Annotated in this window: 35 protein-coding genes (1 of these 35 running past the window's edge); 11 read left to right on the plus strand and 24 right to left on the minus strand. The window is 53.7% G+C overall.

Going from position 1 to position 57,671, the window contains the following annotated elements; all coding sequences use genetic code 11:
* Positions 1–210 precede the first annotated feature (210 nt).
* Positions 211–2,475, minus strand: a complete 2,265-nt coding sequence (locus ACI1P1_RS24625; protein ID WP_416219118.1) for a helix-turn-helix domain-containing protein — start codon at positions 2,473–2,475, stop codon at positions 211–213.
* A 219-nt stretch (positions 2,476–2,694) separates the two neighbouring features.
* Here ACI1P1_RS24625 and ACI1P1_RS24630 point away from each other — a divergent pair, with 219 nt between their 5' ends.
* Positions 2,695–3,180: a pyridoxamine 5'-phosphate oxidase family protein gene (locus tag ACI1P1_RS24630; RefSeq protein WP_416219119.1), complete on the plus strand. Its 486-nt coding sequence runs from the start codon at positions 2,695–2,697 to the stop codon at positions 3,178–3,180.
* A gap of 131 nt (positions 3,181–3,311) precedes the next feature.
* Positions 3,312–3,701, plus strand: coding sequence for a thiol-disulfide oxidoreductase DCC family protein (locus ACI1P1_RS24635; protein WP_416219121.1), 390 nt, complete (start codon positions 3,312–3,314; stop codon positions 3,699–3,701).
* 85 nt (positions 3,702–3,786) lie between these two features.
* Here ACI1P1_RS24635 and ACI1P1_RS24640 read toward each other — a convergent pair whose 3' ends face one another.
* On the minus strand, positions 3,787–4,071 hold the full coding sequence (locus ACI1P1_RS24640) for an iron-sulfur cluster assembly accessory protein (RefSeq protein ID WP_416219122.1): 285 nt from the start codon (positions 4,069–4,071) through the stop codon (positions 3,787–3,789).
* A 156-nt stretch (positions 4,072–4,227) separates the two neighbouring features.
* Between ACI1P1_RS24640 and ACI1P1_RS24645 the strand changes: the two genes are divergently transcribed.
* The 4 genes from ACI1P1_RS24645 (at position 4,228) to ACI1P1_RS24660 (ending at position 10,435) form a co-directional block, all read left to right on the plus strand.
* Complete coding sequence (locus ACI1P1_RS24645) at positions 4,228–6,000, plus strand: sensor histidine kinase (protein ID WP_416219124.1); 1,773 nt, start codon at positions 4,228–4,230, stop codon at positions 5,998–6,000.
* 4 nt (positions 6,001–6,004) lie between these two features.
* Entirely contained in the window at positions 6,005–7,651 is a 1,647-nt protein-coding gene (locus ACI1P1_RS24650) for a response regulator (protein WP_416219125.1), read from the plus strand.
* 258 nt (positions 7,652–7,909) lie between these two features.
* A complete protein-coding gene (locus ACI1P1_RS24655) occupies positions 7,910–9,040 on the plus strand; it encodes a glycosyltransferase family 4 protein (RefSeq protein WP_416219126.1) in 1,131 nt (376 codons plus the stop codon).
* Positions 9,041–9,073: 33 nt separating this feature from the next.
* Entirely contained in the window at positions 9,074–10,435 is a 1,362-nt protein-coding gene (locus ACI1P1_RS24660; RefSeq protein ID WP_416219127.1) for a sugar phosphate nucleotidyltransferase, read from the plus strand.
* A 69-nt stretch (positions 10,436–10,504) separates the two neighbouring features.
* Here ACI1P1_RS24660 and ACI1P1_RS24665 read toward each other — a convergent pair whose 3' ends face one another.
* From ACI1P1_RS24665 to ACI1P1_RS24720, 12 genes are all read right to left on the minus strand, one after another.
* Entirely contained in the window at positions 10,505–11,407 is a 903-nt protein-coding gene (locus ACI1P1_RS24665; protein WP_416219128.1) for a hypothetical protein, read from the minus strand.
* A 218-nt stretch (positions 11,408–11,625) separates the two neighbouring features.
* Positions 11,626–12,855, minus strand: coding sequence for a collagen-like domain-containing protein (locus tag ACI1P1_RS24670; protein ID WP_416219129.1), 1,230 nt, complete (start codon positions 12,853–12,855; stop codon positions 11,626–11,628).
* A gap of 37 nt (positions 12,856–12,892) precedes the next feature.
* Positions 12,893–14,107: a hypothetical protein gene (locus ACI1P1_RS24675; RefSeq protein ID WP_416219130.1), complete on the minus strand. Its 1,215-nt coding sequence runs from the start codon at positions 14,105–14,107 to the stop codon at positions 12,893–12,895.
* Between the two features lie 52 nt (positions 14,108–14,159).
* Positions 14,160–15,404 (minus strand): hypothetical protein, encoded by a 1,245-nt coding sequence (locus tag ACI1P1_RS24680; RefSeq protein WP_416219131.1) that lies wholly within the window; start codon positions 15,402–15,404, stop codon positions 14,160–14,162.
* A 337-nt stretch (positions 15,405–15,741) separates the two neighbouring features.
* A complete protein-coding gene (locus ACI1P1_RS24685) occupies positions 15,742–25,971 on the minus strand; it encodes an immunoglobulin-like domain-containing protein (protein ID WP_416219132.1) in 10,230 nt (3,409 codons plus the stop codon).
* Positions 25,972–26,486: 515 nt separating this feature from the next.
* A complete protein-coding gene (locus ACI1P1_RS24690; RefSeq protein WP_416219134.1) occupies positions 26,487–27,326 on the minus strand; it encodes a carbohydrate ABC transporter permease in 840 nt (279 codons plus the stop codon).
* A 43-nt stretch (positions 27,327–27,369) separates the two neighbouring features.
* Positions 27,370–28,305 (minus strand): carbohydrate ABC transporter permease, encoded by a 936-nt coding sequence (locus ACI1P1_RS24695; RefSeq protein WP_416219135.1) that lies wholly within the window; start codon positions 28,303–28,305, stop codon positions 27,370–27,372.
* Positions 28,306–28,417: 112 nt separating this feature from the next.
* Entirely contained in the window at positions 28,418–29,761 is a 1,344-nt protein-coding gene (locus ACI1P1_RS24700) for an ABC transporter substrate-binding protein (protein WP_416219136.1), read from the minus strand.
* A gap of 644 nt (positions 29,762–30,405) precedes the next feature.
* On the minus strand, positions 30,406–31,581 hold the full coding sequence (locus ACI1P1_RS24705) for an MFS transporter (protein WP_416219137.1): 1,176 nt from the start codon (positions 31,579–31,581) through the stop codon (positions 30,406–30,408).
* Positions 31,578–32,564: an aldo/keto reductase gene (locus tag ACI1P1_RS24710; RefSeq protein WP_416219138.1), complete on the minus strand. Its 987-nt coding sequence runs from the start codon at positions 32,562–32,564 to the stop codon at positions 31,578–31,580. Before ACI1P1_RS24710 ends, ACI1P1_RS24705 begins: the two co-directional genes overlap by 4 nt.
* A gap of 91 nt (positions 32,565–32,655) precedes the next feature.
* Positions 32,656–34,326, minus strand: a complete 1,671-nt coding sequence (locus ACI1P1_RS24715; RefSeq protein WP_416219139.1) for a hypothetical protein — start codon at positions 34,324–34,326, stop codon at positions 32,656–32,658.
* A 134-nt stretch (positions 34,327–34,460) separates the two neighbouring features.
* Positions 34,461–35,363 (minus strand): ArsR/SmtB family transcription factor, encoded by a 903-nt coding sequence (locus ACI1P1_RS24720; RefSeq protein ID WP_416219141.1) that lies wholly within the window; start codon positions 35,361–35,363, stop codon positions 34,461–34,463.
* Between the two features lie 141 nt (positions 35,364–35,504).
* Here ACI1P1_RS24720 and arfA point away from each other — a divergent pair, with 141 nt between their 5' ends.
* Complete coding sequence (gene arfA / locus ACI1P1_RS24725) at positions 35,505–37,013, plus strand: arabinosylfuranosidase ArfA (protein ID WP_416219142.1); 1,509 nt, start codon at positions 35,505–35,507, stop codon at positions 37,011–37,013.
* A gap of 35 nt (positions 37,014–37,048) precedes the next feature.
* Here the strand turns inward: arfA and ACI1P1_RS24730 are convergent, their stop codons facing one another.
* Both ACI1P1_RS24730 and ACI1P1_RS24735 read right to left on the minus strand, forming a co-directional pair.
* Entirely contained in the window at positions 37,049–37,771 is a 723-nt protein-coding gene (locus tag ACI1P1_RS24730; protein WP_416219144.1) for a hypothetical protein, read from the minus strand.
* A gap of 24 nt (positions 37,772–37,795) precedes the next feature.
* A complete protein-coding gene (locus ACI1P1_RS24735) occupies positions 37,796–38,704 on the minus strand; it encodes a hypothetical protein (RefSeq protein ID WP_416219146.1) in 909 nt (302 codons plus the stop codon).
* A gap of 162 nt (positions 38,705–38,866) precedes the next feature.
* On the opposite strand from ACI1P1_RS24735, the gene ACI1P1_RS24740 reads away from it, so the two are divergent.
* From ACI1P1_RS24740 to xynC, 4 genes are all read left to right on the plus strand, one after another.
* Positions 38,867–39,823, plus strand: a complete 957-nt coding sequence (locus ACI1P1_RS24740; protein ID WP_416219148.1) for a glycosyltransferase family 2 protein — start codon at positions 38,867–38,869, stop codon at positions 39,821–39,823.
* Between the two features lie 145 nt (positions 39,824–39,968).
* Entirely contained in the window at positions 39,969–41,783 is a 1,815-nt protein-coding gene (locus ACI1P1_RS24745) for a glycoside hydrolase family 43 protein (RefSeq protein WP_416219150.1), read from the plus strand.
* A 107-nt stretch (positions 41,784–41,890) separates the two neighbouring features.
* On the plus strand, positions 41,891–43,087 hold the full coding sequence (locus tag ACI1P1_RS24750) for a glycosyltransferase family 4 protein (protein WP_416219151.1): 1,197 nt from the start codon (positions 41,891–41,893) through the stop codon (positions 43,085–43,087).
* A 635-nt stretch (positions 43,088–43,722) separates the two neighbouring features.
* Positions 43,723–45,402, plus strand: a complete 1,680-nt coding sequence (gene xynC / locus ACI1P1_RS24755) for a glucuronoarabinoxylan endo-1,4-beta-xylanase XynC (protein ID WP_416219152.1) — start codon at positions 43,723–43,725, stop codon at positions 45,400–45,402.
* An 80-nt stretch (positions 45,403–45,482) separates the two neighbouring features.
* Here xynC and ACI1P1_RS24760 read toward each other — a convergent pair whose 3' ends face one another.
* The 8 genes from ACI1P1_RS24760 to ACI1P1_RS24795 all read right to left on the minus strand — a co-directional run.
* A complete protein-coding gene (locus ACI1P1_RS24760; protein ID WP_416219154.1) occupies positions 45,483–46,271 on the minus strand; it encodes an alpha/beta hydrolase in 789 nt (262 codons plus the stop codon).
* Between the two features lie 31 nt (positions 46,272–46,302).
* On the minus strand, positions 46,303–48,039 hold the full coding sequence (locus ACI1P1_RS24765) for an SGNH/GDSL hydrolase family protein (protein WP_416219155.1): 1,737 nt from the start codon (positions 48,037–48,039) through the stop codon (positions 46,303–46,305).
* Positions 48,040–48,082: 43 nt separating this feature from the next.
* Positions 48,083–49,000 carry a carbohydrate ABC transporter permease gene (locus ACI1P1_RS24770; protein WP_416219156.1) on the minus strand — a complete coding sequence of 306 codons (918 nt, stop codon included), beginning with the start codon at positions 48,998–49,000 and terminating at the stop codon, positions 48,083–48,085.
* A gap of 18 nt (positions 49,001–49,018) precedes the next feature.
* Positions 49,019–49,933 (minus strand): ABC transporter permease, encoded by a 915-nt coding sequence (locus ACI1P1_RS24775; RefSeq protein WP_416219224.1) that lies wholly within the window; start codon positions 49,931–49,933, stop codon positions 49,019–49,021.
* 136 nt (positions 49,934–50,069) lie between these two features.
* Positions 50,070–51,746 carry an ABC transporter substrate-binding protein gene (locus ACI1P1_RS24780; protein WP_416219157.1) on the minus strand — a complete coding sequence of 559 codons (1,677 nt, stop codon included), beginning with the start codon at positions 51,744–51,746 and terminating at the stop codon, positions 50,070–50,072.
* Positions 51,747–51,879: 133 nt separating this feature from the next.
* Entirely contained in the window at positions 51,880–53,598 is a 1,719-nt protein-coding gene (locus ACI1P1_RS24785) for a sensor histidine kinase (RefSeq protein ID WP_416219159.1), read from the minus strand.
* Positions 53,599–53,614: 16 nt separating this feature from the next.
* A complete protein-coding gene (locus ACI1P1_RS24790) occupies positions 53,615–55,183 on the minus strand; it encodes a response regulator transcription factor (protein ID WP_416219160.1) in 1,569 nt (522 codons plus the stop codon).
* Positions 55,184–55,362: 179 nt separating this feature from the next.
* A protein-coding gene (locus ACI1P1_RS24795) for an endo-1,4-beta-xylanase (RefSeq protein WP_416219161.1) crosses the window boundary here: on the minus strand, positions 55,363–57,671 show its 3' portion. The gene runs 145 nt beyond the window's last position; the window shows 2,309 of its 2,454 coding nt (coding positions 146–2,454); the start codon falls outside the window, past its right edge; it ends in the stop codon at positions 55,363–55,365.

Below are 57,671 nucleotides of genomic sequence, written 5' to 3' on the forward strand. Positions count from 1 at the left end.
CGTTTATTTGCTCCCGCGCCACGTGCTCCGACCCTGCTAAACCGGAGGGCTTGACAAAAACGTTCATAGCAACGAATCTGTCGCACGCTATTCGCCCTTTTAGGCACCATTCGGCGCCGATTGGGACAAATAGAGTGGCTAGGATTCGTTAGATTTCAAACAGGCCCATTTCTAGTCAAATAGCGTTCCTCAGATTCGTTAGGATCGCCACTACCGCCCCTCCGCTCCTCGTGCTTCCCGTTCCTTCCGGTAATCTCCGGGAGTGACGCCCTCTACCTTTTTGAACACGCGGATAAAGGACATGGGGTATAAGTATCCTACATGTTCGGATATGCTCTGCACGGAATCCTGGGTGGTCTCCAGCAGCTCCTTGGCCAGCTCCAGCCGCAGCCGTGTGAGATAATCCACAAACTTCTCCCCGAATTCCTCCTTGAAGATCCGGCTCAGCGTCTTCTGGTTCATGCCGAACTGCTCGCCGATCTGGGCCAGGGACAAATTGGGATCGCGGAAATGCTCCGCAATATACTGCCGGACCAATGCCGCTTGAGAATACTGCTCCCGGTTGGTGCGCAGGTCCTGCAGCTTTTCCGCCGTGGCCGCCAAGGAAGTGACCAGAGCCAATCTGGCCTCCTCCATCCACTCCACCTGCTCCGTAATCGCCTGCAGCTCCGCCAACCCCACTTCCCGCCACACATGCTGCAGCTCCTGGGGGGCATTCTGCATTTCACGGATCAGCTGGGCCTTGAACAGATGAACAAAACGGGCAATGTCCTCCTTGCCATATTCCCCTCCCGCCATGGACAGGAATGCGCTGTTCAGCCGCTCCTGCCAATCGGGATTGCCCAGCCGGTACAGTTGGGCCGCTTCCTTCAGCTCCTGGAGGACAGCGTCGATTTTTACGCCTCCATCCGCACCCGGCTCCATAAACCGGTAGACCCGGTTGGGACCGGTGGCGATTTTACGGTCCACGGCCAATTCCGCCTGGTCGTAGGAGGCAGACAGCAGCGGCACCTCCCGGATTTCCCGGCCTAAACCCACAGTGACAGTGAACTTCAGATACTGCTCCACCCACTGGCGCGCCTTGTCCGACATGGACGCCAGCTTATCAAGAAACGCCTCTCCTTGTTCCTTGTCCTCCGCGTTACGACTCCGCCAGTACAAAAGTCCAAGCCGGTTGGGCCCAATCCATTCTGCCCATAAGGATTCACCCGATTCCGCGGCCATTTCCTGGATCACGCTGCGGATGGCGAATTTAAACAAAGCTTGGTCGCGGACACTGTATTCCGAAGCAAAAGCTTCATAATAGTCCATTTCCACTATGCCCACAATGGCCTTGTCTACGGAGAAGGAAACCCCCAGCTTCTGGGTTTCCTCATGGAATTCCTCTCCGGACAATACCTGGTTGCCCTCCAGCAGCTCCTTGAAGAAGTGGGTTCTGCGGTAGACCAGACCTTCCGCCTGCTGCTGCTCGAAGCTGTTGGCTTCGGCAATCAGACTTTCCAGCGCATGGTCGATAAAGGAGAAGTCATCGTCCCCTTCCTCCCGCCGCAGGAGGCTGTTCTTCCGCTGGCCGAAGGTTTGCACCCGCTCCAATAACTGCTCCAGCGGCCGGTAATGGCGGTGGCTGATATACGTCATCGCAACAATACCGGCGATAACGGCAATCAAGCCGATACCGAACCAGATATAAGTAAAGGAGGAGAGCAGAGAAAACCAATTTCCTTTTTGCAAATCCATACTCACCTGAAAACCGGACAAAGCGGACAGGGCATACGCACCGTCCTTATCATTAGGACAGGCTGCCACTGGATTTGCGAAGCTGTGGCCCGCCTGATCGGCCAGACAGACCTTGGCGCCGCCTTCAATTTGCATTTCCCGGACCAACGCCTGCAGGGAGCCGGAACGGATGTTGATGACGATGAGTCCCTGCTCACCGGAGAAATACGGCACCCGCTTCACCAGTGAAATCACAGAACGGTTTTGCTCATCACCCGGAAACAGCGCAAGATTGCGGATTTCACTCCACATATTCGGCCGCGGCATATCCATCACCTGGCGGATAAAAGCGTCGTCTCCGAACTCCCCCAGCTGGGAAGAGAAGGATTGCATCAATATTTTGCCGTCGGATTGGCGGTATAAATAAACGGAATCCACCATGGGAAGCGGTGCCATAAAATCCAGCAGTGCATTGGTTGTACGGTAATAATCATACGTTCCCATAGCGCCGGATTCGTCGAAGTAGCTGACCACCTCACTGTTTAAGAGGAGTCCTTTGCTGGCCATGGTATCCACGTTCTGGAGAGTGGCATCCACAATCTGCATCACTTGCCCGGCAAACACACGGTTAGCCTGGACGGTCTGGCGTTTGGTGGTTTCCCCCATTGTCAGGAAGAAGGTAAGAATCAGGCAGAAAACGACTGTCAGGAAGATAGGCAAATAAGAGAGGATGAGACGATACAGCCATTTTTTCTGCATGCGGGCATTCGCTCCTGTAGATAGTCATCCATGCGGCATGGACCATGTTGTGTGGGTCTGGTATCGATCCCCTCCATCTTACCGTATCTTCGGACCAAAAGACATATTCACAATTCTCGTTAATCCCCCAACAAGATTCATTTCCGGTGAATGATGTTAAGAATATAGAGAACACTAGTACCAAATTCTAGAACCAAAATTCCAAAATGAGGTGATCCCATGCTGCACCATAACGAAGCCCACCGGGAAGGACTGGAAACCATCCGTAAGCTGATCAATGGAATTGACACGGCGATGCTGACCACCGTAACCGATGAGGGTCTCGTATCCCGGCCGATGAAAACCCAGGATGTGGAGTTCGACGGGGATATCTGGTTTTTGACCAAGAAGGATACAAGCAAATACTATGAGCTGCTTCATAATGCCCAGGTGAATGTGGCCTATGCGGATAAATCCTACGTCTCCATCAGCGGGACAGCGGAAATTGTACAAAGCCGGGAGAAGGTCAAGGAATTCTGGAACGCCATGTATGAAAAAATGCTGGAAACCACCTGGGAGGACCCCAATATTGTGCTCATTAAGGTAAAAGCCGAAAGCGCTGAATATTGGGAGTCCGGCAGCGTGTTCAAACAAGCCAAATTCCTGTTCGAGAAGCTGACCGGCAAGGAAACCGATACCAAGATGAACGATACCGTTCAGCTGTAGGTCATTAAGCGGACATTACGCTCACATAAAACCAGGGGCTGCCGGCATTCCACCGGGGGCTCCTGTTTTTTTGTGGAGGGCTGTTTTTTGCAAAGAAAAGTAATGATATACTTATTAAAAAGGGTGTTACTATGCATAAAATTGTTCTATTTGATGGAGACTGTAATTTTTGTGACCACAGTGTTCAATTTATCATTAAAAGAGACCCTAAAGGGCACTTTAAGTTTACCTCGATACAAAGCGATACAGGTAAGAAGATGTTGAATCAATTGAATGTTCCCGAAGATACGAATAGCTTTATTCTAATAGCTAATAACAAAACCTATTCTAAATCCTCAGCGGCTCTTCAAATTTGTAAGGAATTAAAAGGACTTTGGAAGATATTTTACTTCCTCCTAATAGTTCCAAGACCCATACGAGATTTGTTCTATGGGATACTTGCCAACAATCGATATAAATGGTTTGGTAAAAAAGAGAGCTGTATGTTGCCTTCTCCTGAAATTAGAGAACGTTTCTTATAATACTTAGTAAGGAGCCCTAAAGCCACAAAAAAGCCTGGCGGAGCACGTTTCATCTCCGTCAGGCTTTTCGGTTTAGGTATTCCGCCTAATCCTCCACCACAAACAGCAGGTCCATTCCTTCGGCATCGATCCGCAGGCTCCGGTCCTCCAGGAACCACACATCACTTTGTTTGATATATATGAAAAAACCGCCAGCCGACATCTGAGTAACCGGATCGTTGGGCTCCGGCTTCTCCCGCAGGATCCCCCATACATAGGGCTCGCTCCCGCCTCCGGCATACCTCACATATACCCGGATATAATCCCCTTCCGCAAAATCCCATTCCTGCTTCAGGCAGGAGACAGCCGATTCCGTAATTTGCAGATTCATAATTGCACCTCCAAGGTTAATCTCCATTATTGCCAACTTCCGATGGACGGATACGGGTAATTCCGGATGCCGCCGGTTAACACCACCCCCGATCAATGCTATAATAACATGTAAACGCTTCACTGTAAGCAAGCGCCGGTTCCGAAGGGTGGTTTCATGAAGAAAAAATCCACGATAAAAGGCCGTATCATTCTGATTATGACGGTATTTGCCCTGCTCTGCGCCACGGTGCTGTCCGTGTTCAGCTACCAGCTGATCTCCTTTTTCCAGCGCAAAACCACCATTCAGGCCACCAAGTTCAATCTGCAGCTGATTGCCAATATCATTGATCAGGATCTGATTAATCTGACTGCCTTGGCCATGAAATGCAGCACCAATTCCCCGACGAACACAAGGCTGGCCGATTATTTTAAAGCCGAGGAGCCCAGCCCCTGGATGGCCATTGATGTATTCAACGCCATGCAGGATGGATTCCGCAGCAACCCCTCCAATACCTACGCCCGGCGGCTGATCGCAACGAATAACAACGCTCTTTTTGTACAGGTGGACAGCGCCGGCAGCTCTATCCCCCTGAATGTACATAACCTGGACAAACTCCCGAAGCCCGGCGAGCTGGGCGCCGAGCAGTGGAATATGGTGATGCAGGACCCCTTCTCCACCGCTACCGTGCTCCCTTTTGCCATGCCCATCTACGGTAACGGAGCCTCCAACATCGGAACGGTCTACTTATTCGCCAATGCAACGGTCATTACGGATAAGCTGAAGGGATACAGCATCCCTAAGGATTCCCGGCTGGTGCTGACGCTGGGCGGCACGCATTATCAGATCACTGGGGACAAGGTCTCCACGGAACCCATTCGCTATGAGGAGGAGCCCTATACCAACGATAACTTTGATGATCTGGGAGCCGCGTTGTCCTATATAGCCGGAGGTTCGGGCCGGCAGCTGGCGGTCTCCTATCCCGTCCGTTCCGGGGTGGTGCTGACCCAAACCCTGGAGGGCAACCAGTTTGCGCCCCAGGCCAATATTTGGCTGTTCCTGATGGCGGGGGTTTGCCTGCTGGTTATCGGTGCAAGCGGCATCATTACCTTGTATTTAACCCGGACCATCAGCCTGCCTGTAGAAAAGCTCAAGAAACGGATGGACAAAATCGCCCAGGGCCAGTTTTATATGGACAAAAATATCGAGTGGAACAGCGAGCTGGGGGATGTAGGCAGAGGCATCAACCGGCTGTCCCAGGATATTGTAGCGTTGATGGAGAACCGCATGGCCCAGGAGAAGCAGAAGCAGGAGCTGGAATACCGGGTGCTCCAGAGCCAGATCAATCCCCACTTCCTCTATAATACACTGAATTCCATCCGGTGGATGGCAACCATCCAGAATGCCACCGGCATTGCTGAAATGACTACCTCCCTCTCCCGGCTATTGCGCAGCATCGCCAAGGATATGGGCAAGCCGGTTCCACTGAAGGAGGAGCTGGCTCTCCTGGACGATTATTTCCTGATTCAAAAATACCGCTACGGCAGCAGCATCACCATGGAGCGGCAGGTGGAGAGTGAGGATTTGCTGTCCGCCCTGATCCCCAGGCTAACCCTGCAGCCGCTGGTGGAAAACGCCATTTTCCATGGGATCGAACCAAAAAGCTCGGGACATGTACACATCACCGTTGCCCGGCAGGGCGTCTTCGATATCCGCATTGCCATTGAGGATAACGGCGTGGGTATGGAGATGGACCAGATTGCTGCCGCACTGGCGGACGAAGCTTCCACTGCCAAAGGTTTGATGGAGCATATGGGGCTCCGCAGTGTCAACGAGCGGCTGCGCCTGGCCTACGGCGAGCGGTACGGCATAACTATTGAAAGCGAAGTGGGCCGGTATACGCGCATTATCATATTACTCCCTTATTATACTTCCGGAACAAGGATGTGACCGCATGATCAAGCTGCTTATTGCCGACGACGAGGCATTGGTATGTATAGGCCTGCAATCCATGCTGAAATGGGAGGAATACAACATCGAAATTGTGGGGATCGCCCACAATGGCGCCCAGGCGGAAGAGCTGATCGGATCCCTGCAGCCGGACATTGTGATTACTGATATCAAAATGCCGGTGAAAACAGGACTGGAGGTGGCGGATGCCGTCCGCAGGAAGCAAGGCCGCCTGCCTCTCTTCATCATCCTGACCAGCTTCGAGGAATTCGAATATGCCAAAAGCGCAATAGAGCTCCAGGCAGTGGACTATCTGGTCAAGCTGGAGCTGACACCGCAGATGCTGACCACCTCCATTTTGAGAGCCATCTCCATTCTGGCGGATTATAAGTCTCTGGAACAAGGTGCCTCCGCCCCGGATTCCACCCGCCGCAGCGACCTTCAAGGACACCGGGAGAAATTTTTTACCCGCCTGCTGAACAATTTATTCGAGAACAAAAACCAATACCTGCTGCAGCAAAAGGACCTGGAAATCGTGCTGGACCAGCCCTTCTACGTGGTATCCACCTGCCGGATTCTCGGTCCCACCAGTGTTCCGCCCCGGGGAGACAAGCTGGTGGCCTTGTGCACCAGCACCCTTCAGATGGCCAAGGACACCCTTGCCCGGACGGGCACCTGTTTTGTCATCAGCCTGGACCTGCGGAACTTCGCAGTGATCCTGCCAGTCACAGGGACAAACCCAGAGAACGGGATGGCGGCCATCGGAATGCTTCTGGCTCATATGGCCTCCGTCCTGCATAACTACTTTAATGTGACGGTAATTGGAGCCGTGGGATTCGCCGTGGAAGACCCCTACCTGCTGAGGGACAGCTATGAGTCCGCACGCCGGGCCATGCCGGAGGCAGTGCGCGGGCAATCCTTTGTATTCTATTCCTCCGACCGTCATGCCCGTGAGGAGCATGCCCTGTTCGATTTTTCCGAATCCCGGCAGGACATCCGTCGCGCCTTTGAGGAAATGGATACCCGGGCCTTATACGCCATCATCACCAGGATGATCGAGGATTTCGACAGCCGCCCTGAGCTGGTGGTGCCGGCAATGGATGCCGCCTGCAATGTACTGTACATGGCTACCTCCCTCCTAGCGGACGGAGAGAACATGGTGGAGCATATTTTCGCCGATGAGCCGGAGGGCTACCGGGCCATCTACCAGCAGCACACCATGGAAGGAATCGTGGAATGGCTGGTCCGGTTCCGGGACGGCAGCTGCGAGCTGTTGTCCTCCAGGAGGCAGAGCTATAAGGAGCAGCTGGTCAAGAATGTCCAGTCCTACATCAAGCGGAACCTGGACAGCCGGCTTTCTCTGAATCAGGTAGCCGACGTGTTCAGCTTCAGCCCAAATTATTTGAGCCATCTGTTCTCCAAAACCGCAGGCATCAACTTCGTCGATTACATCACCGAAACGAAAATCGCCGCAGCCAAAGAGATGATGCTCCGCGGCGAAGGCCGTGTCAACGAAATTTCGCAGAGGCTGGGCTACGAAAGCGCCTTTTATTTCAGCAAGGTGTTCAAGAAGGTGGAAGGAGTCTCGCCCAGAGAGTTCATGCAGCAGACTGAAACAGGCTTGACGGCAGGAAGCTTGGGAGATTCATAGGGTTAATTATCCCATATACAGCCGGGGCTTCTATCTGAATGGATAGAGGCTTTTTTGCCGTGCGGAGTTCAATTCGGTTAACGTCAGGCAGGGCATATGGTCTTGCCGCATGCGCCTTATATGGAGAGCAGGTCATAATGCCTGCTCCTTTCACCGAGGACTGACATAATCTAATCTTAAAAGCTTTCTTTGGGAGATGGAACTATGACCCTAGCCCAAAATAATATTAGGCTCCCTGCCAATAAGAAGGAGCCGGGAATGCTGCGCTATCAATGCACGTGGAGAGGACCACTGGAAAAGCGGAGCGGATTGGGCCATGCCAGCAGAGAGTATGTTCAGGCACTAAGACGGCAGGGAGTAGATGTGCGGATTGGTGACAGCAGCGGGCCCGCGTCCCGGGCAGAGAGCAGAGCCGGCAAGCAGGTGCTGATTTATCATCATCCTCCCCATACGCTGAATTTCAGGGAAGCCAAAGAAAGATATGACCGTATTATTCTGAATACAGTCTGGGAGACCTCACGGACACCAAGAAATTGGATGCCCTATATGAATCAATTCGACGGGATTCTCGTACCGTCCCGGCACAACAAGGAAGCCCTGCGCAACAGCGGCGTGAAGGTGCCCATCTACATTGTTCCCCACGGTGTGAACACAAAGCTCTATAACCCGGCTAATCCGAAGTTCAGCCTGGGGGAGCATCAGGGTAAGTTTGTTTTCGTATCGGTATTCAGCTTTCAGCACCGGAAGAACCCGGAGCTGCTGCTTCGGGCCTACTGGCAGGAATTTTCGCAGAAGGACCGGGTGCTGCTGCTGATAAAAACCAGCGGCTTCGACAAAGACGAGGATGGCGAATGGATCAAAAACAAAATCCTCCGTTACAAGGAACAGCTTGCTCTTCCCCACAAAACTGCACCGCTTATGCTCATCACCAAGCGTATCAGTGATTCATCGCTTCGCAAGATCTACACCTCCGGCAATGCCTTCGTCTTGCCTACACGGGGGGAGGGTGTCGGGCTGCCCTTCCTGGAGTCTATAGCCAGCGGTGTTCCCGTTATCACAACTGCCTGGGGCGGACAGATGGACTTTCTTACCAAGAAAAATTCATTTTTTGTAAAATACAACCTTCGCAATCCCGCGGCGAGCATGCAGCAAAAACACTGCATCAGCCGAAAATTCAGCAATTTATTCGCCCAGAAGGGGCAGCTTTGGGCGGAAGCGGAGCTGGATGACCTGCGAATGCAGATGCGAAGAGCTTATGCCAATCCGCAGCTGTGCAAGCAGAAGGGAAAGCAAGGCCGGCAGGATGCGCTGAATCTGTCCTGGGATCGGTCAGGAAGGCTGATGAAGAAAGCCATTGAGCGTATTATCAGTGGAGACCGGCGAGGTTAAAGATGCGGTTAGGCTCGGATAGGGGGAGATACCATGCAGATCGTACTGTTGTCCGGCGGTTCCGGCAAACGATTATGGCCATTGTCCAACGAAATACGGTCCAAAGCATTCCTGAAGCTGCTTGATGGCGAAGGAGGGAGCAAGGAGTCGATGATTCAGCGGATTACCCGCCAACTGGCTGCCGCCGGTCTGCTCCCCTCCACCCATATTGTCACTCATGCCACCCAGGGTGAGATTACCCGCAGCCAGACAGAAGGAGCTCTTTCTGTTTTGGAGGAGCCGCATAAGCGCGGCACATTCACGGCAATTGCACTGGCGGCCGCTTTTTTTCACTCCCGGCTTAAAGTAGACCGGGAGGAGATCGTGGTGGCCCTGCCGGTGGATTCTTTTGTCGAGCAGCCATTCTTCCAGGCGATCTTGCGCTGCCCCGCAGTGCTCGCCCAGTCTGCTGCCGATCTGGCATTGATCGGCACCTCTCCTGCCGGACCATCCAGCCAGTTCGGGTATATGGTGCCCAGCCCTATGTTGGAGGATCAGGACTTCCGCCGGATTGAACGTTTCGTGGAGAAGCCGGATGCATCCGTGGCGGCAGATCTGATCCGTCAGGGGGCATTGTGGAACTGCGGTGTGTTTGCTTTTAGATTGGGCTTCATGCTTGATGTAATGTTAGCTAAGGGCCTTCCTCTTGATGCCGGAGCACTGTTGGGTTTATACGGACAGCTGCCGGAGCGCAGCTTCGACCAAGAGGTCGTCGAACAGACGGCCAATTGCGCCGCCATCACCTATGGGGGGCTGTGGGATGACCTGGGCAACTGGGATGCCTTCACTCAGCATTTGAACAATAAGGTCACCGGCCTGGGGCAAGTGGAAAACAGCTCCACCAATACCCATCTGGTCAATGAACTGCCCTGTCCCATCCATGTCATCGGCGTTTCCAATGTGATTGTGGCTGCGGGTCCCGACGGTGTGCTGGTCGCCAGCAAGCAGCAGGCCAGCCGAATCAAGGATCTGCTTAAAAATAACCGAATGCCGATGATGGAGGAGAAACGTTGGGGCGTCCGCCGCACGCTGGACTATTCACGTCACAGCCAAGCAGGTGAAAGCCTGACCAGCAAGGTGACTCTGTTGGCCGGAACGAACACCAGCTATCATTTCCACCAGCACCGCACGGAGATCTGCGCCATACTGTCCGGAGTGGGCGAATGCCTGATGGACGGTCGGGTGATGGCGATTGGAAGCGGTGATGTGCTGGAGATTGCAGCGGGCGTCAAACATAGTATCAAGGCTATTACCGCCATGGAGTATATCGAAACCTGGCTGGGGGAACAGCTCGACGGCGAGGATTGCACGCGGCTTGCTCTCATCTGGGAGGAGGCGGTGCGGAGTAGTGAATGAAAGCCGTTTATAAAATAAACCTGCTCTAAGATTTCCGGTGCCAATCGGTTGTCTTAGAGCAGTTGCTTTTCAGGCCATCTCCTCCAATACAGTAGCCCTGAAGCTCCAGTGCTGCACGGTAAAGGCTGCCGTTGTACTTCGGACCTGGAATGCATAAGCTCCATAGGACGGTTCCGTGACGGAGTCCACCCAATTCATCATCATCATATATTGGTTATCCCCAATGCCCCAACCGCAATTGAGACTGCCTGAATTAAGGACTTCATTAGTAGACTGATCGACAATACGGTATTGCACTTCAAACCTTCTTTCAGGCCCGCCTTCGAATTGGATTCCTATCAGAACCTCCTGGAAGACCGTTTGACCCGGCCAACCCGGAAGGGGAGGATGCGTCTGCACAGTAGTCCATCTGATCGTCCCATCATAAGCCGGCACCTTTACTGAAGGCTCAACATGATAGGTTAATTTTTCCGCAGCCCGGATGGGATGATAGCTGCTTCCCTTTGGACCGGGCGGACCGGATGGACCCGTGGGTCCTGTTACATCCGTTAACCGCCCCGCACCGTCTAGTGCCACCGGCTCCGCTACGGGAATGTCCTCAATACTGACTTGAGGGTTTCCCACAAGAGGATGAGCAGCTATATTTCGAAAAGAAATAATTTTGGCCTTTACCTTGTAAATGTGTGTGCCTGCTTCAATGTGATCGATAAAATCTATACTTTCATTCAGCAGCTGGACTTTCCCGACGGGAGCATGAACATCAACGGGGGATATCTGCTGCGCCACGACATCACCGTCACGTGACAGCTCCCATTCCATATGCAGTGACCCTGCTCCCGGAAAACAAGTGGACACCTTCAAGGGAATGAGGAACCTGAACAGCGTGTCTGGTTGATCGAAGTCTGTTACCACCGTTGCGGCCAGTTGAACTGTTGGACCCGGACTCCCCAGGACAATGGGTATAAACGACATAACCTTCCGCTCCTCCTACAGCACATAGTCTCCACGTAATCCGTTCGAGTACCAGTATATGTGTGTTGTGGTTTCCGTTGCACCTGTATATAGCCCGAAATGGACTGTGTGGATATGAAATGGGCTTAAGGATTTTCAACTCCTCGAACAGCGTATAAAACAGAAGAAGAGCAGCGAGTTAAGCTGCCGCTTCTTTCTGTTTTGTTGAGGTCTGTTAGTTACCCTTCAAACCACCTTGGTTTATCCAGTACGGTGGCCCTGAAGTCCCAAAATTGAATAGTAAAAGGGATATTTCCGTTCATCTGAAAGGAATAAAAGACGTCGTAAGAATCTGTGATTGTGTCGACCCATTGTATTAACATTGGATACCGGTACAGCCCGTCTCCAGAACCTATAAAAATGCTGCCCGGAAGAACGTTTATATTGGATGCACTATCCAAAAATCTATAATGAGCAGTAAGACGGCTTTCATCAAGCTCACAACGAATCTCACAGAGAAATTCCAGGAAAATTTTTTGATCGGGCTCCACTGAAATCTGCGGAAGGGCTTGGATCGTGACCCATTCGCCTGTTCCGGGAATCTCAATGGCCGGTTGTTCATTGTAGTTATAGTTTCCGGCAAATTGTATGGGGAAGTAATCCTCACCTTGTGGCCCAATGCCTCCGGTCAAACCTGTCATTCCGGTGGCTCCTAATACAGTCGGCCCTCTTCCCGTAATCCCTGTTGGACCACTTTCCCCTGTTAGCCCAGTTGGTCCGCCAACCCCCATACCTGTCGGCCCCGTATTTCCCATGCCATCAAATCCGGTAGGCCCCGTTACCCCATAACCGGTTGACCCTGTCGGACCTGTGGCTCCTGTTGCTCCTGTTCCACTGGCAGCATCGCCCGTACCGGTGGGACCTGTAGCTCCTGTTGCCCCTGTGGCACCAGTGGGGCCTGGCAGTCCGATGCCTGTGGGGCCATGATTTCCCGGATCGCCGCCATCCCCTTTGGCTCCCGTAGCTCCGGTTGGACCTGTCGGACCTGTTGGACCCGTTATGCCGTCTTCCACCAATGGACCCGATGCAGGAATTCTTACGCTGATTTCAGGCTTCCCTAATAAGGGCTCCGCTGCAATGTTACTGAACGAAATTACATGCACCTTTAGGTTGTATATATGAGTTCCCGCCCCCACATCGTCCATGAAATCAATCACTGGCGACAATAACTGTTCCTCTCCCGCAGATGCGGAAACCGTTACCGGAGACACCTGCTTCGCAATCAGTGCATCTCCCCGCCAGATATTCCACTCTACATACAACATTCCTGATCCTGATGAAATCGTGGACAGCTTCAAGGGAACTTGTATGCTGAAGAGCGTGGCAGGAGGATCATAATCGGCCCTATACGTAATGGCCAGATGAAGCTCCTGTCCAGGTTTGCCCAGCATTAGAGGTGTAAATGACATAGAACACCGCTCCTCCTACAAAAGTCCTTTTGGTTTCTCAATGCTCGTATTCATACACAGTCAAATATAGAGCAGCTTGTGTAATGGTAATCTCAAATGCGCCATCGGTAGGTGTCAAATAAGCCAGATTCACCCATACCCCGGACTGCTGATGGGAAACATCCATGCGAATAGGCAGTACAATCTCCCTCAAATCCTCCCCTGCTGCTGGATATACGAATTCATTCATTTGGTCTATACCTGCATGTACGATGTAATTAAAATAAACTTCCTGGGTGCCTGTATACGTGCTTTGTGGCTTAATTTGCACCTGGATATAGCCGTCAATGGTTCCCCGTCTCATGTAATAAACATTCGGAAACATCAATAAGAAATTCAGGGTTTGTTTGGCAGGATCAAGGGTCAAGGCCTGGGGCAGCTTGGTGGAATAACAAATTTGCGTTTCTTGAATGGCTTCTCCGTTGTATCCGGTAGGACCGGTTGCACCAGTTGCACCTTTAGGGCCGGTGAATCCCATTCCAGATCCTGTATCTCCGCGAAGACCAGTCGGACCAGTGGGACCGGTGGGTCCTGTAATACCGAATCCCGTAAAACCTGTTGGACCTGTATGCCCTGTTCCCGTAGGGCCAGTTGCTCCCGTGATACCAGCTCCGCTATAACCTGTAGCTCCTGTCGGCCCCGTTCCCCCTACTCCATAACCTGTGGGGCCGGTAGCACCGGTAAGCCCCGGCAGACCGGTTACACCGGCTGTTATGCTTTTTCCTCTACCGCCTTGTGAGCCGGCGGGACCCGATTCTCCGCTAGGCCCTGTAGGCCCAGTGGGACCGGTGGGTCCAGTTGGCCCAATGGGTCCCTCCAGCACGACCGGTCCCGGCCCTGTCTGTATAAGCGGGGCAAAGGCAATTACCTCTGATGTCAGGTTAACAGCTTGCAGAATAGTAGCCTGAACCTGATAAACATGAAGACCTGCTTCTAGAGACTCAGCATATTTAAGATACGCATCTGTTTGGAATTGCTCTCCCGATGCCGATTGCCCCTCCAATACGACTTGTTGAGTTAATAAATGCTTTCCGTTTCGGCTAACGATATATTCCATGAGCAGCCGGTACAAACCAGAGGTTTCCGTTTGCAGCAGCAATGGCAGTACCACCGTTGTCTCAGCAAGAGGATAAGCCTCCTCTACCGACAGCATAATCTCTTCCAGAATAGCGCTTGCGCCGCTCATGACAGGGAGTGATATAAAGTTGGACATCCGGCACAACTCCTTCTATACAGCTTTTTCTTGAATCCATACGGTTTTCACACTAGTCCCTTGGAGTGTAAATATTCATGGCAGTGAATACCTGCGTTAAGGAAGCTGGAAAACTCCCAATGGGGGAAGTGATCATCTTCGCTTGAAAAATGTATTCAACTGGTCCTGGACCAGCAGGAGGGATATCCAAATGGGTAAAAGGCAGCCAAACTGTAATCCCGTTATTAAAGCCTATTACATCTTTTCGATGCTCATATTGAAAGGATTGAATAGGCGTTCCATCCCGAAGCACCCGATATTGAATAGTGAAATCGCCTGTCGCCAAGAAATCCGAGCCGTAAGAAAAATCGAATCCCCCCTTTAACATAACAGCCGATGCTAATAATGGCTGTGTAGAGCCAATCGTGGCAATAGAGACACGTCCAATTTCGGTCCAATCATCAAAACTAATTGTCTGCAACCACTGTGTGTAAGCCTCCCCGGTAAACCCCTGCCCCACTCCTGTAAATCCAACCCCTGTCGCTCCTCTGGGGCCATTTTCTCCCATCGGACCATCCGGACCCGTAATTGCATCCGGTCCGGTTTCACCTGTTGCTCCCGTTGGGCCGCGGAGGCCGGTGGGACCTGTAAGGCCAAAGCCAGTTGGGCCGGTTGGACCGATGCCGCTTGCACCTGTTGGACCTGTAGAGCCAAAACCAGTGGTGCCTGTAGGGCCAGTCATTCCTGTATAGCTTTCGTCAGAAATAAATGGACCGGTTGTTCCGGTATCGCCTGTAGGACCGGTGGCACCGGTGGGTCCGTAACCGGTAATGCCCGTTTCTCCCGTCAGTCCAGTAGGACCCTTAGGGCCCTCATCCCCAGGTGGACCTGGGGGACCCTCCGGACCCTCCGGACCAACACCGTCCTCTTGCAGATCAGGATGAGTAGCGGTATACGGATTACCGGCTTCCGGATGTCCTTGAATGTTCTGATAGGCCAGAACTCTCAGGTGCAGTTCATACAAATGTATCTCTGCAGATAAAACCTCCGAAATATAGAAATGAATATTGCCTGAAACTACCTCACCTGCATTACCCGACCCTACATACGGCTCTGTTACAGATTTTAGAACTTGACCATTCCGCCAAAGCTCCAGTCCTAAAATAAGCAAATAGCTGCCTGTATTCTGCAGTCTGAACCGAACAGGGACATTAAAATGAATTTGTGACAGCGGCTGGCTTTCCGCAGGCGCCACAGTCGCAATCAATCGGACTTCTGCTCCGGGGGTCCCCAATAGAATTGGAGTAAATAAAGGCATCCGACACAACTCCTCTTCCAAAATAAATTTTGAACCTTGCTGCCCTCCGGCTTAGGCATATTAAACCCGGCACATTCCTCCTCCAGGCTATGAATGAGTTCTTTAGATCTCAACTCTTGGATAGCAGTCCCGTCCCCCTGCGAGTATTGAACCGGACGAGCCGGAACCGACTAAACACGATATGCTATGTCCGAACCCCACCGCATGCTCCAACGTATGCCTGTTTTACTTTAAAATGGTAAGAATGACGGAGTATAAACAGCGGATTAGCTTTCGGCAAAACAAAAGAAGCGCAGCAGATTGCGCCGCGCTTCCTCTTTTGTTTGCAGCAATTGAATTACTCTACATTCTTAAGCAAGTTGTATAGTACCTGCACACTTTCGGCCCGGGTCAGCTGCTCCTGAGGAGCAAACTGTCCATTTTCCCGGCCCTGGAGCAGCCCTGCCGCACCAGCAGCGGATACGGCGTCCTTGGCCCAGTCACCGATTTGGGAGGAATCCGTGAAGCTGATGTCCGGCTGGCTTGCGGGCTTCCGTCCGGTTTTCCATTCCAATGCCCGGATAAGCATCACTGCCATTTCTTGCCGGGTTATGGTTCCATCCGGCTCGAAGCCGCCGGCACTGCGTCCGGTTACCAGCCCGGCCTGTGCAGCAGCAGCTACTGCATCGGCGTACCAGGCATCCTGCGGCACGTCGGAGAATGCAGCCGCGGTCTTCCCGCCTGCAGGCTGGATGGCCAGAAGGCGTACCAGCATAGCGGCAAATTCAGCCCGTGTAACCGAGCCCTGCGGCTCGAATCGGGTATCATCCACACCGTTAATCACATGCTTCGCTGCCATCCGTGTGATGACGGTTTTGGCCCAGTGGCTGCTGTCCACGTCCGAGAAGCTGCGTTCATACGCCAGAACAGCGTATTGGCCGGAGAGCGGGACGGTGGCCGTTAATTCACCGTTCTTCCATTGGCCTCCCAGATAAACCGCTTTGCCGTCTGCCCCGATCCCATACATTCCCAACAATTCCGAGTCGGCAGCAGGGCCGGTTGGGATGGACAGCTGAACCGTCTCATTGGATAACGCAGGGGCAATGGCGAATGCTTCACCGTTGGCAGCTACTGCTTCCAGCCGGATGCTGTACAACCCGCCGGCCGCTTTCCATTGCACACCCGCTGGCAGGGCTGCGGCCTCCATGGCCTGATTCAGGGAACGGGAATCGCCGGTCACAGCCGTAATCTTGACTCGAGCCTCCTGCCCTTCTGCGGCTTGCGCCAGCAGCTTCTGCAGGGTTTGCCCGCTGAGTGTTAGGACCGTCTGCTCCTTCACCAGCTTCAGAATTTCGCCGGCTCCCACGGTGTTGGCCAGCTGCGCCGGAAGCAGCAGTGCTTCTGCTTCCATATTCCATTGAACGGAATAGGTTCCTTGTCCATCTGTCTTCAAATCATCCAGATCCACCTGTTGAGTGTTTACCGGAACCTCGGGTGCAGGCACTGGTGCTGTCACGGTGTCCGTATTGTTTTCGCCACCGGAGTCAACAACAGCTGCGTAGACAATGACCTCCCGGGTCATTTCCTCCGCCGCGTTGCCTGCCGCATCCTGCACATTGTAATGGATGGTATAGGTACCGGCTACAAAGGTGTTCAGAGCCGAAACTGGCTTGCCCCCAAAGGTAATCGTGGTCACGATCCGTTCCGTAATGTTGCCGTCCCGGTCATCGGTTGCGGCAGCACCTTCATCCTGGTAGCCCGAACCGTGCCCTGCATATACCGTTTTGTTGCCCTTCAGTGTGATAACGGGTTTTACTGTATCCGGCAGGATTGGCGGCGTCTTCACAATGACCTCCCGGGTCTTCTCCTCCGCCGCGTTGCCTGCCGCATCCTGCACATTGTAATGGATGGTATAGGTTCCGGCCGCAAGGGTGTTGACAGCCGTAACTGGCTTGCCCTCAAAGCTAATCGTGGTCACCAGACGGTCCGTAATGCTGCCGTCCCGGTCATCCGCCGCAAGGGCACCCGGGTCAAGATAAACCGCTCCGTTTTCCAAAGTAATGGCCGCATCACCAAGCAAGGTTATCACAGGCTTCACCACATCGGGCCCGCCATAGGTGGCCACTACCACTGTCCGCGTCACCTCATTGGCCCGGTTGCCCGCCAGGTCGCTGACATTATAATGCACCGTGTAGGTGGCTTCCGTCACCGTGCTGACTTCTGCTGCAGGAAGACCGTTCCAGCTGTAGGACGTGATAATCCGGTCCGTAATATCTCCATCCCGGTCATCCATAGCGATAGCCCCGGCATCCGTATACTCCGCGCCGACACCCAGGGTCACCAGCTCATGCCCCAGCAGGGTGATCTGCGGCTTCACTGTATCCGGCTCAGTGGGAGGAGCCTTCACCACAACTGTCCGTGTCACCTCAGCCGCCAGGTTGCCAGCGGTATCGGAGACATTGTAGTGGACTTTGTAGGTGGCTTCCGTCACCGTGCTGACTCCTGCTGCGGGAAGCCCGTTCCAGCTGTAGGTGGTGCTAATCCGGTCCGTTATATTCCCGTCCCGGTTATCCAATGCCGTCGCTCCCGCGTCCGTGTATACCGCGCCTTGGTTTACGTAGGCCGGATCTTCTCCCAGAAGAGTGATCACCGGTTTTACCGCGTCTGCACCCGGCGTTTGGGTAATCATAATCCAACTGAGCTGCACATCCGTATTGCTGCCGGAATTGGCGGGGGCCACCATAATCTCCATGGTCCCATCCTCATTCATGACAATTCCCTTATGCTCCGCAACCGCATAGGAAGCATTGATAATCCGTCCGCTCTCCACGGTTACGCCGTTAATGACCGTATTGGCAGCCCGCTTGGATTGAGAACTGGAGAACCAGGGATCGTAGAAGCCCATGTAGACGGTATAATCACCTTTTTCCAGATCGAACTTGTAGGTCAGATTCCGTTCCGAGGAGCTGTTCACATAACGCAAGCTTTGGAAAATATCCGCTGTATTGACTCTCAAGGTACTGTTATTACCGGAATATCCCCATGTTTTACCAGCTGCAGGATCATACACCTGCTCCGCAGCCTCGTGCCGCAGGACTTTGCCTGTGGAGGTTTTGTAGGCCTCCATCAGCTGGGTATATTGCGGTACATCCCCCGACGCCGGATTAACGAAATACTGCAGATTGTCCGGAAGGGCAACCGTGACCTCCACATCCACCCGGCTGCCTGCCAAAATGCCGCCAAGGGTTCCTTTTACAGCAGCGGCTCCGACGGTTAGCCTTGCCGCCTCCAGACTGGCCGCATCCCAGATCACCGGGATATCCCGGTAGACGGTTTTGCCCTTCTGAACATCCAGGGTTAATGGCAGCTCAAGAGCTTCGCCCAACCGGAAGGTGTTGTTTATGGTTGTCAGCACCTTCAACGGCGAATACCCGTCCAGCACATCCAGGGTCCAGTTGCTGAGGGTTTGGCCTTCGATTTGGGTGCCGTTGGACGTGATGCGCAGGGGAACCCACGCATAACCGGAGGTCTCCAATGCCCGCTGGATCCAGCGGTCGCCCATGTAGATGAACAGTCCGTTCTCCGCGTCATAAGGAATGACTGCTGTGGACTGCGTCCGGTAAGAGGTATTGGAGCTGTCGTTGGGGAACGGATTCCCCAGCTTGGTATAGGGCGTGAAGGTTTTGCCTCCATCCTCTGTATTGCCGAAAATATGGTTGGCCCTGTACGCAATAGACGGGTTCGGATCCCAGCCTGTTGTGCCGGAGGTAATGAAGTAATAATACCCGTCGTACTTGAACACTGCCGGTGCCTCCCGGCTGGCGTCAGGGAAAACCCGGGCCGTGAAGGTTTCACCAAACCCGGAGGTGCCGTCTTGGGCCGGGGCGGTGTACGTCTCATTCAACAGGGAAACATACGTGTACTTGTTCTCTTCGCTGGAATAAATGGCATACGCCTTGCCGTCGTCATCCTGGAATACGGTCATATCCCGGGCCATACCCTTGTTGCTGTCGTAGTAGCCCTCAATGTAGTTCATCTTTTGGGCGTTCACCAGCTTGAAGGGGCCGAAGGGCGTATCCGATACGGCAAAACCCATTTGCGCCCGGCTGTACCGGCTGATCCCGGTGTTATACATAGGGTCGCTCACCAGGGTGTCGAATTGCTCCAGTATCCGTGCATCCGTGGGACCGTCAGCATGATACACGATCACATATTTGCCGGTTTGTTCGTTATATAGCATTTTCGGGCGTTCCATGATGGTGTAATAGGCATAGGTGCGGTCAAAAGCCAGCTTCAGGCTTGCATCGTCATAAGAGGCGGCCACGTAATCGAAGTCTGCATCTGCGCTGCGGCTGTAGCCGGGATGGGTATTGCGGTCTACATAAGCCTGCAGGAAGTCCCGTGCACCATCAATATCTGCCTGGGTCAAGGGCTGGCCCCGTTCGTTCAGACCCACTCCGGATGCCGCCATGGCCCTTGCCTTCAGCTCTGCCAGCCGGGTGCTGCTCAGCTGTACCCCAGTGCCATCTGCAGTTTTCTCCATGGGGAACATCCGGTGAGGATACAGTGCAACTCCCATGTCCACCCAGTTGTACAGATCCTTGGATACATAGGTATGAATGCCGCCGATAGGCCGCCCGCCATAGGTTTTATCCTCTCCCACCCACAGCCAGGCACCGTCTCCTTGAGCCGGAGAGGCCGTGTAGGACGGCTTATCCCCGTCCCATGTGATGTGCTCTACCCAGGTAACCTGGCCGCCATGGGCCTGGATGGGAACACCGTTGGTATCCAGCCACACATCCGTATTTTCACCTGCCACCCCACCCAGTGTGGTATATACGGAAGGTTGCGCCGGAGCCGCCAGCTCCTCCACTGCAAGCCAGCTGATGGCGGCATTTTTGTTGGTTTTGCCTGCTCCCGGACCTGCCGTATACGAGCCCACATTGGTCAGTACATAACGCACATCGGAGGCTCCGACCGGAAGATTGAGGCTGTATTCCACCTGCCGGGAATGTCCCGCATGATCCAAATGCAGGCGGTTCACCAGCTGGGAGACGGTTTTGCCGTTCAGGCTGTATTCCACGGCAATTTTCAGCGGCATTTCGTTATCCCACCACAGCCGGTGATAAGAGGTAAAGCGGTAGCTTTTGCCACCCTCCAGTCCACCTAACCGGTATGTCAGGGTAGACAGGGGATCGCCGCCGTCGATCATGATGCCTGTTGCATGTTTGTCCAGATCGGGCTGAGCGGATTTATTAATGATGGGTTTGACGGCTCCCGTGCTGCTCAGGGTCGTGTAGCCCCAACCCGATCCCGAGCCTTCACTGTACAGCTGGTTGGCCGAGCCGTTTAACAGAGTCCCCCCCGCCAGCTTGCTGACAGCCTCATAGATAACGGGTGCCGACGCTCCGGCATCAATGAAATACTTCAGGCCCGGAGGAATCACCTCCACATAGGCCTGGAACTGTTTATCCCCGCTACCGTCGTTGTAAGCGCCGGATACCGGGATGGTCTCAAAGGGGGTATCAAAATCCGCTGCAGTGACGAGGGTGCTGCCGTCTGTTGTCCAGCGTGTTACGGGATATTCCGGTCCTCCATCCGCCAAACGCACCAGCTGGGGCAGCTGGGGGAGGGTTCCCGCATAAGCTGCATAAGCCTGGGTAGTCCGGGAGGTATCCACCACGGGCGCTTTAATGACACCGTTTGCCGCTGCGCTTGCTTCGGCTTCACCCTTGGACAGTGCCACCGTAAAACTGAAGCTGCCCGGTGCTGTGCCGGAGGCTGCCTGGAAGGAGGTGAAGGCGATTTCGCCTGCCGTAACTCCTGTTGCAGCAAAACCAGGCAATCCGCTCATGGTTTGACGCAGCCAGGTCCGTACGTCCTCCTCCGTATTGGCTGCAGTCCTCTCTACGGTGTAGGCCGCTCCTTCAAGGATGCTCTTGGCTTCTTGGACCGCCTGCACATCCGCAGGGCTGGGCACCCGTTTGGCAACGGCCACATAACTGACCAGAGAAGCCTGGTTGCCCGAGTAGGTGTTGTTAATGGAGAGCTTGACAGTTCCATCAACGGGCAGCGTAAAGCTGTGACTGACGGATACGCCGCCGGAACCTGCTACCAGCCCGGTTCGGACGGGTTCCGTCACTGTAGCGCCTTGGGCATCCATGTAGCTCAGACTGATGTCCATAGTCCGGTTAGTGTTACTCCACCAGTCCCTGTGGAAGGAGGTGATGGTATACTTGCCCGCCGTTAGGGGGAACACATAACCCAGCGGATTGTTGCGGGTGTTGGAGCCGTACACACCGGTTTGGCCTTTATCCGTTGCTACCACGGCGCCGCCCAGCCCCTTCATCTGGTAATTGCTGTTGGCCGGAGTATGTCCCCAGACACTGTCGCCGGTTGAAGGCTGATCCGCCTTGTTATTCAGCAGAGTCTCCCCAACCAGGCTTTTGATGAGGGTATACGGAGGTGTATCCCCATCTACCGTAACACCGGTATCCACGAAATAAACCAGACCTGGAGGCACTACTTCCACATAAGCAGTGGTTTCCAAATTGCCGTAGGTTCCTTTAACGGAGACCGTTTCATAAGGGGTGGCAAAAGCAGTATCCTGGAGCTTCCAATCTACCTTCACCATCGAGGTGGTGCCGTCCTGATGTTTGGCCTCTACAGTTTGGGGCAGCGCAGGAGCCGTGCCGGTATATGTGGCCGCGTAAAAAGGGGTAGCCAAAGAGATAATGTCGCCCATATACAGCTGTTGCTCCGCCGCTGTCAAACGTGCAGCAAGCTGCTCCGCGCCTTCCTGGTCCAGCCGGTAGGCTGCCGGATCGGCCAGGGCCTCCCCTGCTTCAGCGCGCAGTGCCTCGAACCGCTGCCAATCGGCCTCGGTAAATTCCGGCTGGCGGGTTACCGCTTGAGCTGACGTGCTTGCAGTCTGCAATGCCGTTGTATCCGGCGCGCCGTGGGTCAAACCAGGCACTACCGCCACCGCATCCACAGACAGGTTCCCGCTGACCACCTTCACTTCAACGGTATGAGGACCGTACTTGAGCCCCCGGAGGCTATAGGTTTGGTACAGCTCCTTGGAGGCAAGGGTGGGAGCCGCCTTGGCGACGGTCAGGCCATCTACGGTCACCTCCAGCTTGGCCGTGCCGTCGTTCGGTCCGAGCAGATCCAGTCCGGTACCGGTAAAGGTGTAGGATAGTGCGGCTCCTGTCCCCTGGCTAGCCGAAATGGAGCGTTGGTAGATATACATGCCCTGCCCGTTGGTGTGGTTCCATGATCCGTTATACACCAGCTTTTGCTGCGGAACCGGAGCCAAATCGGTCATCTCCAGATTATCCAGCAGCTCGGCATAATAAGGCTCGTAGCCGTCCAGCTTTTCCACCACCAAATTGTCAAAACAGGTAAAATAATAGCCGCTGGCCAGATCCACCCGCCCGGAAAGCTTGGGGCTCGGGTCGGTATAGGTGGCAAGCTTCACACCGTCCAGATACGCTGTGATTTGGCTTCCCGCTGCTTCGATGGCCAGCTTATGCCAGGCATTATGAGCGGTATTAAAGCCCTCAATCCTGACGCCTCCTTCACCGCTGGCCGCATTGCCATTGGCCACCTGCACATTGTTCACCAGAAGCTGCCAGCCGCCGTCAAACCAGAATTTCAGCACATACGGCGTGCCCGTTATGGAATGGGAGCTGCCGCCGCCCTGGTATCTTGCGCCGATGGCTGCATAGTTGGCACCCCCTTGGGTGCTGTTATTTTCGAATGATACATCCACACTGGCCCTGTAGTTCATCCACCGGTTGTCACCGATGGCTGTAACCGGTTCGCCGTTGTTCCAGGTGCCGCCCAAGCCCATGCTGCTTCTGTCCAATTGCTGGCGCAGCACATAATTGCCTGTGGTTTCATCGAGATAAGCCTCGAAAGCGCCGTTGCGGTCATGGGTATAACGGGGTATGGCTCCTTTGGGACCACCACGGGAATCCACATAGCTTTGGCTTCCGGTGACCAAACCGCCTGCGCCGATGACGGGAACGGTTCGGCTTGTATAATCAAAATTATCCGCATACAGTATGTTGTCCGAAGTATTCTGTCCGGCGCCTGTGGCGTCCGTATCCAAAACAGTCCGTTCCCCTTCCACGGGAAGCGCCTTGCGGTAGGCCGGATTGCTGTCGTTGTCCAAGGAGGTTACTGTCACAACGGAATACGGCTTCACCTTTACCGTGTAGACACCCGCCCCATCGGCAGCAGCCTCTTCCAGGTATTGCATGTACCGGCTGTTGAAGGCTTCGCCTGCCTCTGCAGCCCGGGTCTCCCACACCTCCAACGGAGGTTTTCCTGCGGAGAAGGCCATGTTTACAGTCTGAAGCTTATAAGTGCGTTCATATTCGCTGTCATTGACGATAACTGTGGAAAAGTTGCTCTTGTCCGGCGCCGCCATGGTCATATAGCTGGGGGTGCCGTTGCGCCCGCTTACCGGGTTGGTACCGGTGGCTCCGGTATAGCTGGCTTGCGGGACGGCCCGCCAAATGCCAGCAGTATTGGTCTCATTTTCCCAGCCGGCCTTCATGAACCAGTTGAAATGCTGCAGCACCGCCAGCCCCGCATCATAATGAATCCAGCCCGACCACGGATCGCGGGCGCTGACCAGTTCCTTGAAGGAGTACTGCCCTCCCTCATAAAAGGAGCCGATAGCCGGCTGATAAATAAAGTGGGTCCGCCGGGAGTTGACGAAGCCCTTGATAATGGTGTTGCCCATCTCCAGCGCACTGCCGGTTCCGCCAATGCCGGTTCCTGCTGCGGAGGGGTCCTTCACATTGTTGTGCGGACGGAAAGCCGAATTGCTGAAGGTGGCTTGGGCTTCGCTGTTCCAGATTTCCAGATCGTACTGCTCTGCCAGCTTTTTGAAGTTGCCGGCGCTGTCATCGTCGGTATTGTAGTGGTACCCGGCTACAGATATCACATCCCGGAGCGTTGCGTCACTCACCAGACTGCCCCCGAAGCTGCCAATGCCCACCTCGTCGGATATCACCATCTCCATCCGGTTATAAAGCGCTTTCTCTTCTGCGTTCAGGAAACCCTCGGCGTCGTTTCTTACCTTGGCGGCATATTCCCTGGTCCAATTCAGATCAGGCGCATGTTCATTAATATACGGGTTCACATAGTCAGCCATATAGCCGTATTCCCGATAAGCCGCCAAAAGGGTGTTTTTGTACCAGGTATAGATTTTGTCGTTATTATCTGCCCAAGCCGGAGCACTCCAGCGCAGAATGCTGACCTTGACGTTGGGGTTAACCGCCTTGGCATCCGCAGCCAGCTGGAAGCCGGGATGGCGGGTCACATTGGCCGGTTCGTCAGCCGTCCGCATGGTGGCCGGATCAGGGCCGGTGGAGTTGTTCCGGTCATTGCCCATTTCGATTTTCACATGGGACATAAGCGGATGTTCACCGCCGAACAGCACCTGGAGCAGCTCCGTATATTTATCCGGATGCTCGGCCTTATAATCCATCAGCAGGGCACTGGTGCTGTTGGCGCTGAGTACGCCGAAGCCCTTGAAGGTCAAGCCGTTAACATTGTCTGCTTTGATGTCGTTGCCGTCCAGCAGCACCTTCACCATGGAGGCGGCAGCCTTGCGGGCATCCTCTATCATGGTTTTGATGCCTCCCTGGGCAACGGAGAACCAGCTCAGAATCGGCGCTTCGCCGGACACATTGGCGTAGGTCAATGTAACGGGTACGCTGGCATTGGCATCCGCAGGCAGGGTGAATTCGCTGGATATCTGGGTCGTGGCGTTGGTATTGTATTGGTCCAGCTGCAGAGTTTTCACGGTGCCGCTTGTATCGGTGTAATCGATCCGGGGTTTCGTCTCCCGGGAGCGTGTGCCGTACCAATCGAAGAAGCCGCTGGTCAGGGTATACTTGCCTGGGGCCAAGGTTAGCTTATACGAAATGGAGTTGTTGCCGGTACGCAGACCGATGCGGTAAAGATCAGTGGAATCACCGGCAGCTGCGCCATCCGGGCTTTGCAGCGGATCGGTCCGGGTAGAGTTGGCGCGCAGTCCTACAACAGCTCCCCAGGTGTTGTTTGGTTCTCCGGTCATGTTGAAAATCTGGTCGGACACTTCGTTAGCCAGGTGCACTCCGTTTAATTGGGTGACCGCCTCATAGAATAGCGAACGGATCACCGGCTTTTTGTCGGTTCCGAGAGGCGGGTTGGCCCAATCCGGACCGGTGCCGCTGTCCACAAAATAGACCAGCGGGCTGCTCTGCGGAGGCAGCACCACTACGTTAGCCATTACGGTTGTACCGTTGGCCGCCGCTCCGGTAACCGTGGCGATATCATACGGAATGGCAAAGGTATCCGCCCCGATGAACCAGGTGACCGCCGATTGCACGCCACCCAGCTCGATGGCGGTTGGCAGCGAGGTGCCTGCGGTTGAGGTAGCTCCTGTGTAGGCGGCAGCATACACGGTTTCCGGCGCTGCAGCTGATGCCTTCTGCGGCGGCAAAACGGACTGGAACAGTCCGGCCAGAAGCACGGCCACCATGGCAAGCGCACATAACCGGCTTCCGAGGGTTTGCTTTTTCTTCATTGAAATCCTCCTTATGTGGATGATGAGGATAGTGCCTTACCTTTGTGGGACGTGAACTCGGTTTTTCATACAGGATATGCCCCAGCAGGCGCTTTCCCGGGGTTTATACTCGGTTTTTCATATACAATGTGTCCCAACAGCCTCTTTGGCCAGGTTTATGCTCGGTTTTTCATACACAATGGGTCCCAATTGGTGCTTTGACACGATTTATACTCGGTTTTTCATACATAAGGTGACGGCCCGCCTCTTCCTGACATTTCTATAACAAGTAACTTACATAATATTCCATTTTGTCAAAACTCCATTTGGCTGGAGTACCGGCACTGCCCCCCACCCCCAGCATTACTCCCCACCTCCCCAACGCCCACCTCGTCCTCCTTCACCCGCCCCGACCTGCCTCTCCCTCCACCAACCGCCTCTGAACAAAGAAGCGCAGCCCACTGGAGCCACGCTTCATCATGTCTTGTTGTCGTATGGCGGTGGCAGGGCTTGGAATCAGCCATTGGAACCGCCGGTCAGCCCTTGATGCCCGATGACGCGATGCCCTGTACGAAATACTTTTGGAGAGTCAGGAATACAATCAGCACGGGAATGATGGAAATAACGCTGGCCGCCATAATAAGGCCATATTCCGCAGAGTATTGGGAGATGAACATCCGCAGACCGATCTGGATGGTTTTCAGTTCGGTTTTGGTCAGGTAAATCATCGGCCCCAGGAAGTCGTTCCAGGTGGACACAAAGGTGAAGATCAAGAGCGTGGACAAAGCCGGCTTGGACAAGGGAAGCATGATTCTTGCCCAGATGCCGTATTCGCTTAGGCCGTCGATCCGCGCCGCCTCGCACAGCTCATCGGGAATCCCCTGATAGAACTGCCGCATCAGGAACACTCCGAAGGCGGAGAAGGCCTGCAGCAGGATGATGGCCAGGTGGGTATTATTCAGACCCATCGAACGCATCAGGATAAACTGCGGCACCATATATGCCTGCCAAGGAATCGCAATGGTGGCGATGTAACCCAGGAACAGCGCATTGCGGCCCTTGAATCTCAGCTTGGAGAATGCATAAGCGGCGAAGCTGGAGGTAAACAGCTGCAACACCGTCACGATAATCGATAATTTGGCTGTGTTATAAATAAACTTGCCCAATGGAATCCGCGTCCAGATGTCCGCATAGTTCTGCCACCGCGGCGCCTCGGGAATCCACTGCATGGGAAAGGTGAACACGTCCTTGTTCAGCTTCAATGAGGATGACAGCATCCAAATGTAGGGCACCAGCATAAACAGCACCGTTATGATCAGCATTGCATACACACTAGTCATTAGTACGAATTTGAGTCCCTTGCTACGTCCTGCCATGGCTTATTCCCCCTTCTTTATGCGGTTGCCTGACTGCCGGTTATCACCCATACTTCTTTTCCCCGCGGAATTGAAGGATGGTGATACCCAGGACAAGCAGGAACAGCACGATGCTGATGGCGCTGGCATAGCCGTAGTCGAGTGACCGGAATGCCGTGTTGTAAATCTGGTACACCAATACCCGCGTGGAGTCGTTCAATTGATTGTCCGCTCCCGCAAACAGGTTGATGAAGATATCATAAACCTTGAAGGAATTGATGATCAGAATCATCAGCACAAAAAAGGTGGTAGGCGCAATCTGGGGAATCGTAACATTGCGGAACCGTTGCCAGGCATTGGCCCCGTCCAATTGGGCTGCTTCATGGAGCTCGGGATTAACCCCCTGCAGACCGGCCAGATAGATCACCATATAATAACCCATATTTTTCCACACTGTAAAAAGAACCACCGTCACCATCGCCCAGTTTTTGTCCGCCGCCCAACGGGGCAGCTGCTCCAGGGGAATGCCGGTAATGGCATGCAGCAGATTGTTAACCGGCCCCAGGGTCGGGCTGAAGATGAAGTTCCATACGGCTGCTACGGCGACCAAGGACGCCACATACGGGAAGAAAAACACGGTGCGCATAAAATTCCGCCCAAAAATCTTCTGGTTCAGCAATATGGCCAGAGCCAAGGCGCAAACCATCGTGAGGGGTACCACACCGACAGTATAAAGGATGGTATTCCACAAGGCTTTATGGAACACAGTATCCTCGAACAGACGGACGAAATTATCCGCCCCGATAAACGCCATGGGATTGGATCCGTCCCATTCCACAAAGGCCAGCACCAGCGCAAAGGCCATGGGAACTAGGGTAAATATGGCAAACCCGATAAAGTTGGGAGCAATGAAGCTGTACGCCACCAGATGCTCTCTGACACTTTTGGACATCCTCCGTTTGGGAGGCTTCCCCGTTCCAAGGACGGTTTCATTCTGCATGATATCTCCTCCAGTCCTTCCGTCTTCTCCGGCAGCCTTCCGCAAGGAGGCAGGCGCCAGGCCCACCCCCTTTTACAGAAGACGCTTTATGTCTGTTGCTTTTTTAAGAGCGTTACTTTTTCAGAACAGCCTGCACTCTTGTTTTCATATCCGCCAAACCTTTATCGATGGTCACATTCTTGGTCATGATATTGTCATGCACCTCGTTTAACACCACTTCAATTTCAGCACTCTTTTCGTGAAGCGGCATTTCCAGGTAGGTCTTCACCGTAGACAGCGCTTGTTTGCTGTTTTCATCGGTGGGGAAACCCTTCATGGAAGCAATGGAATTCACCACTTGACTGTCCTTGATAGCAGGAATGGTACCGGTGGCGGCGATAACGGCTGCGCCTTCCTTGCCGGTGACGAACTTCATGAATTCCAGAGCGGCATCCTTCTTCGCCGACTTCTTGTTCACTGCCAAGGAGGTGATGGTGCCCAGGGTAGTTCCTGCGGCTACGCCGTCCGGGTGCGGGTACTTCACGATACCCCAGTTCTTGGCCTTGGACTCACCGCTTTGCACCTTGGCGATTTGGGTGGCGATAAACCAGCTGCCCATGTTCATCATAGCGACGTTATTGTTGTAGAAGACGCCGGAATAGTGGGTGCTGGAGGTTTTCAGAGTGGCATAATCCATGACGATGCCGTCGGTTTGCTCCTTCAGGATCCGCTCATAGGTGGGCTTCAGGAAGTCGTATTCCCCGCCGACAATGGTATTCTTGCCGTCGAGAATGCCGAACAGCTGAACTGCGCTGCGCCAGGTGTGATAGTGGCCGCCGTAAACCTTGGCCGAACCGGAGCCGGAGGTCAGCTTGCGGGCCAACGCATCATATTGGTCCAGGGTCATATCATTGGTGGGATATGCCACACCTGCTTTGTCGAACAAATCCTTATTGTAATACACCACCCAGAAGTCACTGCGGAAAGGAAGCGCATACACTTCATTGTTAACTTGAATTTGTTCTACGGTGCCACCGTAATCCCCCGTATTAATGGAGGCCTTGGAGATGTAATTCTTCAGGGGCTCCAGATGGTTCTGCTTCACAAGGTTAGCGTAGCCGGGAATATCCTTGATGGTCAGAATGTCCAGATCCGCGCCGCCGGACAATTGGGTGCTGAGCATGGTCATGTAGTCGGTGGAGCCCAGATCCACATATTCGATGGTTACATTGGGATGGGATTTTTTGTAGGCCTCAATCAAAGGCTTGTAGTAGGCGGTTGCTTCCCAGTCCCACAGAGCCCACTTCAATTTCACCGGTTCATTGCTGGGCGCTGCGGAAGCGCTTGCAGAAGCAGCCGGTTGAGACGGTGCGGTGCTTGCCGAGCTGTTATTGTCGCTATTTCCGCCGCAGCCTGCCAGCAGTCCGGCGCTTAAAGCACCCACAAGGGTAATATTGAAAACGTTCTTCATTTTCATGCCGATTCCCCCTCATTTTATCCTTGATTATGGATTCGTCTGTCCGAATCTGATTCTGATTATATCGGATGCCCCCCAAAATGCATATGTACATTCAAATTGAGAACATGCATTTTTTATCCCGCCTCTTCTGCCGCTGCTCAAAAAGCTGTACTTTTCCAAGAAAAACATGCACTATTTTATGCTTTTGGCCAAAAGGGGCTGTGGAGTAAACGCTGTTTTAGGACGGCTTCCCATTTATCTCCATGGGTAGGCCTGCGGAAGCCCGTGTGGCTTCCGCCCTCTTTCAAGCTAACGGACGCCAGCGCCTTTATTATGTTGATTTTGACTCTTTTGAAAATCTAACGGCGACCAGGGCCGCTATTGGAGCCATTTTCCCGGTTTTGGGCTGAAATGAAGCCCAATAACGGCCTGTGCTTCCGTTAAAAATTCCAAAGGAGGTATTTCACCAAAATAACGGCGCTCACCGCCGTTAGAGCCAACCCCAAGCCAAAAACCCCGCGTCCCTCCGCATACAACGGCTGAACACGGGGAAAAAAGATTCGAAAACACGCAGCTAACGGAGTTGCCATACAAGCGGGCGGACTGTCCAACAGGTCGTAAAGACCCTCCCGAAACAGATGTAACTTCCAAGCCAACAACCACTACACCGGTTGTCCCCTGCTCTTCGGAGTGGTCAACCACCAGACAAGTGCCGCGCCCAGCGACAACAGGGAGGCCATCACAAACAGGCCTGTTTCATGGCCCCCGTCCAGCATCCAACCCCCCAGGGAGTTCCCGAGAATACCGGGGATGGTGAACAAGAACAGCATCAGCAGGGTTTGCCCGGAAGCCCGCAGGGCGGAAGGCACCAGCTCCTTCATATAATGCATGGCGGCGATAAACAGCAAACCATTGGTCAGCCCGTGCAGCAGCTGGATACCCACCATCCAGCCCGGATGGTCACTTGCCAGCGGCAGCGCCCACCGGACGCAGTAGAATACGACAGCTGCTGTCATCAGGAAACGGCTGCCGCGTTTCACGATCCACCGCTGCGCCGAGGCGAATACGGGCACCTCGCTCAAGCAGGCCAAGGCCCAGCCCACCCCGATCAGAACGGATGATGCCCCACGGCCCTCCAGGATAATACCGTAGAAGGAATCCACCGACCGGGCTGGCACTCCTGCCAGCAGCAGAAACAGGGCAAACACCCAGACCCGCTTATCCTTCAGCACCTGGAGCAGCTCATTGCCGTAGCCGCGTTTTTTGTTGAAGGCCGCATTTGCCACGGGGCGGATCCATACCAATGCAGCAGCAGCCAAAACGATGAATGCGGCGAAGAAGCTGAACAGCACCGCTTCCCCGGCACCTACCGCAAACAGGCCGAAGCAGATGGACATCGCCGCAAAACCCAGGGACCCCCATAAGCGGAAGGAGCCATAGTTATCTCCCTTTTGCTCACAATAACTAAAGTTCCAGGCATCCATCATCGGGATGATGGGACAGGAAAACAGAGTGTACATCAAATAACAGGCCAGAAGCAGCATTTTGTCCTCTGTTCCGAGCAGCAGTCCCATAGCCAGCAGCAAGCCGCACATGGCCGATAGCAGCAGCAGCTTGGTTTTTCCCGACCGGTCTGCGGCCATACCCCATAAAGGCTGCATCACCAGCGTCACCAGAGGCGCGGTGCTGAGGAAGCCGCCGATCTCCAGCGGCGACAAACCCTTGCTCTTCAGGAGCAAGGGCATAAAAACCACAGTAATGGCTGTTGTGCCGTAATACAGGAAGAAAAAGGCGATAAAGCTGACCCGGTCGCGGTTGAACTGATTCCTTACGCTCATGCCAGAATGGAGTCGATGGCCGCCAGCTCTTCCTCAGAGAACTCCAGCCCGCTTACAGCCTCTACCGCATCCTCGATGTGACTGATTTTACTGGCTCCGATTAAGGCCGAGGTGACTCTGCCTCTCCGCAGCACCCAGGCCAATGCCATCTGGGCCAGCTTTTGCCCGCGCGCGTTCGCCAGATCGGTCAGCCTCCGCACCTTCTCCAGACGCTCCTCACTAATATCCTGCGGCTTCAGGAACGGGCTGGGCCCGGCGGCGCGGGAATCCGCCGCAATCCCGTTCAGATAACGGTCGCTTAGGATACCATGCTGAAGCGGGGCAAACACGATGGAGCCGATGCCTTCTTCCTCCAGTACATCCAGTAACCCCGCTTCAATGGTCCGGTTCAGCATGGAATAGGAGGGCTGATGAATCAGGCAGGGAGTCCCCAATGCTTTCAGAATCCGGGAAGCCTGCCGGGTTTCCTCCGGTTTGTAGTTGGACAGGCCCACATACAGTGCCTTGCCTTGCCGGACAATCCCGTCCAGAGCCGACATGGTCTCTTCAAGCGGCGTATTGGGATCAGGACGGTGATGGTAAAATATATCCACATAATCCAGATTCATCCGTCTGAGGCTTTGATCGATGCTGGCCGTGAGGCTTTTTTTGGAGCCCCATTCCCCATACGGTCCGGGCCACATATAGTACCCGGCCTTGGTGGAAATCAGCAGCTCATCACGGTACGGAGCAAGATCGGATTGCAGCAGCCTGCCGAACATCTCCTCTGCCGAACCTGCCGGAGGCCCGTAGTTGTTGGCCAGATCAAAATGGGTAATGCCCGAATCAAAGGCCGTGCGGATCAGCTCCCGCCCCTTTTCATAGGAATCGATTCCGCCGAAATTATGCCACAGGCCCAGGGAAATCAGCGGCAGCTTCAAGCCGCTTTTGCCGCTCCACCGATATAGCATATTGTCATACCGTTTGTCGTCCGCTTTGTACATGTGTAGGTTAACCTCCTTTGAGATTAACCTTATTGTACTCAATGCGGGCAGGCCTGCCCATGACAGCATGGAAGGTGTTTATGGAATAATGTCACTTTTGCGCTGCCGGGTTAAGAGCCTCCAGCAGCATCGCCGAATAATCAGCCTTTACAGAGTCGGCATCCTGGCTGCTGAGTGAACCGGTGGCCGCAAGCAGATTGACTTCCTTATTGGTTTGCTTCATCAACCCCTTGAACAAGGTGGCCGCATCCGTTTGTGCTGCTGCCGCCAGACTCCGCCCTTGGGCCAAACCCTCCAGGATTTGTGCAGCTGGAACGCCTGTAACAACGGCAGCATCATTCACAATCCGGTCCGTACGTTCCTGCAGGTAGGCATCGGTGTCCACTTCCCCGGCATATCCCGCCTGATCCACTACAGCCAACAGCTCCGCATATGCCGCTTCCTTGGTGGAGGCCGCCGCCTCCTGCTTCAGCCAACCGTTATTCACCGCCTGATCGATGTAAGCAGCCACGGAGCTGTACAAGGTTGACGCAAGCTCATCCACGCTTACATCCGCTGCAGCTGCAAGCGTCGTGCCGCCATCCAGCTGGCTCCTCAATGCTGCCGCTTCCACTCCCATATTGCTGGCCGCTTGGCCGACGACAGAACGCAGACTTTCCTTCACAATATCCGGAGCCGCTTCCGCTGCTGTTGCATAACTATTGGCGGTTACAGCCGCAAGAAGCTGCTTTTGGGCCTCCGCCTTCCACTCCTGAAGCTTGGGCGAGCTCAGTGCGCCTGACATCCATGCTGCATCTAGCGCTTTGTCCACATCCGCTTGGAGATAACCGACCAATACACCGGCATCCATTCCCGTCGCTGCCTGCAGGCTTTGCCCTGCTGCGAGAGCACCCGTCACATCGGCGTAGTCCGCATCGGCATATATCACTGCCAATCGCACAATGCTGTTCAGCCTGGTTTGAATGATCGATTGGGCATACGTGTCCATCCATTTATTTTCCGCTGCATCGTAGCCCTTGGTGTTCACCAATTTGGCCACATCCAAGGCCGCTTCGCTTGCCAACCCGCTAGCCTCCGCCTGCGTCAGGCGGTTAGCATTCACTAACCGGTCCAGCTCCTGGTTGAGCCCCGAGAGCAAATAAGCAGTTAAGTCCGCTTCCTCCAAACCGGAGGCATCCAACAAGGATTGGCCCGATTGCAGTGCAGCACGCAGATCGGCTGTGGAGACCCCGGATATCCCAGAGGTCAGCTGGACCAATTGGCTTAAGCGGTTATTCAGTGCTTCCCGGCCCGGATTCAAAGCAGCTGCCGCCGCATCATAACCTGTCCAGGCTTGGTCTATCAGCTTGGGGAGTAAGCTGTCTAATTGTTTGGCAGCATCGGCGGCCTCCTGTTCGGTAAGATAGCCGTAAGCCACTTCATTCTGGGCGTCCTTCGTGAAAATAGCCGTCAGATCCGAAATAATCGTGGAAGAGGCTACACCAGCTGCAGCCGCAATGGAAGCCCCCCCTGCCAAAAGACCTTCGTACACATCCTGCTCCGGACTATACAACCCCGATACCCGGTCCGGCAGGCTGGCCAGCCAGTTGGATACGAACACATCAGCATACGTAACACTTTGCTGGGAGGCTTCTTCTCCATGAACCGGAACTGTCACTGCGTATGTATTGGCCGCCGCATGAGCCGAAGAGCCTGCCCATCCCCATCCTCCCGCTGCCAGAACTGCTGCACTCATCACTACCGCCAATTGCTTCTTCATCATTCATCGCTTCCCTTCAAGGTTTAGTGGATTGCTTATTGCTGATGAATAGAGCATATCCCCCGAACCTTAAACAGTGATGAATTGAAACTGAGCGCTAACTGAGAGTTTCCTGAAAGCTATCGGCTCCTTATTCCTTAATCGTAATACACCCGGAACAGCAAATCCTGATCGTAGTTCCCGAAGCCCCGGCCGAAAAGAGTCAACCCCCCGCCATGTCTTCCTCCGTCCTTCGCTTCCATCCGGAAAATCCAGGCTTCACCCTTCCACCCGATATCCTGAATCCGCACGTCGGAAATCCGCTTGCCATCCATAAACGTGCCATGTCCGTTGATCCGCAGCCTCTTCAATAAGCCATATTGGTTCACATTGGAGGGCCACCAGTCCGGCGTCAGCTTGCCTCTTCTGTCCCCGTAATCCCCCGGGCTTGTCCACTGGCCGATCCAGGTTCCATTCAGGTAAAATCCGATATCCGACGGCCATTGATCCCGGGTATGGGGCGCCTCCGAGCTGATTTCCATGGAAATCTCCACCTCGTTCATCACCTGATGGGCGAACAAATAATTCGGCGCCTTATATTCCACAAAACCTTTGGCAAACCATAATATCCCGGCATTCATCCGTTCAGGGTCCAGAAAATAACGGGGATTGTCATATTCCCCGATCAGCCTCTCCGAGGTGGCCAAACCACAGGTGGGATGAGCTTCCACATCGGTATACTGGCCTACCGGAACTGCGATTTCCACCAGCTTCCGCGCCTCCGCAGAGGCAGACGCGAGATGAATCTGCAGGTGGTGTGTGGTCAGGGAGCAAAATTTATAGGTGGCGCCTTGAATCCGCTTGCTCCTGCAGCTGATCAGTCCTGCCCGCTCCAGCTTGCCTGCATGCACACTGGCCATGGGATTGCTGATATGAAGCGCCTCAGCCAGCTCCTTAATGCTCCGCTCCCCCTCCTGCAGCAGCCGGATCATCCCCAGGCGGACCTCGCTGGCCAACGCCTCATATACCGTCAATGATTCACTGTCCGTAGTCAGCAGCATTGTTACCCACACCCCTATTCTCTGTAAACTGTATGCCTTAAACTTAGATATTGATTATTTCAAAAAGGTATGATAAATCTATGTTGCCAATAATGCCATTTTAAATTAATGTTTTCATTAATTCAAGAGAGGGGATTTCCCATGAAGCTGCAGGCAAGCATGACAGTGGATAAGGATTTTGTCATTTCGGAGGTGGATAAGCGGATTTTCGGCTCCTTTATTGAGCATCTGGGCCGTGCTGTCTATGGGGGAATTTATGAGCCGGGACATCCCACGGCGGATGTCAACGGCTTCCGCGGCGATGCGCTGGAGGCTATCCGCAGGCTGCAGGTGCCGATTATCCGATACCCCGGCGGGAACTTTGTCTCCGGCTACAACTGGGAGGATGGTGTGGGTCCCAAGGCGGAGCGCAAGCAAAAGCTGGAGCTGGCCTGGTGGACCACGGAAACCAACCAGATGGGCACCAATGAATTCGCCGACTGGGCCAAGCTGGCCGGATCCGAGGTAATGATGGCGGTGAATCTGGGCACCCGCGGGCCGGATGAAGCCCGGAATCTGGTGGAATACTGCAATCACCCCTCAGGCTCCTATTACAGCGACCTGCGGATTGCCCATGGCTACAAGGAGCCCCACCGGTTCAAAACCTGGTGCCTCGGCAATGAAATGGATGGCCCTTGGCAGATCGGCGCCAAAACCGCCGTGGAATACGGGCGGATCGCCAACGAAACCGCCAAGGTCATGAAATGGGTGGACCCGTCCATTGAGCTGGTCGCCTGCGGAAGCTCCAACAGAGGCATGACCACCTTTGCGGACTGGGAGGCCACCGTGTTGGACCTTACCTACGACCAGGTGGACTATCTTTCGCTGCACACCTACTATAATAACAACAAGGACGAAACAGATAATTTCCTGGCCAAATCCCTGGATATGGACCAATTTATCGACAGCGTGGCCTCCATCTGCGACTATGTCCAGGCGAAGAAACGCTCCAAGAAGAAAATCTATCTCTCCATGGATGAGTGGAATGTCTGGAAGACCATCGGAACCAGCCGGGCCTCGGAGCGCTGGCAGGTGGCGCCGCCGGAATTCGAGGATATGTATAATATGGAGGATGCCCTGATGGTGGGCTGTCTACTGATCTCCCTTCTGAAGCATGCGGACCGGGTGAAGGTGGGCTGTTTGGCCCAGCTCATCAACACCATTGCCCCGATTACCACGGTAACCGGGGGCGGGCTTTGGCTGCAAACCACCTATTATCCTTACCTGCATGCCTCCCTGTACGGCAGAGGGACCGTACTTCATCCCATTATCCGTTCGCCCAAATACGATTCCAAGGACTTTACCGATGTGCCGTACCTGGAGGCTATTGCCGTTTATAATGAGGAGTTGTCGCAGGTAACGGTCTTTGCGGTTAACCGCCATCTGACGGAGGAGCTGGACCTGCAGGTTGACCTGCGCAGCTTCGGCGGAGTGAAGGTGCTGGAGCATCTGGTGCTGGAGCATGAGGATTTGAAGGCAGTGAATACGCTGGAGCAGCCGCAGCAGGTGCAGCCTCATAACCAAGGGAATGCCCGGACAGACGGCAGCCGGGTGGAAGCCCGCCTCAGCAAGGCCTCGTGGAACGTGATCCGGTTAGAGGTTAAACAATAAGAGTGTAAATTCAGCTGTATCCATTTATCTTCCTCTTACCCATCTTTGACCATGTCCCAATGATGGATATAGCTGCCATGCTTATAGGTCAGTCTGTAATGCCCACAGGTTCTCATCCAGGCATCCACACGTTTCTCAAACAACTCCCCCCCATAGGCGGGATAACGTTCGGATGCCGGATGGGTTTCCCCATAAATGCGCTTTTTGAAATCCGCTGCCCGAATCAGATAACACTGATCGGAGAATCCGTATCCCCAATAAAAGTCCCTGCTTTCCGCAAAAGCTACCTCTTCTGCTTCAACAACATTCCCGTTCCAAACCGGATTGAACACCTTGACGTTGGGGTGCTGCCGGAAGATCTCCAATGATGGTTCAATCCAATCCAGAGGTGCAGCCAACATACAATCCCCTGCGTAATGCAGCAAATATTCTGTTTTGCAGTTATGAATGGCTACAAGCTCGGCAATGGAGTAGTAATACCCCCCCTTAAAGTCCTCTTCACGGAGACCAAAAAAATCCAGCACCTGCTTCTCATAGTCAGCCACTATGGAATAGGAAGTCAGGATCCCTTTGGCCACCAGCCGTTCCGCATGCTGTGCCACCAGTTTTGAATCCGACACGTTATTAATATGAAGAATCCGTTCCTTAAAATCATACAGGTTTTGTCCAATCATTCGTTCCAGCCAATCCGTGGTCAGAATGATGCGCCAATCCTTTTCGTAGCATTTGGTTTCGAAGGTTATGTCCACAGAAGACAACAAGTTCACACCCTTTCTGTTCTGTCAAACCCGGGGAAACCAGCTTTCCCATGCGTTCTGGTAAGCAGGCCAGAGTTGAGTAGCTTCGGGTTCAAAACCGCGGTAATGCCGGATGTATCCGGCCAGATAAGAAAAAGAGGTTACATGCGGTCCGAGAAAATAGGGAGCCCCCACGCATACCAGCCAATCTACCAAGGCCTGCTCCTCGAGAGACAGGTCTTCAAACTCCTGCCACAATTCAGGTGACAAGCGGAGCATGGCGGCTTTATTTTTCACTTCTAATTGAGGGAAGTGTTTGGTCAATTCATTGGAAACGGTTTTGAATTTATCTCCCTGCGCCCCTGTCGCTACATAAACCGCCTTTAAGCCGGGAATCCGGGCCATACATTCAGAGGCCAGATCTACCTGTTGGATGGCATACGCATCCAGTCCGATACTACTCACTTCAGGAAAATGCAGCATATCACCCTCGATCCGCAGTTGAAGTGCAGACCACGCAGGATAAAAGGACATTTTGTCGATAATCCATTGAGCCAGCTTCAGCGGCTTTGCGGCAAAAGGGAATGACGTTGCAATCCATACCCCTGTATCACGGGACTCCTCCTGCGTCATGGAACGGATGGCAAAGCGTGAGCATAAAACAGGCTGCACCTGTTCTGCTTGCAAATCCTGCACACGCCGGAGGGAAACATGCTTAGTGGCAAGTACCTTTTCCAATTGGGGTACATCTATAAATGCATCAATAGGCAAGGGCAAAAAATAAGGCTCCTGCTCCGAATCCACGCTCCTGCGGGTTTGTCCGTCGGCAAGCAAAATGCACGATGGTTCATTCCGGCCACCGGAGTGAAATGCTTCTGTCAGTGTGCGGAAAACAGCCATTAACTGATTGCAAAGCCCCTCCTTTCCCTCCACCCTGTTTTGAAAATAATTCATTGGCTCCACCTCTCCTTGTCACTCACAGTAAAAGATTATTCTCCACCCCGGTAATCCATTCGCACAAATGTGGACTTTGTGGACTTCCAAAAGTCATATCGGGAATCGGGCGGTTCATACACTAGAATTAGGAAAGCAACCGGCCGGGAGGGACAACGATCCATGGAGAATGAATCCAGGCTTCACCCCAATGACTCCATAAACAATGCATTATTGGCATTCCCAAAAGGAATACCGACTTCAGACCAGTGTTACCAGTTGGGGGAACATTTCGTAAAAACACAAGAATGGGCGTCCGCAATCTTTTGGTTTCAATTGGCCGCTTCCATGCCGGAGCAAGCTGGTACAGATCAGGCAAGCCGGACATGGCTGCCGCATTTGAAGCTTTGCTTCTGTTACCATCAGACAGGGGACACGGTTAAGGCACATTATCATAATGAAATGGCCGCGCGTTATTATCCGGACCATCCCAGCATCGTTTACAATCAGCAATATTACCGCCAATTGTATACCCAGCAAACTCCAGGGGCGGAACGAAAAAAAGACATCGCCTTATCGGTATTGATTCCCTCCTTACCCGAACGTGCAGAAGCATTGAACCGGGTCATGCACGAGTTGCAGCAGCAGATTGGCGATAAGCCGGTAGAGCTGCTTGTTGCCACAGAAAACCGGAAAAGAACAATTGGCGCAAAGCGAAACCTGCTTATTGAACAGGCTCAGGGAAGGTTTATTACGTTCGTTGACGACGATGACCAGCTTAAACCCCATTACGTGGATACCTTGCTCCGTTATATTGAAGAAAACCCTGCAGCAGACTGCTTCGTTTTTGATGTTGCCGTTTTCCTGGAAGGTGTTTATGCCAAGCTTTGCAAATACGGGATAGAATACAATTATGGCTCTGACGGAGAGTATTACTACCGTAAGCCGAACCATCTTATGTGCCATGCCAGACGTTTGGCGGCCCGCCACCGGTTTGCGGACAGCAGCTATGGGGAAGATGATGAATGGGCGTATCGCATCGCAATGGATATCCGGCAGCAAGTCCGTATTCCCGAAACATTATATGAATACGTGTGGGTGAACAAACCTGCGGATTGGTATGTCAAACATAACCAATAACGACGAAGCCAGGATTCCTTAACAGGCGCCTGGCTTCGTTTTTTAACACAATAGGTCAGTTTTTCGCCGGATATTCTATTGCTCCGTGTGGGACAGGCCCCTATACTTTTCAGTAACACAACCGATGTATGGAGGGAACATGGAATTGACACAGCCAAAGAACAACTATTCCGGCTATTTAATGGCCCATTTTATCGGAGAGCAGCCTGACGGAGAACAGGTCTATTTTGCTTATAGCGAGGACGGGCTGCATTGGAAGGACTTAAACGAGGGTTTACCGGTGCTCCGTTCTGAATTAGGCGAAAAAGGAGCCCGCGACCCGTTTCTGGTACGGGACCCGCAAGCGGACAAGTTCTACCTGATTGCCACCGATCTCCGCGTAGCCAACGGCAAAGGCTGGGCCACCGCCGTCCATGCCGGAAGCCGGGACATGATTATCTGGGAATCCGCCGACCTGGTGAACTGGTCCTCTCCTTGGGCGGTTACTCTGGCCATACCCGGAGCAGGCTGCCTGTGGGCGCCTGAAGCCATCTATGAGGAAGCGTCAGGAGAATTCCTGGTTTTCTGGGCCTCTTCCACCAAGGAACAGCAGGAATCCGAGCCGAAGCATAAAATTTACAGCTCCCGCACCAAGGACTTCCGCAGCTTTACCCCTACGGAAAAGTACATTGAACGGGATAACCATATTATTGATACCACCATCCTGCTCCATAACGGCGTCTACTACCGGTATTCCAAGGATGAAACCACCAAGAATATCCGGGTAGAGCAGGGCTCTACCTTGGACAAGGATGCCTTTGTTCCTATCTCCGCTCCTGTGCTGGAGGAGCTCCTGGGTGTGGAAGGACCGGAAATCTTCAAGTTTAATGACCGCGAGGAATGGTGCCTTATTGTGGACCGTTTTGCCGCCGGCAAGGGGTATTTGCCTCTGGTTACGTCCGATCTGGCCAGCGGGGAATTCCGGATACTTGACGACAGTGAATTTGATATGGGTACCACCAAAAAGCGCCACGGCGGCGTTTTGCCCATTACCCGCGACGAATGCAGCAGGCTGTTAGCCGCATACGGAGACGGACACCAGGTGCTGCCCGGCCAGTTCGCCGATCCCGATTTGGCCAAATTCGACGGTCGCTATTACCTGTACCCCACCACCGACGGCTTCGATAAGTGGTCCGGTACCCAATTTCATGTATTCTCCTCCGACGATCTGAAGCTGTGGAAGGACGAAGGTGTCATTCTGGATCTGGCTACCGAGGATGTTCCTTGGGCGTTAGGCAGCGCGTGGGCACCTTGTATCGCCTCCCGCAACGGCAAATACTACTATTACTTCTGCGGCAAAGGAACAGACGGTAAAAGCGCCATCGGTGTTGCCGTCGCCGACGCTCCCGCCGGCCCGTTCCGGGCGGAGCCTCTTCCCCTGATCACTATGGAGCTGTTGGGCCGACTGGGCATCTCCATGGCCCAAGCCATCGATCCATCCATCTATGTGGAGGATAACGGGGAGGTGTATCTGCTCTTCGGCAACAGCCATGCGGCTATCGTCAAGCTGAATGAGGATATGGTGAGCGTCGTGGAGGAGACCATGCGCAATCTGGAGGGGCTGTACGACTTCCGCGAAGCGGTAACGGTGCTCAAGCGTGACGGGCTGTATCACTTCACCTGGTCCTGCGACGATACGGGCAGCGAGGATTACCACATTAATTACGGCACCGCAGAAGATCTCTACGGCCCTGTCACCTACCGCTATCCCGTCCTGGTCAAAAACAAGGCGAAGGATATGCTGGGCACCGGACATCACTCCATCCTCCATGAGCCGGATACGGATAAGTATTGGATCGCCTATCACCGGTTTGTTACCCCCCTCGCCCGTTTCACGGAGGGCAAGGGCTTCCACCGCGAGGTGTGCATTGATCCGCTGGGTTTTGGCCCCGATGGACTCATGGTGCCGGTGAAATTGTAGGATTTAATGATCCGTTAACAAAATTTTTACCGCAAGCACATTTCCTTCCTGTATGATGAGACTGACGGGTGGACTGTTCTCATCCTACTTGAGGGGGAGCGTAGCACATGAAGATCGGGCTTTTTACGGAAACCTATTATCCGCAAATTAACGGTGTAGCCACATCCGTGCTGATGCATAAAAGACTGCTGGAGAAGCTGGGGCATCAGGTATATGTGTTCACAACTACCGATCCGGGCGCTGACGAGCATGAGCCCGGCGTCTTCCGTGTCACCAGCCTTCCGTTTGCCAGCTCCAGACGCATCGGCATCTTCATCCAGCCGCGAACCATCCAATTTATCCGCAGGCTGGGTCTGGATGTGATTCACACCCACACCGAATTTTCCTTAGGATTGCTGGGCAGAACGCTGGCGAAGCTCCTGCATATTCCTTTTGTGCACACCTACCATACCATCTACGAAAACTATACCCATTATATTATCAAGCTCGGGGTGCTGGAGCCCGCGGCCAAAAAACTGGCCCGGTCCATCAGCACCCGTTTTTGCAATTCCGCCGATCAGGTGATTGTCCCCACAGAAAAGGTAAAGAGCTTATTGCTGACCTACGGCGTCCGTCCGGATATCGCTATAGCGCCTACTCCCATCGATGTCAGCCGTTTCGGTAGCAGCGCTGTCGCCTCAGACGGACAACTGGATGAACTGCGGACATCCCTGGGGATTGCGGTCGGTGACCGGGTCCTGCTCTATATCGGGAGATTAGCCAAAGAAAAGAATGTGGAGGCTCTGCTGGGTTACCTGCAGGATTATCTGCCGGGCAAGGAGCGGGTGAAGCTGCTCCTGGTGGGAGACGGCCCCGAGCGGAAGCGGCTTGAGGAGGCTGCCGCGGAATACGGCATCAGCGGGCAAACCATTTTTGCTGGGGAAGTGCTGTGGGACCGGGTCCCTCTGTATTACAGGCTGGGTGATGTGTTTATTAACGCCTCCCAGAGCGAAACCCAAGGTATGACCTACACGGAGGCGCTGGCCTCCGGATTGCCTGTAATAGCAATGGCGGATCCATGTCTGGATGGGGTTCTCCGACATGGGGGCAATGGCTTCATGTTCCGGGAGCAGGCCGACTTCCTCCGGTATACGGATGCGGTTCTCACGGACCGTTATCTGCAGGAGCGGCTGGCGGCGGAAGCCCGCCACTCCGTGTCCGAGCTGACCGGGCTCCGTTTTGCCAAAACGGTAGAGGGGTTGTATGAGAGAACCATTACCCGGGTCACCGGGCTGGCGGAGATAGAATCGGAGAAGCTGAGTTAACATCGCCCCAAACCTGTTTTTTAGCGGGAAACACAGCCTGCTCCATACAACCGCCGCTTCGCTTTTCCCTTGGGTAAACGGGAGTGCAGACTGGTGCTGATGCTGTGCTGCTGTTCCTAACGGCGGTGAGAGCCGCTATTTGCCCCAAAACGGGGGACTGCAAAATCTAACGGAAGCAGAAGCCGTTATTGGGCTAAAAAAGGGCTCGCAGCAGGGCAATTGGTCTAAATAGCGGCTGTGACCGCCGTTACAATTTGGAAAGTGGTGTTTTAGCGTAAATAAGGTCTTTGGCCGCCGTTAGAATCTCTCACGTAACATGGTCCGTAAAAGCTTCTCCCTCGCAACGAAGCTGGGGCTTTTGTGTTTGCTCAAAAGAGTGTGCCGGTTCTACGATCCGGTACTCTCTTTTTTATTTCTGTATTCGCTCCAGAAAAAGAAAATCGTTAAATTTTGAAATAAATTATATATATTTACATATTAGTAGCCATTATGGTATCTTTTAATCAAGCGCAACCTCCTAATTTTTAACAGAAGCCCACGCGTGATCACCATTCTGATTTATGAAAGGAGCAAACAGGGAGAAACAACCGGAAACAGCGCATTATATTCCAACCATTCTAGAAGGAGATGATTTAATGTTTGTGTCGCGTCTGAAAAAGTCCTTTTCCGCCCTGTTGGCGGGAGCGACGGCCTTATCCCTGTTATTGTCGGTTCCGATTGCCAGCGAGGTTTCGGCAGCCAGCGACGCGGTGGTGAATTTGTCGGCGGAGAAGCAAGTGATCCGCGGCTTCGGCGGCATCAACCATCCCGCCTGGATCGGCGACTTGACCGCTGCCCAGCGGGAAACCGCCTTTGGCAACGGAGCCAATCAGCTGGGTTTTTCCGTGCTGCGAATTTATGTGGACGAGAACAAGAACAACTGGTCCAGGGAGCTGGATACAGCCAAAGCAGCCATCGCCCGCGGAGCCATTGTGTTCGCTTCCCCCTGGAATCCGCCCAGCGACATGACGGAAACCTTCAACCACAATGGCGACACTGCCGCCAAACGCCTCCGTTACGACAAATACGCCGCTTATGCCCAGCATCTCAACGATTTTGTCACGTATATGAAGAATAACGGAGTGGATCTCTATGCTATTTCCGTCCAGAACGAACCCGACTATGCCCATACGTGGACCTGGTGGACACCGGAGGAAATGCTCCGTTTTATGAAGGAAAACGCAGGATCCATCAACTGCCGCGTCATCGCCCCGGAATCCTTTTCCTATCTCAAGAACATGTCCGATCCGATTCTGAACGATCCCCAGGCGCTGGCTAATATGGACATTCTGGGAGCCCATCTGTACGGCACACAATTCAGCAATTTCCCTTATCCCCTGTTTAAGCAAAAGGGAACCGGCAAGGACCTGTGGATGACGGAGGTCTATTATCCTAACAGCGACAACAACTCCGCCGACCGGTGGCCGGAAGCGCTGGATGTGTCCTACCACATTAACAACGCTATGGTGGACGGTGAGTTCCAAGCCTATGTCTGGTGGTATATCCGCCGCCAGTACGGCCCTATGAAAGAGGATGGAACCATCAGCAAACGCGGCTACAATATGGCCCACTTCTCCAAGTTTGTCCGTCCAGGCTATGTGCGTGTGGATGCCACCAAAAATCCCAACACCAATATTTATGTTTCGGCTTACAAAGGCGGCAACAAGGCTGTGATCGTGGCTATTAACCGCGGCAACTCGGCAGCCAGCCAAAGCTTCACCATTCAGAACGGCACCGCCTCCACCGTCTCCTCCTGGTTGACGGATGCCACCCGGAATCTGGCGGCAGGTTCGCCCATCAGCGTGTCCAATGGCTCCTTCACCGCCCAGCTCCCGGCCCAAAGCGTCACCACCTTCGTTGCCGACTATACGGCAGGCGGCAGCTCAAGCGGCACCACCTATGAGGCGGAAACGGGGACTACCCTGACCAGTGCCGCTGCGGAAACCGTCAATGCCGGCTATAACGGCTCAGGTTATGTGAACTTCAACGCCTCCACCGGCGCAGCTATCCAATGGAACAGCCTCTACTGCGCCACGGCCGGCACCAAAAATGTAAAGATCCGGTACGCGTTGGACACCGGCACCCGCAATCTGGATGTGTTGGTGAACGGCACCAAGGTGATTGCAAACCAAGCCTTCGCTGCTACAGGCAGCTGGTCCGCCTGGGGCGAGCTCACGATCCAGGTGCCGATGAATACCGAAACCAATACGCTGAAGCTGGTCACCACCGGCACCGAAGGGCCCAATGTGGACAGCATTACCGTAACCGCGCAATAATCTCCCCGACACTTGGCAAAATCCCCCGACGTTGGCCTTCTCGCCAACAGCGGGGGATGATTATCCGCCGAAGCGGGTGTCTAGTCCGCGGCCAAAGCCCATTCCAGCGCTTCCGCAATATACGTATTCCAAAAATCCCACGTATGGGCGCCGGGACTTTCCTTGTAGGTATGAGCGACCCCTTCCCCGGTTAGGAAAACGTGGAACAACCGGTTTTGCTCCAGCAAAAAATCCTCGGTGCCGCATGCCATATAGATCTGCGGCAGCTCTGCCCCGGCCGCCTTCAGCGCCTGGACCAGTGCCTCGGGATCCTTATCGCTTCCCAATACGGCGTTCAAATCGCCGAATACCCTGCGGTAATAACCATATCCCGCTATCCCATTATGAAAGTCCGGACCGATCCCCGCTATCCCGTGGAGAATCAAGGCCGAGGATAAGGCGATAATCCGGCCGAAGCTGCCGTTGTACTTTAGCCCGTTGCGGATCGCTCCGAAGCCGCCCATGGACAGGCCTCCGATGAAGGTATCCCCCCGCTCCCGGCTTAAAGGGAACAGGCTGCGGGTCAGCTCCACCAGCTCGCTGCCGATGAACTCGCCGTGCCGCTCCCCCTTATCCTCATCATCCAGGTAGAAGTGGTTTTCCCCGGATGGCATAAAAACCGCAATGTGATGCTTCTCCGCCAGCTCCCGAATCCGGGTAAAATAGAGCCAGTCGGTATGGCTGCCGGCATAACCGTGGAGCAGGTAGAGGGACCTCAGCCCCTTGCGCTCCGGTGAAGGCGGCTCCAGCCGTTCTGCCGGAATCACAGCGGAAAAGGAAACCTGTCGTTTTAAGCTTTTTGAATAATATTCCATCTGCAGGTTGGCCACAATCGGACACTCCTTTTATAGGCGGGATACGTTACTGAACAACCCCAAAGCCCAGGATGGTAAACTGCTTATCCTCATCACCGGAGGCCATGGTGATCTCGATCAGGTGCTCGCGGGTCTCCGCTTCATTCAATAGAATCACGGCATTGCAGTGGGTCCAGTTATTCACATGCGGATCGGCGGTAAGGACTGCTTGGCCATCCACCCGCACAAGGGCTTTGCCGAATTGGCAACTGCCCGAATCCTTAAATACCAGAATCAGCCGTTTGCAGCCGAGCTCCATCCGGAAGCTCTCATCACCGGAAGCGTCAGTATGCATCCAATTATACGGGAACTGGGGTGTTGCAAACGTCTCTCCATCCAACGGAGCCAGCTGCAGATCGCTGTCGGATTCCCCGAAGCCTCCGGCGGAGATTCGAGCAGGCTCCTCTCCATTCCGGCGGTCCAGCAATCGGATATCCCTGTACTCGTCCCCGAGAAGTGGCGGCTGGTCCAGACAGATGTCCTCCGGGGAGAGCACAGCTTGGTCCGCCTTCTCAAACAGCAGCCCCAGACAATCGGCCATCACCTGATGTCCGGCATTGGCGGGATGATAGATGTCGTAGAAGAACTGCTTTTTCGAGATGACATTGCCCTGCTGCTTGGACAGCCGGAACTGCTCCACCACCGCTTCCTTCACGCTGACCATAGGCAGATCGTAATGCCAGCCAATCGGCGCCAGCCGCTCCTGGAGATTCCAATCGTTCACGAATACGCTGAACAGCAGGATCACGGCAGGCTGCTTGGCCCCGTCCAATGCCTTCAACACCAGACTTTCGTAGCAGACTCCCTGTGTTTCGTCCCCGGCGTCATTCACCGCAAATTCAATAACCACCACATCCGGCTCAACGTCTCCCTCCCGGAGCACATCCCGCTCATAGCGGACAAGGCCCAGCTCCGAGGGTGTCCCGCCCAACCCCGCCTTGATCAAGCGGACCCGGGCACCATCTGCGGCGCCGAACCTTTGTTTGAACTGCTCATAGGACTTATAGACATAGCTTTGGTTATGAACCGGAACGGCACCCGCTCCTTGGGTAATGGAGCCGCCGATGTAGGCCAGAGTAACCTCTTCCCCACTCTTCGCCTTCTCAATGGCCGCCTTCAATCTCCTGGTATTGCCCAGATTCAGGAAGGACTTGGCGATCACCTCGTTATAAGCGGCGGAGCCGTAAGCAACAGGAGGCTCAACCTCCACCTCTGGGACCTCATAGCCGTCATTCAGGTAAAACACCACACTGGCGGAGGCCGTTTCCCCCGGTTCCTCAAACTCGAACACTAGCTTGCCTGGAACATCGTCATCCGCGGACCAGGTGAAGTCCTCCAGGAGGAGCAGGGTTTCGGACCCGTCTCCCGGGCAGGAGGCCGTTAAGCAGGTGCCTGCCTGAAACCGGTCCGTTTTGGCATAATGCTGCATGGTGAAGGCTATACTTGGAGTCCCCGCCTTGTCCGGACGGACCGACACACCAATGCTGTGCACCAGCCGCCGGAACCCTTCCGTGGATTTCAGCAGCTCCAGCACCGATTCATCCGTTACACCGCCGGTGTAACGGGCCTGGTCCACCAGCCGTCCCTCCAAATAGATTTCCTGGGAGTGGACGCCCCACGGCCTGGTGACACCTTCAATCTTCGCTTCATACATGATGTAGAAGCCGCTCCGTTTGGCTATAGGGTCCTTGGGGGCTGCCGGCCCCTCCCGGGAAGCACCGGCAGCCATTGTTTGATCGTTCACGTGATCAATCCTCTCTTTTGGCATGGGAATCTCATCCCGGCCATCAGCCCTTCACGCCGCCAACCGTCATGCCCTGCACAAAATACTTTTGTACGAAGGGATATACCATCAGGATGGGCACACTGGCTACAATCGTCATGGTGGCCCGGATGGACGTAGGGGTAACGGTATGGGTGGAGGAGCTTTGGGCGTAAATATCCGCAGCACTCTGGGTAGTTGCCGTATTGGAGGTCTGCAGAATCTTCATCAGCTCGTATTGCAGTGTGCTAAGCTGCTGGTTGGAGGAGTTATACAGAAACACATCGAACCAGGAGTTCCATTGGCCTACGGCCACAAAGAGGGAAACTGTAGCCAAGGACGGCACCGTCAGGGGCAGCACCACACGCAGGAAGGTGGTGAATTCCCCCGCTCCGTCGATCCGCGCCGATTCCAGAATGCCCTCCGGCAGCCCTTCAATGAAGGATCGGATGACGATCATATTGAATACGCCGATGATGCCGGGAATGATGTACACCCAGAAGCTGTCGGTCAAGCCCAGATTCTTGATGAGCAGATAACCCGGGATAAGCCCCCCGCTAAAATACATGGTGAATACGAAAAACATGGTGACAAACTTGCGCAGCACATAATCCTGACGGCTCAGCGTATACGCCAGCATAGCCGTGCAGAATACGGAGATGACCGTCCCCAGCACTGTGCGGATAACCGAAATAAAGGTAGAATGGTAAATCGCCGATTCATTAAAAATGTACTGGTAATTGCTCCACGTCCACATCCGCGGCCACAAATAAATGCCGCCTTTAATGGCATCATTGGCATCATTGAAGGAAATGGCAAACATGTTTATAAATGGATATAACGTTACAGTTACCAGACAAAGCATAAAGATGATGTTGCAGGTATCGAATATCTTGTCGCCTAAGCTGTTGTAGCGCAGGCGGGATGATTTAGTTTTCGACATGATGGTATAATCTCCCTTCTAAAACAGCCGGCTTTCGCCCATTTTTTTAGCAATGTAGTTGGCGCTGAACAAAAAGATAAAGCTGACCACCGTTTTGAACATGCCCGCTGCCGTACCCAAGGAAAAGTTGCTCATGGCCATACCGTATTTCAGCACGAATATTTCAAGGTTTTCGGAATAATCCGCATTCATCCCGTTGCCCAGCAGATACTGCGGCTCGAATCCCGATTCCAGAATGCTCCCCATGTTCATGATCAGCAGAATAATAATCACCGGCTTCAGGCCGGGCAGGGTAATGTGGCGGATCCGTTGAAAACGGCTGGCCCCGTCAATTTCCGCAGCCTCATATTGGGAGGGGTCGATGGTGGTGATGGCGGCCAGATAGATGATGGTGTTCCAGCCTACATCCTTCCAGACTTCACTGACACCGAGAATCCCCCAGAAATAACTTCCCTTAGCCATCCATAAGATTGGCTGATCGATAATATGCAGCTTGGTCAGGATCAAATTGATAATGCCCTCCGGCGACAATACCATCAGCACAATGCTGGATGCCACCACCCACGAAATAAAATGAGGCAGGTAGCTGATGGTTTGGACAACCCGCTTAAAAACAATATTCTTCAATTCATTCAGCAGAATCGCCAGCGTAATGGCGGTGAAAAAACCCAGCACAAGCTTGATGCAGCTCATAGCCAGCGTATTGCGGAGTACCCGGTAGAAGGTGTCGTCCTCGAACAAAAACTTGAAGTTCTTCATCCCTATCCATTCCTGATCCATAAACGCTTTGGCCGGTCTGTATTTTTGGAAGGCCATGCTCCAGCCCCACAGGGGCACATACTTAAAAAGAAAAGCCCACAATACAAACGGTATGGACATAAACACAAGAGCCCTCTGCTGGATTACCCGCTTCAAAAATAACGGTCTTTTTATTTGTTTTTCCGCAGCTGCCCCAGGCGCTGTTAGAACTGTTCCAGTATGCTTTCCCACTGCACATAACTCCTTTCCGTCATCCCCACAAGATGTGCAACAGAGGGGAGAGCTAACTCCCCTCCGTTGTTTATGCCTTTTACCACTTGCCTGCAATACGGTCCTGAATGGCCTTGTTCATAGTAGCTTCATAGGTTTTCTTATCCAGCTTGTTCAGCTCGGTGATATATTCATTCCAGGTGGCGTCGAATTTATCTGTGCTCTCCAGAATCATCTTGGACAGATATTTCTTCTGCAGGTCATCGGATTTGGTGGTGAAGATCTGCTCCGGCGAACCTTGGGGAATGGCGATGGACCAGGCCGGGAACCATTTCCGCTCATCGGGCTTGTTGTAATAGCCGCTGAAGGTTTTGGCGCCGTAAGCTTCGAGAATTTTCTTGTCACCGTCGGTATACAGAGCGGAGGCCACCTCAGCCTGGTTGCCCGGCGCATAAGCATTGCCGTCCTTCAGGACAGAATTGTTGCCGTATTTCGGCCATTCGGTGTAATAATTGAAGCCAAACTTCAGGCTCAGATCCGGGTCTTCATGGTACTTGGCTTGGTCGTCCTTATAATAGAAACGGCCTTTATCATCCACGCTGTAGGTTTGGTCCTTGATCCCCCAGGAGGTGAGAATCTGATTTTCTTCCTTCAGCATATTGTCAAAGTATTTGATGATGCGCACAGGGTCCTTGGCCTTCACACTGATGCCGACCCCGTAGTTGGATACGAATCCGGGCGGATCAATGTATTGGTCCTTGATGCTCTTGTCGAATACGATGGGCAGTGGCGCATACCGTTTTTCGTCGATACCGGCCTTCTTCAAATTCTTGAAGGCGTCCCCAACCTGCCAGGAGTAATTGAAGAAGCCGAGCACACGGCCGGAGGTGATTTTGGCCAGATATTGGTCCTTGTTCATGGTGAAGGATTCGGGATCAAATAAACCGACGGCATTCATATCGCTGAGCTTCTTGATCCATTTCTTCTGGTATTCGGTACCTGCGTAGATCTTGGCTTCGTTGGTTTTCATATCCACCATAACGCCGCCGTCATTGGGGTAACCGGCCAAATGGGCAGCAGGGTTCTGCAGTGTAAAGAAGTTGTTGTTCACACCGGCGGACACCATAAAACCAATAGTATCCTTGCCGTCTACCTTCGGATATTTCTCTTTATATTTCTTGATAAAATCGAAGTATTCATCCAAGGTGGTGATCTTCGGATAACCGAATTCCTTCAACACGGAGCGCTGAATCCAGAAGGCGGTGCCGGGATCGGGCTCGGCAATAAATCCTTGGTTTGCCGTGAAGGGCAGCGTATAAATTTTGCCGTCCTTGGCTTTCATTTTATTGAAATAGGATCCATAAACACGCTTAATATTGGGACCGTATTTTTCGATCAGCTCATCTAACGGAATATAGGCGCCCGCATCCAAAAGCTTGGCCATTTCTCCGCTGGCGCTGATGATGTCGGGATAATCTCCGCTTGCAATCATCACGCCCGCCTTGGTTCCGCTGTCACCCACCAGAAACTCCATCTTTACGTCCACACCGGTTTGCTTCTGCAGCTCCTTGCCGATGGTGGTTTCACTGGCCAGCACATCCTTACGGCCTTGTCCGAAATGATAATACTTGAAGGTTACCGGGGAGGTATCCTCAACAGCTCCTGCCGACGCAGAAGGCGAGGAGGCGTTGTCCTTGCTGTCGCTCCCGCAGCCTGCGAGAGCTGCGGCCGACATTACCGCCGCCAGCCCCAATGCCAATACTTTTTTGACGCGCATATTTCTTCTCTTCCCCTCTCGAATTGTAATCTGTCCTGTAGACGCTTTCATTATAGCAAGAAACCGGATACATAATTAGATCACAAACTTTAGTTTATAGTATGAAAACTATATGGAAACATTGGTTTTACCCTTACGTCTCCGTCAGAGGCAGCCCGATTTCAATGGAGGTGCCCTCTCCCTCCTTGCTCTGGATATCGAAGCTGAAGCGGTCCTGATAAATCAGCTTCAGACGGTAATAGGCGTTTTTCATTCCCACACGCTCGCCGATTGCATCGTCCCGGTTCAAATACCGGCGGATCTCCTCCAGCTTGTCCGGGGACATGCCGATGCCGTTGTCCGAGAGCCTGAAGACCAGACGGCCCTGCTCCAGCCCAATGCTGATCCGGATCACCCCTTTGCCCGGAATGGATTCGATCCCATGGATGCTGGCATTCTCCACAAAGGGCAGGAAAATCATATTAGGCACCTTAAGCCCTATAGCTTCCTCCTGGACCTCTATACTGTAATCCAGCTCCTCGTCGAACCGGTATTTCTGGATTTCCAGAAAATATTTGACGGCCTCTATTTCCTCCGCCACCGAAATCCAGTCCTTGCTCCAAGAGATTGATTTCCGGAGCATTTTTGACATTTTATGTATAATCTCTGCCGTTTCGCCTTCTTCCTTAATCACACTTCTCATGCGGATGGATTCCAGGGCATTGAACAAAAAGTGAGGATTAATCTGGCTGTGCAGCGCGTGAAGCTGGGCCTGCTGCTGCTTCAGCTCCAGGTCCTTCTTCTGGATATCCGCCAGATACACATCCGTAATCAGACTGTCGATCCGCTCGGTCATCCGGTTGAACTCATTGGTCAGCTGGCCGATTTCGTCCCTTGCCTCCTCATGGGGAATGGTCTGGAAGTTCTGGTTCTTGACCTTCTTCATGTACTTAAGCAGCCGTACCAGACGGACATGCAGGGATCTGGACATGGCAGCGAGGATCAGGGAGGGCACCACAAAATTGATAAATGCCAGGACAAATACGAAGGAGCGGGACTTCCAAACCTCGTTCAGCACAACCTCCTTGTTCATCACCCCGTGCAGTGTCCAGCCCTCCAGATAATTTATTCCTGTATAACGGGTTTCGAACAGCTCCGATTTCTCCGGCAGCTCCAGCTCCTGGAAGAAGGGATTGGCATGGGGGGGCTCCCCTTCGCTGCTGAATTGCACCTGGCCACCGGGATCCACCAGATAGACTTTCCCGTCAAAGCCGTTATTGTGGAACAGCTGGCCGAAGGTTTTCATGTTCAGGTCAATTTTAAGAAACGGATTAAAACCATTGGTATAATAATAATCCAGGCGCTGGATTACGCTGAAGGCCTGGTCGTCATAGATGAGGCTGGGATAAGGCAAGGACACGGACTTAAACTGCTTGTACCAGCCGGAGCTTTGTACTTCCTCGTTCAAAGGCACAATATACCCGGACAGGATGGTGGGGTTGTCGGTATATACCTTGTAGGACATGGTGTTCAGGACATTCTTATCCGCAGAGAAGGAGCCTTTGAGAAAGGAATCATATGCCTCCACAAAATCGAAGGGTGTACCGAACCGGCGGGCCAGGGTTTCATTGAAGCTCCGGTCGGCGTAGAAGGAATACGATAATCCGGCGGCTTGGTCCACGAGTGCCTTCACCGAGGCTTTCACATTCTCCAGGGCGAGGCTGGCATCGCGAATTTTCTGGTTGCGGATATTGGTGGTGGTCACCTGATAGAACACCACATTGGTCATGACAATGGGGAGGAATACGGACAAAATATACATCAGCAACAGCTTGTCCCGCAGCTTCACATTATTCATATTGAAGGGTTTCATGGTTAACGCCGCCCGTCTATTCTTTTTTGACCAATTTATTCCGGTATTCCATTGGGCTCAGCTTGACCAGCTTTTCGAACTGGGAAACGAAGTAATTGGCGTTTTTGATGCCTACCCGCTCCGCGATTTCATACATCCGCAGATCCGTCTGGCGCAGGAGCTTCTTGGCCTCCTCCACCCGCCGCTCCAGAAGGTAATCGTTGAAGTAAACCCCATAGGTCTTGCGGAATAGCTGGCCCAGATAAACGGGATTCATGTAGAAAAGAGCCGCGATGTTTTTGAGATTCATATTATCGGCATAGTGGGAATCGATATATTTTTTGATCCTTTCGATGTCCCCCTTATTCCGGTCCTTACGGAGAATATCAATGTATTGCGCGGCTTCCCCGGTAATCCGGAGGAAACATTCCGTTAGCTGGGGCAGGGTCCAGACGGGATATTCCTCCTCCAAACGGACAAGCTGATGACGCAATTCCTCCTCGTTGCCCCCCATCTGCTTCACAACCAGCAGTACGCGCTCCACAAAACGGGAGATGGAATGAACCGCAGCCGATGGGGTAAACCGTCCTCTCTGTAAAAATAGCTGCAGCTCCATGGCCGTCTGTGCAAAAGCTTCCTTGTTATTCTCCTCCAGCTCCACCAGCAGGCGGTTGAACAGCCCCGGCTCCAGCTCCGTCTGATCCAGAGGTTTAGCCTTGACATGCTGGTGCACAATCACCCTGCCGCAGCCTTCGGCATACTTATGCTTCACCGCTTCATTAGCCTCCAGATAGGACTGGCGCACCTCGGTCAGCCTTTCCTTGGAGCCGCCGGCGTAGAAGGTAACCTCCTGCTGGAGTCTGCCGGCAAGCTCTCTGCGGAACAATTCCAGCGCTTGGGGCCATGGGGGTTCCATCGTCCGGAGCTGACTACCCGCCAGCAGGGTGCCGAACCGCCCTGGACAGTGCTCTACCAAAGGAAGCTCCTCTCCCCCTGTGCCGAAGGCAGCCCACACCTCCCGGAAGCTCTTCAGGGATATAGGAGCTGTGAAGGGGCCGGTATGGACCTCCACAATCAGAAAGCGCAGCTCCGGTTCATGGGGCTCCAGTCCCAGCAGCTCCTCATACCGGACATCCTCCTCCGCAGGCAGCTTATCCTGGAGCAGCAGCTCCAGCACTCCATCCCGCGAAAAACGCTCCTTGGTAAGCGCTATCAACCGTTTCTTACGGATGGTGCCCGCCAGCTTAACCAGCGTCTCCTCCATCTCCTTCACATCGATGGGCTTGAGGATATAGTCCTGTACGCCATACCGGATCGCCTGTTGGGCATACTTGAACTCATTGTACCCGCTGATAATGATAAACTCAGGGCCGGCCGCCCCGTCCCCCTCTTCCTTCACACTGCGGATTAAACCCAAGCCGTCCAGCACCGGCATCATAATATCCGTGATCACCAAATCGGGAGAGAGCTGCTTCATCATGTCCAGCGCTTCCCCGCCATGCTTAGCCTCACCTGCGATGGTAAAATGGAACTCCTCCCAAGGGATCAGCTTCTGCAGCCCCTTGCGGACAAATACCTCATCATCCACGATCAACACCTTGAACATTTTCCTCAGCTCCTTTCAGCTAATATTTGCATAAATAAAGGATTAAGGCCTACTTTATCACAATTAAACTGGAACAAAAAGGATTGACTTCCGGCAAAATTTGCGCTTTCCCGAGTAAAATCAAAGGCGCCGGGGAAGCTTGTGGCCCGGCGCCTTTGGTTTTATTTTATAAATAATGCTTATGGCTTAAAGTACCAATACCCCAGAGTACCCCAGCTTTGCTGCGGATTTCCGGCGAAAACAAGAAAAAGGGAATGAACACCGGAGACAGCGGCAACGGAGGTCTCCAGCTCCACAAGTTTGCCGGATCCGCCTGCTGTCGTTCCCGCGTGGAGACGGCCGATGAGCTGCCCGTTTGGCTGGTCCAGCCGAAGCTCCAGAAGGCTGCCGGGTGCAGCATCGCCAACGGCTGCCACAAACCTGCTCGCCCCCTCCGGACCAAAATCAACCCCGGACACACCGATCCAGGAGCCGTTTTCCATACCGGCTAAAACCTTGCAGGACATAGGACCTGATGCCCGAGAAGCAGGAACCAGATTGGCGGGACAAAGGCCGGCGCTCCAGCCGATCACGGCTGCTTTCACAGGACGGTACGGGTCCAGCGCTGCCAGCTGCTCCACACCCTGGTAATCCGCCTCCACCTCACAGATGGAGCCATCTTCGTTATGAAACAACCGGTTTAAGTGGGTGGACCGGTAGCCCTTGGGGTCCCCTATGGCCTTGGCCAGGGTTTGGGCATGGTAGGCGATATACCATTGATCCCGGAACTGGAAAACCCCATGGTGGTTATTACCGCCCACCCCGAAGAAAAACTCCGGATTCTTCAGCAGGGTTCCCCTGTATGTCCAAGGGCCAATGGGATGACTGGCGGTCATGTAGGCAATCTCTCCGGGAGGGGGACTGCCTGTTGCCCGTTGACCGCTGTAGAAATTGGAGCAATAGGTGTAATAATAGGTGCCGTTATGCTTGTGGATGCCGGCATCCTCGAACATATAAGGAGCAGGTATGGCAGTGGCCATACCGGTGACGCTGGTAATATCCGGCCCCAGCTCCATCACTCTGGCCGTATCCGGCCATTCATGCAGCCCGTCAGGCACCCCTCCGCCAAAATAAATATAGCCGCGTCCGTCATCATCCACCAGCACGGCGGGATCAAACAGCCACTTGACGTCGGCCACTCCGGGCGTGTCTCTGGTAATCAACGGTTTACCAATGGGATCGCTCCACGGACCGGTGGGGCTGTCGGCGGTCAGCACACCGATGTTGGAGGCATTGTTGGCAAAATAAAGAAAGAACTTGTCCTTGCCTCCGATAACCTTATGGACAGCGGCAGGAGCCCAGGATTGAGTGGCCCAGACTGCGGCCCCTTGCGGACCGGCCACGGGAATGTCGCCGTGATCTGTCCAGTTGGCCAAATCCGCTGAGGACAAAACCGTAATCGTATTGATAGTGGAATAGGAGTTTTCCTTGATCTTGCCCTCCGCGTCTCTCTCCAGAGCATCATTGGTCATGTACAGGTAAACCCGGTCCCCATAAACCAATGCGTAGGGGTCCGCCCCAAATTTATGGGCTGCCAGCGGGTTGCCCTGGGGAGGGATTTTCCCGATAGCCTCTTTAATGGACCCGCCGTTTGCAGACGCCAGTCCGGCCACTCTACGGAAGGATTCCTTGGGCTCCCCATTCACATCGAAGAGAAACGGCCAGTTTTTGCGTCCGCGCACAGGGAAATGATCCAGCCAGGTGTAGCTGTCCGACACCCCCCAGAAGGTAACCGAGGTAATGCTGCTGTATTCCCGGAACAGCCGAAAAATCTCCTCGTAGCGTTTCGCCTGGAGCTCCAGCATGTCCGCCGTGGGTGCGGTCAGATCAGTCCGTTTATCGTCGTGCCGGAATACGGAAATATCCAGCTCCGTAATATGCAGCTGCACCCCCAGAGAACTGTACAGCTCTATGGCCTCCCTGACTTCATCCAGACTGGGGCTATAGATATTCCAATGGGCCTGCATGCCGATTCCGTGAATAGGAACGCCCTGTTCCAGCAAGGATTGGACCAGCTTGTGGATTTTTTGACGCTTCACCGGATTGGTCTCGTTGTAATCATTGTAGAAGAGGAGCGCCTCCGGGTCCGCTTCGTGGGCCATCCGGAAGGCTTGGACGAGATAATCCTCCCCCAGAAGGTTCAGCCACTTGGTTTCACGCATCACTTTATCCGTTTTATCCTCAATGGCCTCATTGACCACATCCCATGCATAGGCCAAACCCTTGTAACGGCCAACAACCGTATCTATATGGCTCTTCAACCGCTCCAGCAGCAGCTCCTGCGATGCAGGCCCTCCGGTAACCGGGTCCGTAAACACCCAATCGGAGGTCTGGTTATGCCAAACCAGGGTATGGCCACGCAGGCCAATACCGTTGCGGCCGGCAAATTCGGCAATTTCGTCGGCTGCGGTGAAGTCATAATGGTCTTCCTCCGGATGAAGCATGCCAA

This window comes from Paenibacillus mesotrionivorans, from assembly GCF_046098205.1.
GTDB classification, from domain to species: domain Bacteria; phylum Bacillota; class Bacilli; order Paenibacillales; family NBRC-103111; genus Paenibacillus_AR; species Paenibacillus_AR mesotrionivorans.

What these genes read in the sequence shown, in the direction of transcription:
- ACI1P1_RS24625 (WP_416219118.1), bottom strand. Translation starts at nt 2,475, where the DNA reads ATGCAGAAAAAATGGCTGTATCGTCTCATCCTCTCTTATTTGCCTATC.
- ACI1P1_RS24715 (WP_416219139.1), bottom strand. Translation starts at nt 34,326, where the DNA reads ATGATGAAGAAGCAATTGGCGGTAGTGATGAGTGCAGCAGTTCTGGCA.
- ACI1P1_RS24640 (WP_416219122.1), bottom strand. Translation starts at nt 4,071, where the DNA reads ATGAATCTGCAAATTACGGAATCGGCTGTCTCCTGCCTGAAGCAGGAA.
- arfA (WP_416219142.1), top strand. Translation starts at nt 35,505, where the DNA reads ATGAAGCTGCAGGCAAGCATGACAGTGGATAAGGATTTTGTCATTTCG.
- ACI1P1_RS24635 (WP_416219121.1), top strand. Translation starts at nt 3,312, where the DNA reads ATGCATAAAATTGTTCTATTTGATGGAGACTGTAATTTTTGTGACCAC.
- ACI1P1_RS24650 (WP_416219125.1), top strand. Translation starts at nt 6,005, where the DNA reads ATGATCAAGCTGCTTATTGCCGACGACGAGGCATTGGTATGTATAGGC.
- ACI1P1_RS24655 (WP_416219126.1), top strand. Translation starts at nt 7,910, where the DNA reads ATGCTGCGCTATCAATGCACGTGGAGAGGACCACTGGAAAAGCGGAGC.
- ACI1P1_RS24700 (WP_416219136.1), bottom strand. Translation starts at nt 29,761, where the DNA reads ATGAAAATGAAGAACGTTTTCAATATTACCCTTGTGGGTGCTTTAAGC.
- ACI1P1_RS24790 (WP_416219160.1), bottom strand. Translation starts at nt 55,183, where the DNA reads ATGTTCAAGGTGTTGATCGTGGATGATGAGGTATTTGTCCGCAAGGGG.
- ACI1P1_RS24675 (WP_416219130.1), bottom strand. Translation starts at nt 14,107, where the DNA reads ATGTCCAACTTTATATCACTCCCTGTCATGAGCGGCGCAAGCGCTATT.
- ACI1P1_RS24750 (WP_416219151.1), top strand. Translation starts at nt 41,891, where the DNA reads ATGAAGATCGGGCTTTTTACGGAAACCTATTATCCGCAAATTAACGGT.
- ACI1P1_RS24770 (WP_416219156.1), bottom strand. Translation starts at nt 49,000, where the DNA reads ATGTCGAAAACTAAATCATCCCGCCTGCGCTACAACAGCTTAGGCGAC.
- ACI1P1_RS24645 (WP_416219124.1), top strand. Translation starts at nt 4,228, where the DNA reads ATGAAGAAAAAATCCACGATAAAAGGCCGTATCATTCTGATTATGACG.
- ACI1P1_RS24670 (WP_416219129.1), bottom strand. Translation starts at nt 12,855, where the DNA reads ATGTCATTTACACCTCTAATGCTGGGCAAACCTGGACAGGAGCTTCAT.
- ACI1P1_RS24665 (WP_416219128.1), bottom strand. Translation starts at nt 11,407, where the DNA reads ATGTCGTTTATACCCATTGTCCTGGGGAGTCCGGGTCCAACAGTTCAA.
- ACI1P1_RS24685 (WP_416219132.1), bottom strand. Translation starts at nt 25,971, where the DNA reads ATGAAGAAAAAGCAAACCCTCGGAAGCCGGTTATGTGCGCTTGCCATG.
- ACI1P1_RS24705 (WP_416219137.1), bottom strand. Translation starts at nt 31,581, where the DNA reads ATGAGCGTAAGGAATCAGTTCAACCGCGACCGGGTCAGCTTTATCGCC.
- ACI1P1_RS24660 (WP_416219127.1), top strand. Translation starts at nt 9,074, where the DNA reads ATGCAGATCGTACTGTTGTCCGGCGGTTCCGGCAAACGATTATGGCCA.
- xynC (WP_416219152.1), top strand. Translation starts at nt 43,723, where the DNA reads ATGTTTGTGTCGCGTCTGAAAAAGTCCTTTTCCGCCCTGTTGGCGGGA.
- ACI1P1_RS24740 (WP_416219148.1), top strand. Translation starts at nt 38,867, where the DNA reads ATGGAGAATGAATCCAGGCTTCACCCCAATGACTCCATAAACAATGCA.
- ACI1P1_RS24695 (WP_416219135.1), bottom strand. Translation starts at nt 28,305, where the DNA reads ATGCAGAATGAAACCGTCCTTGGAACGGGGAAGCCTCCCAAACGGAGG.
- ACI1P1_RS24690 (WP_416219134.1), bottom strand. Translation starts at nt 27,326, where the DNA reads ATGGCAGGACGTAGCAAGGGACTCAAATTCGTACTAATGACTAGTGTG.
- ACI1P1_RS24720 (WP_416219141.1), bottom strand. Translation starts at nt 35,363, where the DNA reads ATGCTGCTGACTACGGACAGTGAATCATTGACGGTATATGAGGCGTTG.
- ACI1P1_RS24780 (WP_416219157.1), bottom strand. Translation starts at nt 51,746, where the DNA reads ATGCGCGTCAAAAAAGTATTGGCATTGGGGCTGGCGGCGGTAATGTCG.
- ACI1P1_RS24785 (WP_416219159.1), bottom strand. Translation starts at nt 53,598, where the DNA reads ATGAAACCCTTCAATATGAATAATGTGAAGCTGCGGGACAAGCTGTTG.
- ACI1P1_RS24710 (WP_416219138.1), bottom strand. Translation starts at nt 32,564, where the DNA reads ATGTACAAAGCGGACGACAAACGGTATGACAATATGCTATATCGGTGG.
- ACI1P1_RS24630 (WP_416219119.1), top strand. Translation starts at nt 2,695, where the DNA reads ATGCTGCACCATAACGAAGCCCACCGGGAAGGACTGGAAACCATCCGT.
- ACI1P1_RS24735 (WP_416219146.1), bottom strand. Translation starts at nt 38,704, where the DNA reads ATGAATTATTTTCAAAACAGGGTGGAGGGAAAGGAGGGGCTTTGCAAT.
- ACI1P1_RS24680 (WP_416219131.1), bottom strand. Translation starts at nt 15,404, where the DNA reads ATGCCTTTATTTACTCCAATTCTATTGGGGACCCCCGGAGCAGAAGTC.